The 54,703-nt window shown below is 62.7% G+C and carries 59 protein-coding genes, 1 tRNA gene and 2 pseudogenes (1 of these 62 cut by a window edge); 37 read left to right on the forward strand and 25 right to left on the reverse strand.

What is annotated here, in order from left to right; translation table 11 throughout:
- The coding region (locus NKH70_RS19320; RefSeq protein WP_353025836.1) for a hypothetical protein at positions 1 to 189 on the forward strand (189 nt) is incomplete at its 5' end.
- A gap of 26 nt (positions 190 to 215) precedes the next feature.
- Here NKH70_RS19320 and NKH70_RS19325 read toward each other — a convergent pair.
- Positions 216 to 584 carry a DUF423 domain-containing protein gene (locus NKH70_RS19325; RefSeq protein ID WP_352977385.1) on the reverse strand — a complete coding sequence of 123 codons (369 nt, stop codon included), beginning with the start codon at positions 582 to 584 and terminating at the stop codon, positions 216 to 218.
- 53 nt (positions 585 to 637) lie between these two features.
- Entirely contained in the window at positions 638 to 1,897 is a 1,260-nt protein-coding gene (locus tag NKH70_RS19330; protein WP_352910892.1) for a multidrug efflux MFS transporter, read from the reverse strand.
- 198 nt (positions 1,898 to 2,095) lie between these two features.
- Here NKH70_RS19330 and NKH70_RS19335 point away from each other — a divergent pair, with 198 nt between their 5' ends.
- Together NKH70_RS19335 and NKH70_RS19340 are read left to right on the forward strand one after the other, a co-directional pair.
- On the forward strand, positions 2,096 to 2,758 hold the full coding sequence (locus NKH70_RS19335) for a GntR family transcriptional regulator (RefSeq protein WP_352715233.1): 663 nt from the start codon (positions 2,096 to 2,098) through the stop codon (positions 2,756 to 2,758).
- Between the two features lie 96 nt (positions 2,759 to 2,854).
- On the forward strand, positions 2,855 to 3,112 hold the full coding sequence (locus NKH70_RS19340) for a DUF982 domain-containing protein (protein ID WP_023674477.1): 258 nt from the start codon (positions 2,855 to 2,857) through the stop codon (positions 3,110 to 3,112).
- A 52-nt stretch (positions 3,113 to 3,164) separates the two neighbouring features.
- Here the strand turns inward: NKH70_RS19340 and NKH70_RS19345 are convergent, their stop codons facing one another.
- Positions 3,165 to 3,323, reverse strand: coding sequence for a hypothetical protein (locus NKH70_RS19345; protein ID WP_352714860.1), 159 nt, complete (start codon positions 3,321 to 3,323; stop codon positions 3,165 to 3,167).
- A 112-nt stretch (positions 3,324 to 3,435) separates the two neighbouring features.
- On the reverse strand, positions 3,436 to 4,479 hold the full coding sequence (locus tag NKH70_RS19350; protein ID WP_353025838.1) for an aldo/keto reductase: 1,044 nt from the start codon (positions 4,477 to 4,479) through the stop codon (positions 3,436 to 3,438).
- Between the two features lie 279 nt (positions 4,480 to 4,758).
- On the opposite strand from NKH70_RS19350, the gene ppk2 reads away from it, so the two are divergent.
- Positions 4,759 to 5,679 (forward strand): polyphosphate kinase 2, encoded by a 921-nt coding sequence (ppk2, locus tag NKH70_RS19355; protein ID WP_352472021.1) that lies wholly within the window; start codon positions 4,759 to 4,761, stop codon positions 5,677 to 5,679.
- A 284-nt stretch (positions 5,680 to 5,963) separates the two neighbouring features.
- Here ppk2 and NKH70_RS19360 read toward each other — a convergent pair whose 3' ends face one another.
- From NKH70_RS19360 to NKH70_RS19375, 4 genes are all read right to left on the reverse strand, one after another.
- On the reverse strand, positions 5,964 to 6,611 hold the full coding sequence (locus NKH70_RS19360) for a dihydrofolate reductase family protein (RefSeq protein ID WP_292658699.1): 648 nt from the start codon (positions 6,609 to 6,611) through the stop codon (positions 5,964 to 5,966).
- Between the two features lie 149 nt (positions 6,612 to 6,760).
- Complete coding sequence (locus NKH70_RS19365) at positions 6,761 to 7,705, reverse strand: cobaltochelatase CobT-related protein (RefSeq protein ID WP_352910888.1); 945 nt, start codon at positions 7,703 to 7,705, stop codon at positions 6,761 to 6,763.
- A gap of 9 nt (positions 7,706 to 7,714) precedes the next feature.
- Positions 7,715 to 8,746, reverse strand: coding sequence for a porphobilinogen synthase (gene hemB, locus NKH70_RS19370; RefSeq protein WP_352714855.1), 1,032 nt, complete (start codon positions 8,744 to 8,746; stop codon positions 7,715 to 7,717).
- Between the two features lie 86 nt (positions 8,747 to 8,832).
- The gene (locus NKH70_RS19375; protein WP_352714854.1) at positions 8,833 to 9,657 is read right to left on the reverse strand and encodes a DUF8605 domain-containing protein; all 825 of its coding nucleotides are present in this window, start codon (positions 9,655 to 9,657) and stop codon (positions 8,833 to 8,835) included.
- A 149-nt stretch (positions 9,658 to 9,806) separates the two neighbouring features.
- Here NKH70_RS19375 and NKH70_RS19380 point away from each other — a divergent pair, with 149 nt between their 5' ends.
- The 16 genes from NKH70_RS19380 (at position 9,807) to NKH70_RS19455 (ending at position 24,593) form a co-directional block, all read left to right on the forward strand.
- Positions 9,807 to 10,850, forward strand: a complete 1,044-nt coding sequence (locus NKH70_RS19380; RefSeq protein WP_352714853.1) for an enoyl-CoA hydratase/isomerase family protein — start codon at positions 9,807 to 9,809, stop codon at positions 10,848 to 10,850.
- Entirely contained in the window at positions 10,847 to 11,269 is a 423-nt protein-coding gene (locus tag NKH70_RS19385; protein ID WP_352714852.1) for a DUF6163 family protein, read from the forward strand. Before NKH70_RS19380 ends, NKH70_RS19385 begins: the two co-directional genes overlap by 4 nt.
- Before the next feature lie 202 nt (positions 11,270 to 11,471).
- Entirely contained in the window at positions 11,472 to 11,987 is a 516-nt protein-coding gene (ldtR, locus tag NKH70_RS19390; protein WP_023674486.1) for a transcriptional regulator LdtR, read from the forward strand.
- Positions 11,988 to 12,325: 338 nt separating this feature from the next.
- Positions 12,326 to 13,579 carry a L,D-transpeptidase family protein gene (locus tag NKH70_RS19395; RefSeq protein ID WP_023717271.1) on the forward strand — a complete coding sequence of 418 codons (1,254 nt, stop codon included), beginning with the start codon at positions 12,326 to 12,328 and terminating at the stop codon, positions 13,577 to 13,579.
- Between the two features lie 298 nt (positions 13,580 to 13,877).
- On the forward strand, positions 13,878 to 15,191 hold the full coding sequence (gene glyA, locus NKH70_RS19400) for a serine hydroxymethyltransferase (protein ID WP_292658681.1): 1,314 nt from the start codon (positions 13,878 to 13,880) through the stop codon (positions 15,189 to 15,191).
- Positions 15,192 to 15,260: 69 nt separating this feature from the next.
- Positions 15,261 to 15,842 carry a hypothetical protein gene (locus NKH70_RS19405; protein ID WP_352714850.1) on the forward strand — a complete coding sequence of 194 codons (582 nt, stop codon included), beginning with the start codon at positions 15,261 to 15,263 and terminating at the stop codon, positions 15,840 to 15,842.
- Positions 15,843 to 15,995: 153 nt separating this feature from the next.
- Positions 15,996 to 16,505: a transcriptional regulator NrdR gene (nrdR, locus tag NKH70_RS19410; protein WP_352977387.1), complete on the forward strand. Its 510-nt coding sequence runs from the start codon at positions 15,996 to 15,998 to the stop codon at positions 16,503 to 16,505.
- 2 nt (positions 16,506 to 16,507) lie between these two features.
- Complete coding sequence (gene ribD, locus NKH70_RS19415; RefSeq protein ID WP_352977388.1) at positions 16,508 to 17,638, forward strand: bifunctional diaminohydroxyphosphoribosylaminopyrimidine deaminase/5-amino-6-(5-phosphoribosylamino)uracil reductase RibD; 1,131 nt, start codon at positions 16,508 to 16,510, stop codon at positions 17,636 to 17,638.
- A 30-nt stretch (positions 17,639 to 17,668) separates the two neighbouring features.
- Positions 17,669 to 18,286, forward strand: coding sequence for a riboflavin synthase (locus NKH70_RS19420; protein ID WP_352977389.1), 618 nt, complete (start codon positions 17,669 to 17,671; stop codon positions 18,284 to 18,286).
- Between the two features lie 130 nt (positions 18,287 to 18,416).
- Positions 18,417 to 18,911 (forward strand): 6,7-dimethyl-8-ribityllumazine synthase, encoded by a 495-nt coding sequence (ribH, locus tag NKH70_RS19425; protein ID WP_352977390.1) that lies wholly within the window; start codon positions 18,417 to 18,419, stop codon positions 18,909 to 18,911.
- Positions 18,908 to 19,408, forward strand: coding sequence for a transcription antitermination factor NusB (gene nusB, locus NKH70_RS19430; protein WP_352714844.1), 501 nt, complete (start codon positions 18,908 to 18,910; stop codon positions 19,406 to 19,408). Before ribH ends, nusB begins: the two co-directional genes overlap by 4 nt.
- Complete coding sequence (locus tag NKH70_RS19435) at positions 19,405 to 20,622, forward strand: MFS transporter (RefSeq protein ID WP_352977391.1); 1,218 nt, start codon at positions 19,405 to 19,407, stop codon at positions 20,620 to 20,622. The genes nusB and NKH70_RS19435 overlap by 4 nt, the downstream gene beginning before the upstream one ends.
- A 159-nt stretch (positions 20,623 to 20,781) precedes the next feature.
- Positions 20,782 to 21,693 carry a glycine betaine ABC transporter substrate-binding protein OsmF gene (osmF, locus tag NKH70_RS19440; RefSeq protein ID WP_352977392.1) on the forward strand — a complete coding sequence of 304 codons (912 nt, stop codon included), beginning with the start codon at positions 20,782 to 20,784 and terminating at the stop codon, positions 21,691 to 21,693.
- Between the two features lie 43 nt (positions 21,694 to 21,736).
- Positions 21,737 to 22,912, forward strand: coding sequence for an ABC transporter permease (locus tag NKH70_RS19445; protein WP_353025841.1), 1,176 nt, complete (start codon positions 21,737 to 21,739; stop codon positions 22,910 to 22,912).
- A complete protein-coding gene (locus NKH70_RS19450) occupies positions 22,909 to 23,847 on the forward strand; it encodes an ABC transporter ATP-binding protein (protein WP_353025842.1) in 939 nt (312 codons plus the stop codon). The genes NKH70_RS19445 and NKH70_RS19450 overlap by 4 nt, the downstream gene beginning before the upstream one ends.
- Positions 23,844 to 24,593: an ABC transporter permease gene (locus tag NKH70_RS19455; RefSeq protein ID WP_352977395.1), complete on the forward strand. Its 750-nt coding sequence runs from the start codon at positions 23,844 to 23,846 to the stop codon at positions 24,591 to 24,593. Before NKH70_RS19450 ends, NKH70_RS19455 begins: the two co-directional genes overlap by 4 nt.
- Positions 24,594 to 24,618: 25 nt before the next feature.
- Here NKH70_RS19455 and NKH70_RS19460 read toward each other — a convergent pair whose 3' ends face one another.
- A complete protein-coding gene (locus NKH70_RS19460; protein ID WP_352977396.1) occupies positions 24,619 to 24,852 on the reverse strand; it encodes a hypothetical protein in 234 nt (77 codons plus the stop codon).
- Between the two features lie 79 nt (positions 24,853 to 24,931).
- Here NKH70_RS19460 and NKH70_RS19465 point away from each other — a divergent pair, with 79 nt between their 5' ends.
- Positions 24,932 to 25,432 carry a DUF2165 family protein gene (locus tag NKH70_RS19465; RefSeq protein ID WP_352977397.1) on the forward strand — a complete coding sequence of 167 codons (501 nt, stop codon included), beginning with the start codon at positions 24,932 to 24,934 and terminating at the stop codon, positions 25,430 to 25,432.
- A 253-nt stretch (positions 25,433 to 25,685) separates the two neighbouring features.
- Positions 25,686 to 27,827 carry a sodium-translocating pyrophosphatase gene (locus NKH70_RS19470; protein ID WP_352977398.1) on the forward strand — a complete coding sequence of 714 codons (2,142 nt, stop codon included), beginning with the start codon at positions 25,686 to 25,688 and terminating at the stop codon, positions 27,825 to 27,827.
- Between the two features lie 119 nt (positions 27,828 to 27,946).
- Here the strand turns inward: NKH70_RS19470 and NKH70_RS19475 are convergent, their stop codons facing one another.
- Complete coding sequence (locus NKH70_RS19475) at positions 27,947 to 28,480, reverse strand: outer membrane protein assembly factor BamE (RefSeq protein ID WP_254817563.1); 534 nt, start codon at positions 28,478 to 28,480, stop codon at positions 27,947 to 27,949.
- Between the two features lie 114 nt (positions 28,481 to 28,594).
- Here NKH70_RS19475 and NKH70_RS19480 point away from each other — a divergent pair, with 114 nt between their 5' ends.
- From NKH70_RS19480 to NKH70_RS19520, 9 genes are all read left to right on the forward strand, one after another.
- Entirely contained in the window at positions 28,595 to 29,134 is a 540-nt protein-coding gene (locus NKH70_RS19480; protein WP_352649989.1) for a ubiquinol-cytochrome C chaperone family protein, read from the forward strand.
- 41 nt (positions 29,135 to 29,175) lie between these two features.
- The gene (locus NKH70_RS19485; protein ID WP_352977399.1) at positions 29,176 to 29,724 is read left to right on the forward strand and encodes a YceD family protein; all 549 of its coding nucleotides are present in this window, start codon (positions 29,176 to 29,178) and stop codon (positions 29,722 to 29,724) included.
- A gap of 123 nt (positions 29,725 to 29,847) precedes the next feature.
- Positions 29,848 to 30,918, forward strand: coding sequence for a phosphate acyltransferase PlsX (plsX, locus tag NKH70_RS19490; protein ID WP_352449317.1), 1,071 nt, complete (start codon positions 29,848 to 29,850; stop codon positions 30,916 to 30,918).
- A gap of 9 nt (positions 30,919 to 30,927) precedes the next feature.
- Positions 30,928 to 31,899: a beta-ketoacyl-ACP synthase III gene (locus NKH70_RS19495; RefSeq protein ID WP_352714820.1), complete on the forward strand. Its 972-nt coding sequence runs from the start codon at positions 30,928 to 30,930 to the stop codon at positions 31,897 to 31,899.
- Between the two features lie 104 nt (positions 31,900 to 32,003).
- On the forward strand, positions 32,004 to 32,327 hold the full coding sequence (locus tag NKH70_RS19500; protein WP_023717292.1) for an integration host factor subunit alpha: 324 nt from the start codon (positions 32,004 to 32,006) through the stop codon (positions 32,325 to 32,327).
- Between the two features lie 242 nt (positions 32,328 to 32,569).
- Positions 32,570 to 33,112 carry a MerR family transcriptional regulator gene (locus NKH70_RS19505; protein ID WP_353025843.1) on the forward strand — a complete coding sequence of 181 codons (543 nt, stop codon included), beginning with the start codon at positions 32,570 to 32,572 and terminating at the stop codon, positions 33,110 to 33,112.
- 74 nt (positions 33,113 to 33,186) lie between these two features.
- Positions 33,187 to 33,528, forward strand: coding sequence for a hypothetical protein (locus NKH70_RS19510; RefSeq protein ID WP_352714818.1), 342 nt, complete (start codon positions 33,187 to 33,189; stop codon positions 33,526 to 33,528).
- 419 nt (positions 33,529 to 33,947) lie between these two features.
- Positions 33,948 to 34,226 (forward strand): helix-turn-helix domain-containing protein, encoded by a 279-nt coding sequence (locus tag NKH70_RS19515; protein WP_023674515.1) that lies wholly within the window; start codon positions 33,948 to 33,950, stop codon positions 34,224 to 34,226.
- A 119-nt stretch (positions 34,227 to 34,345) separates the two neighbouring features.
- Positions 34,346 to 34,804, forward strand: coding sequence for a YbaK/EbsC family protein (locus tag NKH70_RS19520; protein WP_352449319.1), 459 nt, complete (start codon positions 34,346 to 34,348; stop codon positions 34,802 to 34,804).
- Between the two features lie 38 nt (positions 34,805 to 34,842).
- Here the strand turns inward: NKH70_RS19520 and NKH70_RS19525 are convergent, their stop codons facing one another.
- The gene (locus NKH70_RS19525) at positions 34,843 to 35,037 is read right to left on the reverse strand and encodes a hypothetical protein (RefSeq protein ID WP_352977400.1); all 195 of its coding nucleotides are present in this window, start codon (positions 35,035 to 35,037) and stop codon (positions 34,843 to 34,845) included.
- Between the two features lie 153 nt (positions 35,038 to 35,190).
- The gene (locus NKH70_RS19530; protein ID WP_352977401.1) at positions 35,191 to 35,424 is read right to left on the reverse strand and encodes a hypothetical protein; all 234 of its coding nucleotides are present in this window, start codon (positions 35,422 to 35,424) and stop codon (positions 35,191 to 35,193) included.
- A 499-nt stretch (positions 35,425 to 35,923) separates the two neighbouring features.
- On the opposite strand from NKH70_RS19530, the pseudogene NKH70_RS19535 reads away from it, so the two are divergent.
- Positions 35,924 to 36,222, forward strand: a pseudogene (locus NKH70_RS19535) (DUF1236 domain-containing protein).
- Here NKH70_RS19535 and NKH70_RS19540 read toward each other — a convergent pair.
- The 7 genes from NKH70_RS19540 to NKH70_RS19570 form a co-directional block, all read right to left on the reverse strand.
- The gene (locus NKH70_RS19540; RefSeq protein ID WP_352714811.1) at positions 36,206 to 36,415 is read right to left on the reverse strand and encodes a hypothetical protein; all 210 of its coding nucleotides are present in this window, start codon (positions 36,413 to 36,415) and stop codon (positions 36,206 to 36,208) included. The pseudogene NKH70_RS19535 and the gene NKH70_RS19540 sit on opposite strands and share 17 nt — an antisense overlap.
- Before the next feature lie 551 nt (positions 36,416 to 36,966).
- Complete coding sequence (locus tag NKH70_RS19545; RefSeq protein ID WP_352714807.1) at positions 36,967 to 37,236, reverse strand: hypothetical protein; 270 nt, start codon at positions 37,234 to 37,236, stop codon at positions 36,967 to 36,969.
- A gap of 381 nt (positions 37,237 to 37,617) precedes the next feature.
- Positions 37,618 to 37,694, reverse strand: a tRNA-Pro gene (locus NKH70_RS19550).
- A gap of 36 nt (positions 37,695 to 37,730) precedes the next feature.
- The gene (locus NKH70_RS19555) at positions 37,731 to 39,020 is read right to left on the reverse strand and encodes an O-antigen ligase family protein (RefSeq protein ID WP_352714805.1); all 1,290 of its coding nucleotides are present in this window, start codon (positions 39,018 to 39,020) and stop codon (positions 37,731 to 37,733) included.
- Positions 39,017 to 40,552, reverse strand: coding sequence for an undecaprenyl-phosphate glucose phosphotransferase (locus tag NKH70_RS19560; RefSeq protein ID WP_352910867.1), 1,536 nt, complete (start codon positions 40,550 to 40,552; stop codon positions 39,017 to 39,019). The genes NKH70_RS19555 and NKH70_RS19560 overlap by 4 nt, the downstream gene beginning before the upstream one ends.
- A 122-nt stretch (positions 40,553 to 40,674) precedes the next feature.
- Positions 40,675 to 41,799 carry a glycosyltransferase family 4 protein gene (locus tag NKH70_RS19565; RefSeq protein WP_352714801.1) on the reverse strand — a complete coding sequence of 375 codons (1,125 nt, stop codon included), beginning with the start codon at positions 41,797 to 41,799 and terminating at the stop codon, positions 40,675 to 40,677.
- A 12-nt stretch (positions 41,800 to 41,811) separates the two neighbouring features.
- Positions 41,812 to 42,375 (reverse strand): polysaccharide biosynthesis/export family protein, encoded by a 564-nt coding sequence (locus NKH70_RS19570; RefSeq protein WP_254817578.1) that lies wholly within the window; start codon positions 42,373 to 42,375, stop codon positions 41,812 to 41,814.
- Positions 42,376 to 42,630: 255 nt separating this feature from the next.
- On the opposite strand from NKH70_RS19570, the gene NKH70_RS19575 reads away from it, so the two are divergent.
- Entirely contained in the window at positions 42,631 to 44,880 is a 2,250-nt protein-coding gene (locus NKH70_RS19575; protein WP_353025846.1) for a GumC family protein, read from the forward strand.
- Positions 44,881 to 44,901: 21 nt separating this feature from the next.
- On the opposite strand, the gene NKH70_RS19580 is transcribed toward NKH70_RS19575, so the two are convergent.
- Entirely contained in the window at positions 44,902 to 46,131 is a 1,230-nt protein-coding gene (locus NKH70_RS19580; RefSeq protein WP_352714797.1) for a GNAT family N-acetyltransferase, read from the reverse strand.
- Between the two features lie 89 nt (positions 46,132 to 46,220).
- On the opposite strand from NKH70_RS19580, the gene NKH70_RS19585 reads away from it, so the two are divergent.
- Positions 46,221 to 47,279, forward strand: coding sequence for a polysaccharide deacetylase family protein (locus tag NKH70_RS19585; RefSeq protein WP_352714795.1), 1,059 nt, complete (start codon positions 46,221 to 46,223; stop codon positions 47,277 to 47,279).
- Here the strand turns inward: NKH70_RS19585 and NKH70_RS19590 are convergent.
- Positions 47,276 to 47,503 carry a DUF2842 domain-containing protein gene (locus NKH70_RS19590; protein WP_352715228.1) on the reverse strand — a complete coding sequence of 76 codons (228 nt, stop codon included), beginning with the start codon at positions 47,501 to 47,503 and terminating at the stop codon, positions 47,276 to 47,278. The genes NKH70_RS19585 and NKH70_RS19590 overlap by 4 nt on opposite strands.
- 151 nt (positions 47,504 to 47,654) lie before the next feature.
- Here NKH70_RS19590 and NKH70_RS19595 point away from each other — a divergent pair, with 151 nt between their 5' ends.
- Positions 47,655 to 48,749 carry a COX15/CtaA family protein gene (locus NKH70_RS19595; protein ID WP_353025848.1) on the forward strand — a complete coding sequence of 365 codons (1,095 nt, stop codon included), beginning with the start codon at positions 47,655 to 47,657 and terminating at the stop codon, positions 48,747 to 48,749.
- On the opposite strand, the pseudogene NKH70_RS19600 reads toward NKH70_RS19595, so the two are convergent.
- The 3 genes and pseudogenes from NKH70_RS19600 to speB form a co-directional block, all read right to left on the reverse strand.
- A pseudogene (locus NKH70_RS19600) lies at positions 48,739 to 49,556 on the reverse strand (aminoglycoside phosphotransferase family protein). The gene NKH70_RS19595 and the pseudogene NKH70_RS19600 sit on opposite strands and share 11 nt — an antisense overlap.
- A complete protein-coding gene (gene argC / locus NKH70_RS19605) occupies positions 49,557 to 50,483 on the reverse strand; it encodes an N-acetyl-gamma-glutamyl-phosphate reductase (RefSeq protein WP_353025850.1) in 927 nt (308 codons plus the stop codon).
- 29 nt (positions 50,484 to 50,512) lie between these two features.
- Positions 50,513 to 51,520 carry an agmatinase gene (gene speB / locus NKH70_RS19610; protein WP_353025852.1) on the reverse strand — a complete coding sequence of 336 codons (1,008 nt, stop codon included), beginning with the start codon at positions 51,518 to 51,520 and terminating at the stop codon, positions 50,513 to 50,515.
- Between the two features lie 287 nt (positions 51,521 to 51,807).
- Here speB and NKH70_RS19615 point away from each other — a divergent pair, with 287 nt between their 5' ends.
- Complete coding sequence (locus tag NKH70_RS19615; RefSeq protein WP_353025853.1) at positions 51,808 to 52,866, forward strand: glycerophosphodiester phosphodiesterase family protein; 1,059 nt, start codon at positions 51,808 to 51,810, stop codon at positions 52,864 to 52,866.
- Positions 52,867 to 52,896: 30 nt separating this feature from the next.
- On the opposite strand, the gene NKH70_RS19620 is transcribed toward NKH70_RS19615, so the two are convergent.
- Entirely contained in the window at positions 52,897 to 53,781 is an 885-nt protein-coding gene (locus NKH70_RS19620) for an aldo/keto reductase family oxidoreductase (RefSeq protein WP_353025854.1), read from the reverse strand.
- Between the two features lie 94 nt (positions 53,782 to 53,875).
- On the opposite strand from NKH70_RS19620, the gene NKH70_RS19625 reads away from it, so the two are divergent.
- A protein-coding gene (locus NKH70_RS19625; protein WP_353025855.1) for a LysR family transcriptional regulator crosses the window boundary here: on the forward strand, positions 53,876 to 54,703 show its 5' portion. The gene runs 66 nt beyond the window's last position; the window shows 828 of its 894 coding nt (coding positions 1–828); the start codon lies at positions 53,876 to 53,878; the stop codon falls past the right edge of the window.

Consider the following 54,703-nt stretch of genomic DNA (forward strand, 5'->3'; position numbering starts at 1 on the left):
GGCCACCGAACGGCCGGAGCGACGGCGTGTGGTCAAGACGACCAAGCGCGACGGCCAAGTCCGGCCCGAGCGTCCGCGCGACTGAATTATTGGGGCATCTCGCCGGCCACCGAACGGCCGGAGCGACGGCGTGTGGTCAAGACGACCAAGCGCGACGGCCAAGTCCGGCCCGAGCGTCCGCGCGACTGACAGAACTGGCGAACCTGGCTGCCGCGTCAAGGGCGCGGGCGCACCAGCGCCGAGGCGGCCATCACCAGCCAGCCGCCGATGAGCAACGTGCCGCCGATCGGCGCCGACATCGGGAACAGCCGCGAGCCAAGGAAGTCGCGGGCCAGAAGATCTCCCGAGAACAGCAGAAGCCCGAAGAGAAGGATGAGGCTTCCGGTTCGCAGGATGCTATTTCCACCGAGCAGCCCGACGACAAGGAAGACCGGCGCATGCATGAGCAGGAAGGACGCGGCCGTACCGACGAAAGCGCCGCCGAGATGCGCCGCCGCCGCCGAAAGCGCCACGCCGGTTGCGCCGCATAGGCCGCCGGCAAGAACCAGAATGCGGCCGCCTGCCGCGTGTTCATCCGTGCTCATTTCCACGCCTCCATGATTCCTGGCGACCGCCTGAGATAGTGCCGCGAACCGTGTCAGGATTTGCCGGCTTCCGCCAGCATGTCGCGTTCGCGGCGCGACTGGACCAGCCAGTTATAGGCCGCTCCGCCCGCCATCAGAACGGATGTGCCGAGAAACACCGAGCGCATACCGAAATGGCCACCGGCGAAGCCGCCGAGCAACGGCCCGGCGACCTGCCCGACATATTGCGCCGAGATCGACAAGCCCAGCACATTGCCGCCGACGCCGTCGGGCACATTGTGGCGGATGACGCTGGTGATGCAGGGCAAAAGACCGCCAAGCGCCAGGCCCATCAGGAAACGCAGGCCGACGAGCTGCCAGCCTTGCGTGGCGAAGGCCTGCGGAATCAAGAGCAGCGCCGAGACTGCGAGTGAGGCAACGATGACGTTCCAGTGGCCGATACGGTCGGCGAGCTTGCCGAGCCGCGACGCCGACAGGATGGCGCCGAGCGCTGCCGCCGACATGACGATGCCGGAGACAAGCGTGACCTGGCTCTGATCTTCGATGAGCTGTTGGACATAGACGGTGATGATCGGCTCGATCGACATGGTGGCGAAACTCAACAGCATGCCTGTCGCCAGCATGGCGACGACGGGGCGCTTGTCGGGAATCTGCGACCAGCCGCCTTTCGCCTTTTCTTCTGACGCGGCCTTGGCGGCAACCGGGCGAGGGGCCTCCTTGATCAGCAAGGTGGTTGCCAGAAAGGCCAGGAAAATGACGCCGCCGGCGAGCAGGAATGTGGCCCGGATGCCAATCAGCGGCGGCAGCGCGCCGCCGAGCAGCGGACCGACCAGGGCACCGGCCGTGATTCCGGCCGACAGCACGCCCAGCGCCCAGCCCGAGCGATCCTTCGGCGTCTGCATGGCAACCAGGATGGTCGAGCCCGAAGAATAGCCGCCGGCAAAGCCGATCAGCAGGCGCAAGAACACCAATTGCCAGACAGTCTGCACCATGCCGGTCAGCGACATGCACAGCGCCATGCCGAAACTGGCGCGCACCAGCATCAGTTTGCGGCCGTAGCGGTCGCCTAGCCGGCCCCATAGGGGTGCCACCAGCGCGGCAGCAAGGAAGGTGGCGCCGTAGGCGATGCCCGACCACTGCACGATCGCCGCATGGCCCTCGGCGCCCAACTGCTCGACGTAGAGCGGCAGGAAGGGCAACAGCAGCGTCATCGCTGCGAGCGTGCTGAACGAGCCGGCCAAACACACGGCGAGATTGCGACGCCAGTGGACGTTATGCGTGCCTTGCGTGGCGAGGGTGGCGTCTTGCGGCATGTCCTGTCCTGTCCGGCCAGCTTGCATGAAAACTTGCTGCGGATACCATTTTGGGATACCAAGCTGGTATCTGTCATGAACGCAAGCCTCGTCGCTGTCAATGCGGGCCTCTCCAACATGATCGACAAAGGCCGGCGTGATCGGCCAACGCTGGCCAGTGACCCGATTGCCGGAACAAATGACCTGAACGGAACGCCAATGTCGCAGATGCAGAACGTCGAAAAGCAGCTTCGCGAAATGATCCTCGGGCTCGAGATCGGTCCCGGCGAGCGGCTGACAGAGCGCTGGATCGAAAGCCGCTTCGGTGCCTCGCGCACGCCGGTCAGGGCGGCCTTGCTGCGGCTCGAGACCGAAGGCCTGATTTGCCGCGACGGCCGCGGCTGGACGGTCTCGCCTATCAATCTCGCCGAACTCGAGCAGATCGCCGTCTATCGCGAGGCGGTCGAGGTCGCGGCGCTCAGGCTGACTTGTGCCTTGCAGGACAGGAGCGCCGTCGAAATCATCGAGGCGATGCTCGATTCCTGCGACGACCAAACCCCGCGCGAGGAATGGCATCGCGTCGGCATGGATTTTCATATCGAGTTGGCACGCCTGTCAGGCAACGAGTTCCTGTTCAGAGCGGTTCGCGACGCGATGACGCGCCTGTCGCGCGCCCGCTGGCTCGAGGTTCGCGACGAGGCAGCGCTCAGCCGCGCCTGGGCCGAACACCATGCCATTCTGTCGGCGGTGCGGGCCGGCGACGCCGATGGGGCCGCCCGCCTGGTTTCAGCCCATATCGTCGGCAGCCGCGACCGGCTGGTGACGTCGCTGCGCAACGACCGGCGCGGCCTGCGCGCCAGGGGATTTGCCGTCGTCGCTTGAGTGCGGATCGGCGGCCATTGATCACGAAAAAGGCAGATGAGCGAAGAAAGCTACTTTCGGTCTCGCTTCGCAAATGCCGATGGCGTAAGAGCGGCGATGGAAAACAACCGATTTGACACACCCGTGACCGTCAAGGGCGCGGCGGGAAGCAACCAGCTCTTGCGTACAGCCCGCGAGGCTTCCGACTACCTCCTCAACAATTGGCCCGGCAAGCGCAGCCCCAAGCACCGCGAAGCGCTGCAGGCCTGTCATGATGCGCTGGCCGGCGACAAGCCGGCCATGAACGCAAGACGGGCCTTCATTGCCGCCGCCCGTGAAGTGAACGTCTTCGTCAGCGACAAGGCGCCGGCCTGAGGCATAGCGGGGACTTGACCGAGACCCGGGCCACCTGACAGGCCTGATATCATCACTCGGCCGTTTCGGTGTTGGTCTGGGGCTCGCTTTCGCCCTCGGGCTTCGAGCGCTCCTTGGCCGCGACCTTGGCAGCCTGCTTTTCCGCCTTCTTGGCAGCCTTCTGCCGGTCGCGTTCCTTGCGTTCCTGACCGTAGTTCGGTGCTCGTGCCATATCGTTTCCTTTCATTGTGCTTGGCCTTTGCCTAGGAGCATTGGACCGCAAACACAACACCGCAAGGCACGATCGGCTCCATATCTCGGCGCTGTCCGGAGAGCCCGACTTTTCAGGCGCCGTCCCGGTCGAGGACGAGATCGGCCGGCCCGAACCGGTCCTTTGCCGTGAATTGCTGGTGCCAGTAGGGATAGAGCACGGGCGGCCTGCTGACCACGTCGAGCCGTGTGCGCTCCTCATCGGCAAGCACAAGGCTTGCAGCGGCGATATTGTCTTTGAAATGCGCTTCGGTTCGTCCGCCGATCACCAGCGAACTGACAGCGGGCCGGCCGAGCAGCCAGGCAAGCGCCACCTGCGCCGCCGACACGCCGTGGTTATTGCCGATATCGATCAGCGCGTCGACGATCCGCCACAGCCGGTCCTCGTCGCGGATCGGCGGTTCCGACCAGCCGCTGAGCTGGCGGGCGGTCGGCTGGTCACGGTGGTATTTGCCGGACAGCAACCCGCCGGCAAGCGGGCTCCAGACCAGCACGCCGAGCCCCTGGTCGACCGAGATCGGCAACAATTCATACTCGGCCTCGCGCGCTTCCAGCGTGTAATGGATCTGCTGGGTGACGAAGCGCGGCTGGTGATGACGGTCGCTGATCCCCAGCCCCTTCATAACTTGCCAGCCGGAATAATTGGAGCAGCCGACATAACGGACCTTGCCCTGCGCGACCAGCGTGTCGAGCGCGGCGATGGTTTCCTCAAGCGGTGTCAGGCCATCCCACTCGTGCAGGAAATAGATGTCGATGACATCGGTCCTGAGGCGCTTCAGGCTCCCCTCGCATTCGCGGATCAGATGGTAGCGCGACAAGCCTTCATCGTTGGGGCCCTTGCCGATCCGCATGCGCGCCTTGGACGCGATCAGCACGTCGCCCTTGCGCTTGCCTCCGAGCGCCTCGCCGATGATCTCTTCCGACACCCCGTTCGAATAGACGTTGGCGGTGTCGATGACATTGACGCCGGCATCGATGCAAAGGTCGATCATCCGGCGCGCCTCGTCGAGGTCGGTCTTGCCGACCGCCGAAAACGCGCCGCCGCCGCCGAACGTCATGGTGCCCATGGTCAGCGTCGAAACCTTCAGCCCGGAACGGCCGAGAGTGCGGTATTCCATGTCGTATCCTCACGATTTATCGGGAAAGGGCGTTGCAAACGACAGCCCTCAATGAACCGGGTATTTGTAGGATAATTCGTTCCGCTTGTCGCCCGTTCCGCATGGCAAGCTCGATCACATCTTCCGGATTGAACGCACAGCCAGCGCAGTAGTGGCTGCAATAAAACCGTCATTGCCGGCCTATACTAACATCGGTCCAGCGCTTCGATTTCCGGCCGCCGGGCCGGGCGGCAGAGCGCCTGACAGCGGCCGGCAAGGCCTGTAAGCGGAGCAGCGCAAATGACCGAGATAAAACAGAATTCCCCGGCCAGGGACTGGCTGGAAGCGGAACTCGCCGACACGCTCGATGAAGACTATGAGCTGGAAATCTCGGAGCCGGCGCTGTCGATGGAGATCGCCAAGATCTACAAGAATGCGCATCCGCCATCGATCGACCGCCTGCAGTATTTTCGCGATCTCATCACGCTGCAATCCGAATTGATCAAGCTACAATCCTGGGTCGCCTATCACAAGAAGAAGCTCGTCGTGGTCTTCGAGGGCCGCGACTCGGCGGGCAAGGGTGGTGTTATCAAGCGCATCACCCAGAGGCTTAATCCGCGCATCTGCCGCGTCGCAGCACTTCCGGCGCCGACCGAGCGCGAGAAGTCGCAATGGTATTTCCAGCGCTACGTTCCGCATCTGCCGGCCGGCGGCGAGATCGTGCTGTTCGACCGCTCCTGGTACAACCGCTCGGGCGTCGAGCGGGTAATGGGCTTTGCCCAGCCGGATCAGGTCGAGGAGTTCTTCCGCGACGTTCCGGATTTCGAACGCATGCTGGTCCGCTCAGGCATTACGCTTGTCAAATACTGGTTTTCGATCACCGACGAGGAGCAGCAGATGCGCTTTTTGATGCGCATCCATGACCCGATGAAGCAATGGAAACTATCACCGATGGACCTCCAGTCGCGCGTGCGCTGGGAGCAGTACACCAAGGCCAAGGAAGAGACCTTCGCCCGCACCAATATCCCGGAAGCCCCGTGGTTCATCGTCGAGGGCAACGACAAGAAGCGGGCACGGCTGAACTGCATTGACCATCTCCTCAAGCAAATGCCCTATGAGGAGGTGCCGCACGAGGAGATCACACTGCCGGAGCGCGTCTTCAATCCCGAATACGAGCGCCAGGTACTGCCGCGCGAACTGTATGTGCCGGAGAAGTACTGAGGCAGGGCTCCCTTCTCCCCGTCACCATACGGGGAGAAGGTGCCGGCAGGCGGATGAGGGGCGGCGCCAACCTCGACAATTGAACCCGCTCAAATCACTTCGTGGACTAAACTTATTCTGACGTCATATTGCCCTCGGGGGTATTGTCCGGCAGCGTAATCTTTGATCGCTTGCGCCGCCCCTCATTGCCCTGCCGGGCATTTCTCCCCGTATAGTGACGGGGAGAAAGGGGCCTGCACCAAAGGTTTCGCCAATAGCGCAGACAAAAACGCCCACGCTACTTCCTAATCGCGCTCGATGATGACGTGCGTGGCCTTCGGCGTCGCGACCTGCTCGCTGCAGCGATAGCCGAGCTTGGGCATGTCGATGCCGGCAAAAAGGCTCTCGCCGGCGCCTAGCAGGACCGGTGAGATCGCCAGATGCATTTCGTCGATGAGCTTTTCCTGGAGATATTGCCGGATCGTGGCGACGCCGCCGCCGAGCCGTACATCCTTGCCGTCAGCCACTGCTTTCGCCTTCTCCAGCGCCGAATGGATGCCGTCGGTGACGAAATGGAAAGTCGTGCCACCTTCCATGACGATGGGCTCACGCGCATGGTGCGTCAGCACGAAGACCGGCACGTGGTAGGGTGGGTTGTCACCCCACCAGCCTTTCCAGCTGTCATCCGGCCATTCGCCGCGGATCGGCCCGAACATGTTGCGGCCCAGGATCCATGCGCCGACATTTTCGAAGCTGCGCGCCGCGAACGCCTCGTCCGTGTCCGTGGTCCCGCCATCCTTGCCGAGGACCATCTTGCGGAAGGTGCGGGTGCCGAACATCCATTCGTGCAGGGCCTCCCCGCCAATACCCAGCGGATTCTTCAGGTCTTGGTCGGGACCGGCGCCGAAGCCGTCGATCGACAGGGTGAAAGCCTTGACGCGAAGTTTGGACATGAGAGCCTCCATAACTAGTTGCATTTTGCAATCGGTTATTGGGTAGCTTATCTGATTGCAAATTGCAAGCGGTATTTACGGCCGCCTCTGTGAGTTGACGATGGATAGCATCGTGGGACGACAGCCGCCGGGACGAAACCAGCCTCTCGTCAGCCACGGTCGCCGCTACTCGCTCTCGGCCCGGCGACAAGCTCACGTTTCAACAACGTCAGCATGGTTCTGGCAAGTTGATCGGGAGCCTCGCAATTGGCTGAGACACGATAGTAGCGGCTTGCATCAAAGCCTAACCCAACCGCCAGCAAATCAACTCTGCCGGTTGTCTCGAGCTGCCGAACCACATGAATGAGATGATCGTCGAGATAGCGCGGGCCGTTTGCTAAAAGTGTGGCATCGTCGACCGGCGCGCCGTCAGACACGACAAGCAGTATTTTACGGGATTCAGGACGTTCCAGCAGCCGCCCGGCCGCCCACTCGATGGCTTCGCCATCGACATTCTCTTTGGGCAGGTCGGGTCGCAGCATCGGCTTGAGGGCATGGCCTATACTGCTCTGGCGCTTGTCGCCAGCCTCCCTGTAGATGATATGAAGCAGGTCGTTCAGTCTTCCCGGATTGGCGGGCCGGCCATCTTCATTCCAGATGCGTCTTGATTCTCCGCCGCGCCAATTGCGCGTTGTGAAGCCCAGGAGTTCGACCTTGGGGCCGAGCGTGCGCAGGAATTCCTGAACAATGTCGGCGGATGCAGCCGCGTACAGAATTTTCTGGCCGCGCATCGAGCCGGATTGATCGAAGAGGATAGAAACGACCATGTCATCGAGGTCTGATTCCGAGAGGCTGTTTCGGACCTCTGCCGCTATATCCGCCGCCAGGATATGGTTGTTCGTCTTCCACCCGGCGAGACCGCTTTCCAGCTCGATCCATGCGGCGTCGAGCGCGGATTTTTGCTTGTCCGAAATTCGACCAATAGCGCTGGACAGCTTGGAACTCGGCACAGTCCAGTCATAAAGCGTGACGTACGCGTGATACCCAAGCGTATCCGTGTCGCCGCGTGGTTTAGGGCCAAACACCGTTTTGAAATGCTTGCCCAGCCCCCACAACAACGTCTGCTACCCCTTCAGCATTTCAGCCACTTCCGGCGCGAAATAGGTCAGGATGCCGTCGCAGCCGGCGCGCTTGAAGGCGAGCAGCGATTCCAGCATCGCCTTTTCGCCGTCGATCCAGCCATTGGCGGCGGCGGCCTTGATCATCGAATATTCGCCCGAGACCTGATAGGCGAAGGTCGGCATCTGCAACTCGTCCTTCAGCCGCCGGATGATGTCGAGATAGGGCAGGCCGGGCTTGACCATCAGCATGTCGGCGCCCTCGGCGAGATCCTGCTCGGCCTCGCGCACCGCTTCGTCGGAATTGGCGTGGTCGATGTAATAGGTCTTCTTGTCGCCCTTGAGCAGGCCGGCGGTGCCGACCGCCTCACGATAGGGGCCGTAAAAAGCGGATGCGAACTTGGTCGCATAGGACATGATCGCTACATCCTGAAACCCATTGGCGTCGAGCGCATCGCGGATGGCACCGATCCGACCGTCCATCATGTCCGACGGGGCAATGATGTCGGCCCCCGCCGCCGCCTGAATGACGGCCGCCGCCGTCACCTGCTCTACCGTTTCATCATTGACGATAATGCCCTCGCGCAAGATGCCGTCATGGCCATGCGAGGTGAACGGGTCAAGCGCGGCGTCGGTGATGATGCCGATCTCCGGGACTGCGTGCTTGATGGCGCGGGTGGCACGGTTGATGATGTTTTCCGGATCGAGGATGTGCGAACCGGTCTGATCGCGCAGGCCGAGCTCCACATTGGGGAAAGTGGCGATCGCCGGAATGCCAAGCTTAGCCGCGCGCTCAGCCTCCTTGACAACGAGGTCGAGCGACAGGCGGAACACGCCGGGCATGGCGGCGATCGGTTCGCGCACTTGTCTGCCGTCGACGACGAAGATCGGCCAGATCAGATCGTCGACCGAGAGCCGGTTCTCCTGGACAAGGCGGCGCGACCAATCGGCCTTGCGCATGCGCCGCAGCCGCCGGCTGCCGGTGATCTCGTCGACGCTGCGCGCGCCGGCAGGCTTTGCAGGGGTGAATTTGTTCATCGCAAAAACTCCGGATCGGCGGCTTTTACCACGAGCCTTCCCCGCTGACCAATGCGACACGATTGTGCCAGTGCTGGTTCAAAACCTTACTCTGGCGCGCCGTTGCCGGACAACACCTGCGCCGCGCCCCGCATGGCGACGCGGAATGCCTCGTCGAAGCTGACGCCGCGCACTTGCCATTTGTAGCTCTTGCCCTTCATGGCAAGCCGCCAATCGGCGATCCAGCCCAGTTCCTTGTCGCTCCAGACGATGCTGCCGGCGAGCGCCTGATCGGCACCGGCTTTTCGGGCAAGCTGGTCCAATGTCGCCATGTCGGCATGGCTGAGGCTTCGGTCGTCCAGCTTTGAGGCGGAGAGCAGCGACGCTGCCGGAAATACAATCCGCATGACCAGTGGACCGGTGGCATTGGCAAAGGATTCGCGCATCGCCGCTCCGCGCTGATCGTCCGCGGTCAGCGCGAAATGTCTCGCGCCTTGCTCCGCGCTGAGGAAAATTGCCAAGCGTGGCCGCTCGCCAAGCCATGGTTTGCTGCCAAGCCCGGCAAGCACGGGATCTATGACTTCGGGCTTATAAAGGCAGGTGAGATCGTGCGGTCGGTCGTGGGTGCCCTGTTCGTCATGGACCGGAATGCCTTCGAGACGATCATGATAGCGGAATTCGGCAACGAAGCTCCCGGCCTTGTCGCGCAACGCCGCCATATCAGGTCTTTTCGGCAGCCGCTGATCGCCGGAGACGCGAACCAGCACCGCATCGAGGCAGGCCTTGAAGCCGATCTGGCGGTTCTCTTCGCCCTGGCCGGTGACGATGGTCTGCGATCGGTAGAGCTCGTCGACGGTTGCGGCCGACACGGGAGAAGTGATCGCGCCGATCAGGCCGACCACCGCAACAGCAAGGCGCGGCAACCAAGACAAGGGTTCAACCTCCGGTTCAAAGAACCAGCTTTAGCACCGGCTGCTGCCAACGGCCAAGCAGCGGGATTGGCCGCCCGCCATTGACGCGGCCATGCGCCACGCTTTAGCACTTCACTCCCGGCGGGGCGCGGGGGAGGGAGTCTCTGGCGATGGATTTTGGCGGAGGCGACGAGATTCGCTTCGAAAGATTGGGCAGGGCCGGCATCGTCACGCTGACGCGGCCGCAGGCGCTCAATGCCGTAACCCACCGCATGGTCAAGGCGCTGGATAAGGCGCTGCGCAGTTGGGAACGCGACGACGGCGTCGATGTTGTCGTCGTCAAGGCCGAAGGCAGGGCGTTTTCCGCAGGCGGCGACATCCTCCACATCTACGAGGCCGGCCGGGCAGGAAAGCCGCCGGTCGAGTTCTTCGCCGACGAATACCGGCTGAACGCCCGCATCGCCCGTTTCAAGAAACCCTATGTCGCGCTGATCGACGGCATCGTCATGGGCGGCGGCGTCGGCATCTCCTTCCATGGCTCGCAGCGGGTGCTGACCGAGAACGCCCAGTTTGCCATGCCCGAAGTCGGCATCGGCTTTTTCCCGGATGTCGGCGCCAGCCATCTGTTGCCGGATCTCGGCGGCAGCTTCGGCATGTATCTGGCGCTGACCGGCAACCGCATCCGCTATGGCAATGCTTTGTGGTCGGGCCTCGCCACCCATACGATCAAGGCGGAGGACCAGGCCGGCTTTCTCGACCGTCTGGCGGAAAGCGGCGACCCGGAATCAGTGCTGCGCGGTTGCTTCATCCCGGCCAGGCGCGAGACCGACAGGCCGACACTGGAGGCCATCGCCCGGCATTTCGCGCAGCCGTCGCTGGCCGATATCGTCGCCAGTCTGGAGCGGGCAGCCACTGCCGACGAGTTCGCGGCAAAGACGCTGGCCACCATCCGCACCCGTTCACCGACCAGCCTGCATGTCGCCTGGCGCCAGATCAGCGCCGGGCAGACGTTGTCGATGGACGAGTGCATGAAAATGGAGTTCCGTATCCTCAACCGCATGCTTGCCGGGCACGACTTCTATGAAGGTATCCGCGCCGCCATCATCGACAAGGGCTCGACGCCGCAATGGCGGCCGGCAGGCATCGATGACGTCAGCGCCGCCGACGTCGACGCCTATTTCGCACCGCTCGGCGAACGGGAACTGAAGCTGTGAGCGAGGTCGCCTCGAGACGCGTGGTGCTGCAGCCCTCGACGGTCGAGGTCATCTTCGCCTGGTTCCAGCGCGTCATCGCCGGCTACTGCCTGCTGTTCGGCATCTTGTACTGGATCCGGCTGATCGGCTTTTACCCCGGCCCGTTGTGGCGCTTCGACCTGATGCCGGTGCACTGGCAGGTGGCGGCGGTGGTGCTGGCGGTGTTTTTTCCATTCGCTGCCGCCGGCCTCTGGATGCTGGCGTCCTGGGGGCCGGTGATCTGGTTCATCTGCGCGGTGACCGAGAGCGTCATGTATGCCGGCTTCCCCGAGCTGTTCGGCCACCGGCTGCTGATCGTCGCCTCGCACCTTGCGGTGGCGCTGCTCTACATCGTGTTCCGCGTGGTGATCTGGATCCAGAAACGGCAAGCCCGGCGATAGCAATTCCGGCCAGGATCGTTGGCTAAATCTTTAGGTTAATTATCCTTGCTCGGGTGACCGTCCGTTAAGCCTCTTTCGAAACCCTTTACCGGTAAGCTCTTGTTAGCCTTGGCGTTTAAGTCGAATTTTATGAGTATTCGATAGTGTCGCGATCAAGGTGAAGAACAAAAAATCACCGGGCGACAAACGAGAGGCAAAGACAATGATCAATTCGCGTCCGGCGGCGAAGACCGCCAACGTATCCGATGACCGCCGCGAGGCGATCCGTTCGCTGTACATGGAATCGCTGCAGCTGGTCGAGCGGCTGCATCGCCGTCTGCTTGATGTGATCAAGGACGAATTCGACCGCAACGGCCGCTCCGACATCAACGCCATCCAGGCGCTGCTCCTGTTCAACATTGGCAATTCGGAGCTGACCGCCGGCGAACTGCGCTCGCGCGGCTATTATCTCGGCTCGAATGTCTCCTACAATCTGAAGAAGCTGGTCGATCTCGGCTTCATCAACCACCAGCGCTCGCGCATCGACCGCCGTTCCGTGCGGGTTTCGCTGACACCGAAGGGCAATGAGGTGGCGGAAGTCGTCGCCGGCCTTTACGAGCGCCATGTCGGCTCGATCGAGCAGGTCGGCGGTATCAACACCGAAGAGTTCAAGCAGATGAACCGCGCCCTGCAGCGGTTGGATCGGTTCTGGAACGATACGATTGCCTATCGGATGTAGTCGCATCCGCCGCAGCAAGATCTGAAGCTGGACCACGGAAGCGCTGCCGCGGAGCAGACCAAAGGCCGGTGCCGAAAAGCACCGGTCTTTCCGTTTCGTCAGGCCTGCCGATCCAAATTCGAGCAACAGCCACGTTGCCGCCATATTCCAATGGAACCGAAGATGCGGGTGATGCTGGGGCCAAAGCCGTGCATTTGTCCTGTGCCCAAGTCACTTCCCATGTGTTTTTACACCGAAGTGATGCGGACCATGGTTGGCTAATTGTTAAGAAGCCAACCCTAGAGTGCGGGCGAGACCGCCCGGTGAGTGGAATTGTAGCAAGAATGTCTGGAACGTCCATGAGAACCAGCCGCCGTTTCTTCCTTTCAGGGGCCTCCGCGCTCGCAGCCGCTATGGTCGCCGGCCGAGCCAGTGCGCAGGATGTGATCGGGGATATCCTGAAATCCTCGGCCCGCGGCAATTGGGACGACCAGTTCGACGCGCGCCCCAGCCAGGGCGGCAAGGTGGCCTCGACGCTGCCGATCTTCAGCCTGCAGACCGTTTCGTTTACCGAACAGGCGGTCGCGCAATACCAGAACATCGTCGCCCAGGGCGGCTGGGAGCCGGTTCCCGACACCAAGAAATTGCAGCTCGGCGTCGATGATCCCGACGTGGTCCCGCTGCGCAAACGCCTGATGATTGCGGGCGATCTGGCGCAGAGCGCCGGCATTTCGACAGCCTTCGATTCCTATGTCGACTCCGCGGTCAAGCGCTTTCAGGCGCGCCATGGCCTGCCCGCCGACGGGACGCTGGGCCAATATTCTTATGCGGCGATGAATGTTTCGGCGCCAATTCGTCTCGGCCAGTTGCAGACCAATCTGCAGCGGCTGCGCGAGCGCGCCGGCACGCTTGGCAACCGTTACGTGCTGGTTGACATTCCAGGCGCCCAGATCGAGGCGGTCGAGAACGATCGCGTCGTGCTGCGCCATACCGCGATCGTCGGCAAGATCGACCGCCAGACGCCGATCGTCAATTCCAAGATCAACGAGATCATCGTCAATCCCTACTGGAACGCGCCGGTCTCAATCGTGCGCAAGGACATCATTCCGCTGATGCGGAAGGACCCCAACTATCTCAAGGACAGCCACATCCGTCTGTTCGCGCCGGATGGCAGCGAGGTTGATCCGCTGACCGTCGACTGGTCGACCGACGACGCCGAGAAGTACCGCTTCCGCCAGGATCCGGGTGCTGGCAACGCGATGGCCTCGGTCAAGATCAATTTCCCCAGCCCGGACGGCGTCTACATGCACGACACGCCGCAGCAGAGCCTGTTTGGCAAGATGATGCGCTTCGATTCCTCGGGCTGCGTGCGCGTCCAGAATGTGCGCGATCTCGTCACCTGGATCCTGCGCGACACGCCGGGCTGGAATCGCCAGCATTTCGAGGCGGCCATCAAGAGCGGCGAAAACGTCCCGGTGCAGGTCACCAATCCGGTGGCGGTCTATTTCCTCTACATCTCGGCCTGGTCGACGGGGCCGGGCGTGGTGCAGTTCCGCGACGACATTTACGGCCTCGACGGGGCCAACGAGCTGCAGATCACATCCGCGCTCTAAGCAGCTGAGTTCATTTGCAAAAAGGCCGCCGGAAGGGCGGCCTTTTTATTGTCGCCGTCGTTCCCTGAGCTTTGCGCATGATTCCGAAAATCGGTTTTCGCCACGGATCATATGCAAACCATGCGGGGCTGTTCAGGAGATCACGCGAAGCCCTGCTGCCGGCCGGCAGGCGAAGAAATAATGTGCTTTCAGGGGGGCTGCCGCAATCCGGCCAGCAAATTTCGCGCTGCAAACGTGGCGGGCCGAAAGCAACTGTGTTAATGGCGCGACAGACCCCGAACCTTGAGGATTTCAGCCCATGGCAACAGCAGCGGCAGTGTCGAACAAATTCGAATCCTTCTTCGAAACCACGCTTGCCGATGCCGACCCCGAGATTTTCGGCGCGATCCGCAACGAACTCGGCCGCCAGCGCCACGAGATCGAGCTGATTGCCTCGGAAAACATCGTCTCGCGCGCCGTGCTCGAGGCGCAAGGGTCGATCATGACCAACAAATATGCCGAGGGCTATCCGGGCAAGCGCTACTATGGCGGCTGCCAATTCGTCGATGTCGCCGAGGAACTGGCCATCGAACGCGCGAAAAAGCTGTTCGGCTGCAACTTCGCCAACGTCCAGCCGAATTCCGGCAGCCAGATGAACCAGGCGGTGTTCCTGGCGCTGCTGCAGCCCGGCGACACCTTCATGGGCCTCGACCTCAATTCCGGCGGGCACCTGACGCATGGCTCGCCGGTCAATATGAGCGGCAAATGGTTCAAGGTTGTCTCCTATGGCGTGCGCAGGGAAGATCATCTGCTCGACATGGACGCGATCGAGAAGACCGCCCATGAGACCAGGCCAAAGCTGATCCTGGCTGGCGGCACCGCCTATTCACGCGTCTGGGACTGGAAGCGTTTTCGCGAGATCGCCGATTCGATCGGTGCCTATCTGATGGTCGATATGGCCCACATCGCCGGCCTGGTCGCCGGCGGCATGCATCCTTCGCCGCTGCCGCATGCCCACGTGGTCACCACCACGACGCACAAATCGCTGCGCGGCCCGCGCGGCGGCATGATCCTTTGCAACGACGAGGATATTGCCAAAAAGATGAATTCGGCCGTCTTCCCCGGCCTGCAGGGTGGACCGCTGATGCATGTCATCGCCGCCAAGGCGGTGGCTCTGGGCGAGGCGCTGAAGCCGAGCTTCAAGATCTATGCCGAGAGCGTCGTCGCCAATGCCAAGGCGCTGGCCTCCAGTCTGCAGGAGACCGGTCTCGACATCGTCTCCGGCGGCACCGACAACCATCTGATGCTGGTCGACCTGCGCCCCAAGAACGCCACCGGCAAGCGCGCCGAGGCTGCCCTTGGCCGCGCCAACATCACCTGCAACAAGAACGGCATCCCCTTCGACCCGGAAAAGCCTTTCGTCACCTCCGGCGTTCGGCTCGGCACGCCGGCCGGCACCACGCGCGGCTTCGGCCAGGCCGAGTTCCGCGAGATCGGCAAGCTGATCGCCGAAGTGCTGGATGGACTGAAAGTCGCCAATTCCGACGAGGGCAATGCGGCCGTCGAGGCAGCCGTGAAGACCAAGGTGGCGGCATTGACGGATCGTTTTCCGCTTTACCCCTATCTTGGCTGACGCAGGGCGTCGTTCCCCAACTGTGACGGCGCCGATCAACTGGGCACGGCGGCATCTCGGAGAGGCTTGATGATGATGCGAATTTTCCGTTTCGCCAGCGTTGGCGCCTTGCTCACCTTAGCCATCTCGCAGCAGTCCGACGCCGCCTTGGCGCAGACCGAGCCGACGCCAGCAGCACCCAAGACAGAGACCTTCGGCAGGTGGTCCACCACGGTGGACGAGGTCAACACCGGTGAGGATGTGCGCAAGACCTGTGCCGCCTCGACGGTCTTTTTCGACGCTAACGGGACCAGCGGCACCCTTACGCTGGCCATCTCGAATGGCGACGTGCTGCCGCCCGAGGGCTATCCGAGCCTCATCATCGCCGTGAAAAACAGTGACTTGCCCAAGGGTGACAACATCCCGGCCGTGTTCCGCGACGTCAACGACAAGATCAAGGCTGGTTTTCATCTTATCGCCGACGGACAGTGGATGATGAACAACAAGCCCGAGACCACGCTTGCCATACTGCGTGCCATGCGCCGTACCAGCGCCCTCGATGTCAGCTTGGCCGACAAGCCGGTCGCGACCATATCGATGGACGGCTTCACCAAGGCCTATCGCTATCTCGGCACGTCCTGCGGCTTCCCGACCGGCGACGTCGCTCCCTGATTGGCGTATTGCCGTCCAACTGATTGCCGCTCTCGCAATTTTCCTCGTGCCTCGCTATCTCTGAGGCGCGATCGGTCATCGGCCATACTTTGCCATCGTGGCAAAAACCTCTAAGCCTTTCGCTCCACGAGAATCGCGAACCGAAGGCTCTCCATGCGCTGTCCCTACTGCCAGTCCGAAGATACGCAGGTGAAGGATTCGCGCCCCGCCGAAGACGGCGCGGCGATCCGCAGGCGGCGCGTCTGCCCGGATTGCGGCGGCCGCTTCACCACTTTCGAGCGCGTACAATTGCGCGACCTCGTCGTGGTGAAGAAGTCTGGACGCAAGGTGCCGTTCGACCGCGACAAGCTGCTGCGCTCGGTCGAAATCGCGGTACGCAAGCGCAATGTCGATCCCGAGCGCATCGACCGCGCGGTGACCGGCATTGTGCGCCAGCTCGAAAGCTCGGGCGAGACCGAAGTGGCTTCTGGGGAAGTCGGCCGACTGGTCATGGAGGCGCTTAAGTCGCTCGACGATGTCGCCTATGTGCGCTTTGCCTCCGTCTACCGCAATTTCCGCGAGGCCAAGGATTTCCACGACGTACTGGGTGAGCTCAAGGGCGACGAGCTCAAAGCTGACGAGCCCAGGGGCGAAGAGCTGAAGAGCGAAGAGGACGCCGGCTGAGCATGGCAGGGTCCGAGCGCGGCACGGCGCAGCAAGAGGTCCTCGATCGCCGCTATATGGCGGCAGCCCTCAGGCTGTCGCGCAAAAATGCCGGCCGGACCTCGACCAATCCTTCCGTCGGCACGCTGATCGTGCGCGACGACGGCGACGGGCCGATGATCGTCGGCAGCGGCGTCACGGCCGTCGGCGGCCGGCCGCATGCCGAGACCGAAGCGCTGGCCGAGGCCGGCGAACTGGCGCGCGGCGCCACCGCCTATGTAACGCTGGAGCCTTGCGCCCATCACGGCCGCACGCCGCCTTGCGCCAATGCGCTGGTCAGTGCCGGCGTGTCGCGTGTGGTTGGCGCTGCCAGCGATCCGGACCCGCGTGTTTCCGGCAAGGGCTATGCAATCTTGCATGCGGCTGGCGTCGAGGTGGTGGAAAAAGTGCTGGCGGCTGAGGCCGCGGAGCAGATGGCCGGCTATTTGATTCGATCTCTGAAAAAACGTCCGGAAGTGATCCTGAAGCTTGCGCTTTCGAGCGACAACAAGATCGGCGTGAGAGGCGAGGGGCAGGTCTCCATCACCGGCGACATCGCCCGGCGCGAAGTCTATCTGATGCGCGCCGAAGCCGATGGCATATTGATCGGCATCGGCACGGCACTGGAGGACGATCCGGCGCTGACGGTTAGGCTTCCGGGACTGGAGAGCCGTTCGCCGGCGCGCATCGTGCTCGACCGTCAGATCAGGCTACCCGAGACTTCGAAACTGGTCGCCGGCGTCGACCGTGTGCCGCTCTATATCGCTGCCTGCGCCGAGGCCGATCCGCACCGGCGCGCCGCGCTCGAACGCGCCGGCGTTCGCTTCATCGGCACTGAGACGTATGAAGGCGATATTGCGCTGCCAGAACTGCTCGAGGATCTGGCGGCGCTCGGCATGGCCAGCCTCCTGGTCGAGGGCGGCGCCAGGGTGGCCAAGGCGTTCCTCGACGAACAACTGGTCGATCGTATCGTGCTGTTTCAGGGGCCGGACGCGATCGGCGAGGGCGGCATAGTATCGCCGATCGATGCCAACAATATCCCGCCGGGATTTCGCAAATTGCGCAACATGCGTTTCGGCGAAGACACATATGCGGAATGGATAAGAGACATCTAGGACCGAACTGATGTTCACAGGGCCAAACTAATGTTCACTGGAATCGTCACCGATGTCGGCACCGTCGCTGCCGTGAAGCCGCTAAGGGAAGGCGTAGGTTTGCGTATCGACACCGCCTACGATCCGCAGACCATTGCCATTGGCGCCTCGATTTCCTGCGGCGGCGTCTGTCTGACGGTAACGGGATTGCCGGAAGATGGCGCCAATGCACGCTGGTTCGAGGTCGAGGCCTGGGAAGAGGCGCTCAGGCTAACGACCGCGATGGGCTGGAAATCTGGCACGCGCATCAACCTGGAGCGGGCTCTGAAGATCGGCGACGAGCTTGGCGGCCATATCGTGTCAGGCCATGTCGACGGCATGGCCGAGATCGTGGCCCGCAAGGAAGAGGGTGACGCCGTGCGCCTTACCCTGGAAGCACCGCGCGAGCTTGCCAAATTCATCGCCCCCAAGGGTTCCGTCGCACTCGACGGCACGTCGCTCACCGTCAACAAGGTCGAAGGCACCCGCTTCGACGTGCTGTTGATCCACCATTCGCTGACCGTCACCACCTGGGGCGAACGCCAGGTCGGCGACCGCGTCAATCTCGAGATCGACACCATGGCCCGCTACGCGGCGCGACTGGTGGAGGCGGCTAAAGAGGGGCTTTGAGGCGCTCGTCCATAAAGCCCATTCCCTGATGCGACCGCCGCCGGGTTGGCCTTGAAAGTTCGTTCGGCAATCTTCCGCTTGCGATCAAACCGGCTTCGGCCTAAGTCACCGGCGATCCCCGGAGACATCTATGGCAGGCACATCCCAACACGGCAAAGCGTTCATCCGTCCGAAGAAGAAGGCCCACCTTCTTGTCATCGAGGCGCGCTTTCACGACGACCTTGCGGACGCGTTGCTCGAAGGCGCGACCAGCGCGCTCGACGAAGCGGGCGCGACATACGATGTCGTCACCGTTCCTGGCTCGCTCGAAATCCCGGCGGTGATTTCCTTCGCGCTCGACGGTGCCTCCGAAGGCGGGACGAACTATGACGGTTTCGTCGCCCTCGGCACGGTGATCCGCGGCGACACTTATCATTTCGATATCGTCGCCAATGAATCCAGCCGTGCCCTGATGGACCTGTCCGTGCAGGATTCGGTCTGCATCGGCAACGGCATCCTTACCACCGAAAACGACGAACAGGCCTGGACACGGGCCAGGCGTTCGGAAGGCGACAAGGGCGGCTTTGCGGCGCGTGCGGCGCTGACAATGATTGCGCTCAAGCAGCAGTTGGGAGAGCGATCGTGAGCGAACCCGCTGCGCCCGGACAGCCTGCGGTTCGTCACGCCAACAAGCGTGGTGCTGCCCGTCTGGCCGCCGTGCAGGCGCTCTACCAGATGGACGTCGCCGGCAGCGGCGTATTTGAGATCACCGCTGAATACGAGGCGTTCAGGCTCGGCAAGGAAGTCGACGGCGCGCTCTATCGCGAAGCCGATGCGCAATGGTTTCGCGCCATTCTTGCCGGCGTCGTCGAGCACCAGAAGACCATCGATCCGATCATCCGACAGGCGCTGACCGAGGACTGGCCACTGTCGAGGCTCGATTCGACACTGCGCGCCATATTGCGCGCCGGCGTCTACGAGCTGATGCAGCGCGAGGACGTGCCGGTGGCGGTCATCGTCTCCGAATATGTCGACATCGCCAAGGCATTTTACGAAGAAGACGAGCCGAAACTGGTCAATGCGGTGCTTGATCGCGTGTCGCGCCGGGTGCGTGGCGAGGGCCGCGGCAAGGACGCCTCATGACTGCTGTCGTCGCCGTTGAGGCCGGCAAGGAAGCGCGTCGTACCGCCTTCATCCTCGCAGCCTCGCAGGCGATCATCGGCTCGGCCGCACCCATCGCCATTTCCATGGGCGGATTGGCCGGGCAGTACCTGCTCGACGCCGACAAGTCGCTGGCAACCGCGCCGATCACCGGTTTCAATGTCGGCGTGGCGCTCGGTTCCCTGCCGGCAGCGGCGATCATCCGCCGGCTCGGCCAGCGCGACGGCTTCATGATCGGCACGGCGGTCACAGCGCTTGGCGGCCTGGTCGCCACGCTGGCGCTGTTTCATGCCAGCTTCTGGCTCTTCGCTTTCGGCCTTGCCGTGATCGGGATCGGCGGCGCCTTTGTCCAGCAGTTCCGCTTTGCCGCCGCCGACAATGCTCCGCCTGAATTCAAGGCGCGCGCCATCTCCTTCGTGCTGGCCGGCGGCATCGTCACCGCCATCCTTGGGCCGCAGATCGTCATCTTCACCGGCGAACTGTTCTCGCCGGTGAAGTTTGCCGGCTCGTTTGCGTCCATCCTGGTGCTGGCGGCGGTCGGCGCCGCCATTCTCTCTTTGTTGCGCATCCCGGCCAAGGCAACCGACAAGGTGGAAATCGCCGACAGCGACGCCCGGCCGCTCTCAGAAATCGTCACCAGGCCGCGCTTCGTCGCGGCGCTGTTTTGCGCCGTCGGCAGCTACGCGCTGATGAGCTTCGTCATGACCGGAGCGCCGCTGGCCATGGTCGGCTGCGGCCTGTCGACCGACGACGCCACGCTCGGCATTTCCTGGCACGTCATGGCGATGTTCGCGCCGAGCTTCTTTACGGGGTCGCTGATCCATCGTTTTGGCGCGGAGCGGATCGTGGCCATCGGCCTGGTGCTGCTCATTGGCTGCGGTATAGTCGCGCTGTCGGGGTTGGCACCGTGGCAGTTCTGGACGACGCTGATCCTGCTCGGCCTCGGCTGGAACTTCAGCTTCATCGGCGCCACCGCCATGGTGGCCGACAGCTACCAGCCGTCCGAAAAAGGCAAGGTCCAGGGGTTCCACGATTTCGTCCTGTTCGGCTCCGTCGCCTTCGCCTCACTGATGTCGGGGGCGGTCTACAATGCCTGGGGCTGGGAGATGCTGAACTGGATGATTTTCCCGGTCGTCGTGCTGTGCTTCGTGGCACTGGGCGTGTTGAAGATGACGGGCTTGCGCGCGGCCAACTGACGTCACGCTGTCGGGACGGCGCGGCAGCGGAGTCACTCGCATTCGAACAAAATTATTGCGCCCATCCCTCTTCTTATGAAACCGTGTACCCCGACGGGGCATCGAAGCCATGCTCATATGCGGCAGCCGTATTCCGGTTCACAGCAAGGGATTTGTGAGATGTTTTCAATCAAGGTTCTGGCCGGTGCTGTACTGGCGCTCGGCATCACGGCAGCCTCGGCAAGCGCCCAGGTGGTGGTGTCGTCGAAGATCGACACCGAGGGCGGTGTGCTCGGCAACATCATCCAGCTGGTGCTGAACGCCAATAATATCCAGACCACCGACCGCATCCAGCTCGGCGGCACGCCCGTGGTACGCAAGGCGATTACAGCCGGCGAGATCGACATCTATCCGGAATACACCGGCAACGCCGCCTTCTTCTTCGAGAAGGCCGACGATCCGGTCTGGAAAGATGCCGCCAAGGCGTACGAGACTGCCAAGAAGCTCGACTACGACGCCAACAAGATCGTCTGGCTGTCCCCGTCACCGGCCAACAACACCTGGGCGATCGCCCTGCGCAAGGAGGTCGCCGAGACCAACAAGCTTGTGACGCTGTCCGACTTCGGCAAATACGTTTCGGGCAGCGGCAAGGTGGTGCTGGCGGCCTCCGCCGAGTTCGTCAATTCGGCGGCCGCGCTGCCCGCTTTCCAGACGACCTATGGCTTCACACTGAAGCCGGACCAGTTGATCACGCTGTCGGGCGGCGACACGGCGGCGACCATTGCCGCTGCGGCCAACCAGACTAACGGCGCCAACGCCGCCATGGTCTATGGCACCGACGGCGGCATCGCGCCTTCCGGCCTCGTCGTGCTTGAAGACGACAAGGGTGTGCAGCCGGTCTATCAGCCGGCGCCGATCATCCGCGAGGCGGTGCTGAAGGAGCACTCGGAAATCGAGACGCTGCTGAAGCCGGTCTTCGCCAAGCTCGATCTCGTCACGCTGCAGGAGTTGAATGGCCGCGTGCAGGTTGGCGGCGAGCCGGTCAAGGGCGTCGCTGAGGACTTTTTGAAAAAGAACGGCTTCCTGAAGTAAGGCGATTCCGGCGCGCCGCTTTCGAGGTGCGCCGGATCGGCCGATGGGGGAGGGCGTGCGCATCCGGTTCGACAAGCTCGGCGTGGTCATCGCGGCGATATCGGCCTATGCGGCTTTTGCGGCACCATTCGCCACGTTCCGCGCCAATCGCATCGTACCCGGCGAGGCGCGCTCGATCCTCGAATCTTTGCCTGCGGCGGTCGGTCCGCTATTGATGGCGATTGTTGTCGCAGCGGCGCTCATTGCATTGCTGAAAACGCCGCTTGCTCTGCGCCTCGCCGCCAGTGTGGTTGCACTTGCGGCGCTGACGCTGCTGATCGGCGTTGCCGGCAGCTTCCTGACGCCCGCCGGCAACACCTTCGCCCGTATCTCGCCGGCTTCGGGCTTCTGGCTGCTTATCTTCGCCTTTACGCTTCTGCTCGCCGACGTGCTTACAAGGCTGAACCTGTCGCCGCAGGCACGGGTCGGCGTGCTTGTTGTCGCCGCAGCGGCGATCGGCCTGCTGCTGGTCTCGGGGAGCTGGAACAGCCTGTCGATCCTCAAGGAATATCTCAATCGCGCCGATAGTTTTTGGGCGGAAGGCTCCAAGCACGTGACGCTGGCGCTGGGTTCGCTGGCGGCAGCAGTGATTATCGGCCTGCCGCTCGGCATCCTCTGCCACCGCGTCGAGAAATTGCGGGCCGGCGTGCTCAACGTGCTGAACATCATTCAGACCATTCCTTCGATCGCTCTGTTCGGCCTCTTGATAGCACCGCTCGGCTGGGTTGCTTCGCATGTGCCGGGAGCTGCCGCGCTCGGCATTCGCGGCATCGGCACGGCGCCGGCTTTCGTCGCCCTGTTCCTCTATTCGCTGCTGCCGGTTGTGGCCAACACCGTGGTCGGCCTTGCCGGTGTGCCGCGTGCCGCCAACGACGCAGCGCGCGGCATGGGCATGACCGACCGCCAGCGGCTGTTCGGCGTCGAGTTTCCTCTGGCCTTCCCGGTGATCCTCACCGGCATCCGCATCGTGCTGGTACAGAATATCGGCCTCGCCACGATTGCCGCGTTGATCGGCGGCGGCGGCTTTGGCGTGTTCGTGTTCCAGGGCGTCGGCCAGACGGCGATGGACCTGGTACTGCTCGGTGCCGTGCCCACGGTGGCGCTGGCCTTCGCCGCCGCCATCATCCTCGATGCGTTGATCGAACTGACCGCCAGCAAGCGCAGGGTTGAAACGGCATGATCGAGATCGAAGGCATCACCAAGCGCTACGGCGAGACGACAGTTGTCGACGACGTGTCGATAGTAATCGAGCCGCGCAGCATCGCCGTCATCGTCGGCACCTCCGGCTCCGGCAAGACGACGCTGCTTCGCATGATCAACCGGCTGGTCGAGCCGACATCGGGCGTGATCAAGCTCGACGGCGTCGACAACCGCTCGGTACCGGATTATGAGCTGCGTCGCAGCATCGGCTATGCCATCCAGGGCCACGGTCTGTTTCCGCATCGCACGGTGGCGCAGAATATCGCCACTGTGCCGGTATTGCTTGGCTGGGATGCCAACCGCATCAAGGCCCGCGTCGACGAGCTGATGACGCTCTACCAACTCGACCCCGAAGCCTACGGGCCACGCTATCCGCATGAGCTTTCCGGCGGTCAGCAGCAGCGCGTCGGCGTCGCCCGCGCGCTTGCCGCGGAACCCAACGTGCTGTTGATGGATGAGCCGTTCGGCGCGCTCGATCCGATCATCCGCAACAAGGCGCAGGAGGATCTGCTGGCGATCCAGAAGCGCTTCGGCACCACCATCATCCTTGTCACCCATGACATGGAAGAGGCTGTTCACATGGGCGACAAGATCGCGGTGATGGATGGCGGCAAAGTGGTGCAATATGCCGGGCCGGCCGAGATACTGGCAAAACCGGCCAGCGCGTTTGTCGAAACCCTGGTAGGCGCCAGCGAAAAACCGTTCCGGCTGTTGTCGCTTGGCCGGGTCCGCGACGCGGTGGAAAAAGGCACCGCCGAAGGCGAGGCGATCCCCGGTGATGCCAGCCAGCGCGACGCGCTCGCCGAACTCCTGTGGTCGGCCCGCCCGGCGCTGCCGGTGAAAGATACCGACGGCAAGCCGCTTGGCCGCGTCACGGTGGACGGGCTGGTTAAGCGAGCGGCGAGGCCGGCATGAAGGCTTGGCTTCCCTCGCTGCTCAGGCTTGCCCTGGTGGTGGTGCTTATTGCCTTCGTCACCAATCCCGGCTGGTTCGAACCGCTGCTGAAGCCGCTGACCGAGAACAATGCGCCGGTAATCTACAATCAGGGCAGCCTGTTGACGCTAACGCTGCTGCATCTGCGGACCGTGCTGATAGCAACGGTTGCCGCGACAATCGTTGCGGTCGCGCTCGCCATCCTGGTCACCAGGCCAGCCGGCGCCGAATTCCTGCCGCTGTCGCGCAGCCTGGTCAATATAGGCCAGACCTTTCCGCCGGTGGCGGTACTGGCGCTTGCCGTGCCAGCGGTTGGCTTCGGCGAAAAGCCGACGCTGATTGCGCTGTTTCTCTATGGCTTGCTGCCGATCTTTGAGAACACGCTGACCGGCCTGACGACGCTGCCGGCCAACGTCGTCGAGGCGGCGCGTGGCGCTGGCATGACTGGCTGGCAAAGGCTGGTCAAGGTCGAACTGCCGCTCAGCGCGCCGATCATTCTCGGCGGTATCCGGCTGTCGGTGGTGATCAGCCTCGCCACTGCGACCATCGGCTCGACGGTGGCGGCGAGGACATTGGGCGAGGTGATCATCGCCGGCCTGCTGTCGAACAACCTCGCCTTCATCCTGCAGGGCGGCCTGATCGTCGCAGTCCTTGCCGTGCTGATCTATGATGGGCTGTCAGCGGTCGAGCGCTACACGGCTCGGCGCATGGGACGCGAGGCCGAGTAACCTCTCGGGGCGAAGTTCGTTTCTTTCAGCGGCCCGTTGAACGCGCTGGATGGTCGAGCGTCAGTTCGAGCGTGGCGCCCGTCTCGCTGGCGACCCAGCGGCGGCGGATGATGGCGAAATCATGCTGTGTGCCGGCTCTAACCACAGAGACCAAGTCGCCCACAGCGCAATCACTGTCGAGATCGAGGGCTTCGACAGTCTCGGCAATGTCTTGCTTGCCGGCATAATGTCTCGCAATGGCTGTGAGCACGATGATCACTGGCCCACCCGTTGCGCGATCTTCGGGACTCGGCGATTGATGAGTGCGATGCCCCGATCTTTCAGCAGGAGTTCTTGCCATGACCGCGCGTTTCTCCAAGATCGTCATGTGTTTGTGTCTGGCGGCTTTCGCCTTCCTCGTCGCCTTCGGCAACATCACCGACTACGGCTCAAACTTCGCCTCTGTCCAGCATGTGCTGAGCATGGACACGACCTTTCCCGGCAATGCGCTGATGTACCGCTCGATCACCAGCCCGGCCTTGTGGACGGCAGGCTACTGGCTGATCATTATTGGCGAGGCGCTGACCTGTCTGCTCTACCTGATCGCCGCCTGGCAACTCTGGCAGGCGCGCAACGCCAGCGGACAGGCTTTCAACGATGCCAAGAAGTTCGCCATCATTGCCGCCACCATGGGCTTCCTCGTTTGGTATTTCGGCTTCATGGTCGTTGGCGGCGAGTGGTTCGCCATGTGGCAGTCTTCAACATGGAATGGTCAGGAGGCGGCGTTCAAATTCTACATGACCATGCTGGTGGTGCTGGTCTTCGTCATCCAGCCGGACGGCGACCCGCGCAAAGCCTGACGGCCGTTCGCCGATTTCAATCGATCTAACCGGATGGCAGTGTCGACAGGCGTACTGCCGTCCAGCCTTTTGGACGAAACCCGAGATCTTTTGGGCGAAAGCCGGACAAGAACCGAACAATATCTTGACGTTCCGAGCCCTGTTTCGCATAAGCCGCTGCGAAGGGACGGATTCCGGTTGCGGAAAATTCGTCCCCTGTCTCAACGGCCCGGGGAGGGGTTCTTTTGGGCCACCAATCGAGGAAAATTCGGCAATGACCATAATTTCAGCTGTCATCGCCTGCGGTCTGCTTTCAGTCCTTTACGCCATCTGGGCGACACGTTCGGTCCTCGCGGCCGATCAGGGCAATGCACGCATGCAGGAAATTTCCGCAGCCATCCGCGAAGGCGCTCAGGCTTATCTGGCGCGCCAGTACACCACCATCGCCATGGTCGGCGTTGTGGTCCTGCTGCTCGCCTGGTGGCTGCTTTCGATCACCGCCGCCATCGGCTTCCTGATCGGCGCCGTTCTATCGGGTGCCGCTGGCTTCATCGGCATGCACGTCTCGGTGCGCGCCAATGTGCGCACCGCGCAGGCAGCTTCCAACAGCCTCGCTGCCGGCCTCGAGATCGCCTTCAAGTCGGGCGCCATCACTGGCATGCTGGTTGCTGGCCTGGCCCTGCTCGGCGTCTCGATCTACTACCTGATCCTGACCCAGTTCATGGGACTGCAGCCAAACGATCGCGTCGTCATCGACTCGCTTGTTTCGCTCGGCTTCGGCGCCTCGCTGATCTCGATCTTCGCCCGTCTTGGCGGCGGCATCTTCACAAAAGGCGCCGACGTCGGCGGGGATCTCGTCGGCAAGGTTGAAGCCGGCATTCCCGAAGACGATCCACGCAATCCGGCGACCATTGCCGACAATGTCGGCGACAATGTCGGCGATTGCGCCGGCATGGCCGCCGACCTGTTCGAGACCTATGCGGTGACCGTGGTCGCCACCATGGTCCTCGCCTCCATCTTCTTCGGTGGCACCGCCGTTCTCAGCTCGGCCATGCTCTATCCGCTGGCCATCTGCGGCGCCTGCATCCTCACCTCGATCGTCGGCACCTTCTTCGTCAAGCTCGGTTCCAGCGGCTCGATCATGGGCGCGCTCTACAAGGGCCTGATCGTCACCGGCCTGCTGTCGATTGTCGGCCTTGCCGTAGCCACTTCGGCATGTATCGGCTGGGGGGAGATCGGCACCGTCGCCGGCATGGCCATCACCGGCACGAACCTGTTCATCTGCGGCCTGGTCGGCCTTTTGGTAACCGGCCTGATCGTGGTGATCACCGAATATTATACCGGCACCAACAAGCGCCCGGTGAACTCGATCGCCCAGGCCTCGGTCACCGGTCACGGCACCAACGTCATCCAGGGCCTAGCGGTCTCGCTGGAATCGACGGCGTTGCCGGCGATCGTCATCGTCGGCGGCATCATCTCGACATACCAGCTTGCCGGCCTCTACGGCACGGCGATCGCGGTGACGACGATGCTTGGCCTCGCCGGCATGATCGTCGCGCTCGACGCCTTCGGCCCGGTCACCGACAATGCCGGCGGCATTGCCGAAATGGCCGGCCTGCCAAAGGAAGTGCGCCAGTCCACCGACGCGCTCGACGCGGTCGGCAACACCACCAAAGCGGTAACCAAGGGCTACGCCATCGGTTCGGCCGGTCTCGGCGCGCTGGTGCTGTTCGCGGCCTACTCCAACGACCTCAAGTTCTTTGCCGCCAATGGCGACAAATACCCCTACTTCCAGGGCATGGGCGACGTCTCCTTCGACCTCTCCAATCCTTACGTCGTCGCCGGCCTGATCTTCGGTGGCCTGATCCCGTATCTGTTCGGCGGCATCGCCATGACCGCCGTCGGCCGCGCCGCGGGTGCTATCGTCCAGGAGGTGCGCAAGCAGTTCCGCGAGGATCCGGGCATCATGGCCGGCACCTCGAAGCCGAACTATGCGCGCGCCGTCGACCTTCTGACCAAGGCAGCGATCCGGGAGATGATCGTTCCGTCATTGCTGCCGGTGCTGGCGCCGCTGGTGGTCTATTTCGGCGTCCTCCTGATCTCCGGTTCGAAGGCATCCGCCTTTGCCGCGCTCGGCGCCTCGTTGCTCGGCGTCATCGTCAACGGCCTGTTCGTTGCCATCTCGATGACCTCCGGCGGCGGTGCCTGGGACAACGCCAAGAAGTCGTTCGAAGACGGTTTCGTCGACAAGGACGGCCTCAAGCACCTCAAGGGCTCCGAAGCGCACAAGGCCTCGGTGACCGGCGACACGGTGGGTGATCCCTACAAGGATACTGCTGGGCCGGCGGTCAACCCGGCGATCAAGATCACCAATATCGTCGCGCTGCTGTTGCTGGCCGTTCTCGCGCACGGCTAAGCTCAGCCGCTACGACTCAAGACAAAACCCGCGGGATCGCTCCCGCGGGTTTTTCATTGCCTAAGATGTGCCGCTTACAGGGAAGCGAGAGGAACAAAAGCCGATACCGCCGGGGTGGATCAGGTGCCGCCGAGCGTGCTGCCGCCGCTGGCGCCCGGAACACCAGGCGCCAGCTTGCTGGCGCCACTGATGATCTGGCTGAGGAAGTTCTGGTCCTTGCCGCCGGTCGGCGTGGTGCGCGAGATGAAGTCGAACACCTTGCCGTCCTTCAGGCCGTAATTGGCGATCTGGGTGACGCGCCCGTCATCGCCAAAATAGACCGCCAGCACATGCTGATCGACCAGCCGCGGTTTGTCGAAGGCGACATAGCGCTTGCGCGTCTGCGAAATGTAATAAAAGGCCTCGTTGTCGAAGGTCGCCTTCGTCGAGGGAGTGCCGAGCGCCAGCAGCACCTGTTCGCGACTTGAGCCGACCGGCACCAGGTCGATCGCCTGCTGGTCAATGACGTAGCCCTGCGTCAGCGTCTCGCTCGGATTGAGATCGCCGATCATCTTGGACGAATTGCAGGCGGAAAGCGCCGCGGCGATCACCAGCAGCGAAACCGCACCGGCGGGCCTGGGCAGGAAAGTCGACTTGAATTTCAGCGCGCGCAACTACAACTCCATAAGCTGGCCGCAACTTGCGCTGGGCCGCAAAACCGGTAAACCAGCTTGCTTGCCGATGCAACAAGGCCACTTCAACAAACGGTCCCGGGAGACCACCCTCAAATGTTCCAGCGCCTCTTTGGCCGCGAACGTCATGCCAACCGCGCCATCACCGAGGCGCTTTACGCACAAATCGTGGCGGCGGCGCGGCAAACGGTGTTTTATTCCGCCTGGAACGTGCCGGACACGCCGCTCGGCCGCTTTGAGATGCTGTCGTTGCACATGTTCCTGTTCCAGCACCGGTTGCGCGGCGAGGGCGGTGCTGCGGCAGAGGTTGCGCAGGTGCTGATCGACGAGTTCTTCATGGATGTCGAACATTCGTTGCGGGAATTGGGCATTGGCGACGTCGGCGTGCCGAAGCGCATGCGGAAACTGGCGAAGATGTTCTATGGCCGCACCGCCGCCTATGACGATGCGCTGCAACGAAATGACCATGATGCACTTGCCGCCGCCCTTGCCCGCAATGTCAGGCCCGACGCCGGCGCCTGGCCGCAAGCGTCGCAACTGGCACTCTATGCCGCCGATGCATCAAGGCAACTCACGGAACAGCCGACCGAATCTATTGTTTCCGGCACGGTGGCATTTCCCGTGGCCAACGCTTGAGCGACGGCAGGCCGAATGAAGGTGGCGAAGTGGAGGCGAAGATGAGACATCCTGATACCCACAGCCCAGTGTCATTCCGGGCAAATGTCGCCCGGCTGCCGCAAAAGGGGCTGCCGGTGGTGATCGATGCCGACGCCGGGCAGCGCGCCCTGCTCGCCGTCGAGCACGAGCTGCTTTCGGTCGAGAACTATCGCGCCGAACTCCTGGTCGAGCCCTGGAAGCGCAACGGGGTGAAAGTCAGCGGCCATGTCGAGGCCGATATAACGCAGGCCTGCATCGTCACCCTCGACCCGGTCGAGGCGCATATCGACGAGCCGGTCGAGGCGCTGTTCCTGCCGGAGCAATCCAAGCTCGGGCGGCAAGGTTTCGACGGCGGCGGTGAGATCCTGCTCGACGCCGAAGGGCCGGACAGCCCGGAAACCTTTTCCGGCGACGCGATCGACGTCGGGGCGCTTGCCGAGCAGTTCTTTGGCTTGGCGATCGATCCCTATCCGCGCAAGCCCGGTGTGTCTCTGGAGGCAGCCGGCGATGCCGAGCCTGTGGAGAATGAATTCCAGCAGAAGCTCAGATCACTGCTGGGAAAATCCTGATAGCTGACCCAATTTGAGAAAAGTTGGTTGTGCGGCAGCCCAAAACCGTTATTTTCGCCGAACCTTCGCGAGCCCCGTACCTTGGCAAGCCCGCTGGCCAAGCAACCGTGAGATGAACACCGCGTGATCAGGATTTCCATCGATGCCATGGGCGGCGATCACGGGCCAAGCGTGGTCATCCCGGCGCTCATGACTGTCGCCACCCGCCGTCCCGATATACGCTTCGTCATTTATGGGCGTGAAGAAGTGGTACGGCCCGAACTCGCCAAATTCCCCAAGCTGGCGGAGGTGAGCGAGTTCATCCACTGCGAGATCGCGGTCCGGATGGACGACAAGCCGAGCCAGGCACTGCGCCATGGCCGCTGGAAGTCATCGATGTGGAAGGCCGTCGAGGCGGTCAAGGCAGGCACTGCCGACGCCTGCATCTCAGCCGGCAATACCGGCGCGCTGATGGCAATGTCCAGATTCTGCCTTCGCACCATGGCGACCATAGACCGCCCGGCAATCGCGGCGCTCTGGCCGACATTGCGGGGCGAAAGCGTGGTGCTGGACGTCGGCGCCACCATCGGCGCGGATGCGCATCAACTGGTTGATTTTGCAATTCTTGGCACCGGCATGGCGCGCTCGGTTTTCGGCATCGAACGGCCGAGCGTCGGGCTGCTCAATGTCGGCGTCGAGGAGATCAAGGGCCAGGAAGAGGTCAAGGAGGCGGGCCGTATGCTGCGCGAGGCCAACATGGCCTCGATGAACTACCATGGCTTTGTCGAGGGTGACGACATCGGCAAGGGCAGTGTCGACGTCGTCGTTACCGAAGGATTTGCCGGCAATATCGCGCTCAAGACGGCGGAAGGCACGGTCAGGCAGATCGCCGGCTATCTGCGCGCGGCGATGAACCGGACGCTGATGGCCAGGATCGGCTATATCTTTGCCAAGACCGCCTTCGATCGTCTGCGCGAGAAGATGGATGTCGGCCGCTCCAATGGCGGCGTCTTCCTCGGGTTGAACGGCATCGTGGTGAAAAGCCATGGCGGGGCTGATTCGGATGGCTTCGCGGCGGCGATCGAGCTTGGCTACGACATGGTGCGTAACAATCTGCTTGACCGCATCGAAGCCGATCTCGACCTGTTCCATGCCCGCAATCCGAATGCCCAGACAATCCGGAAATCCGACGTCGTCATCGACGCAAAGGAATAGGAAAGAGCATTGATCAGATCAGTCGTGCGCGGCACGGGCGCCGCGCTGCCCCGCCGCATTATGAAGAATGCCGATTTCGAAGGCATGGTCGAGACGTCGGACGAGTGGATCGTCCAGCGCACCGGTATTCGCCAGCGCCACATCGCGGCCGACGACGAGACGACGGCCTCGCTGGGCGAGGCGGCAGCGCGCGCAGCCCTCGACAACGCCGGCCTGACGGCTGACGACATCGACCTGATCGTGCTGGCGACCTCGACGCCCAACAACACCTTTCCCGCGACCGCGGTCGAGATCCAGAACCGGCTCGGCATGCACCACGGTTTTGCCTTCGACCTGCAGGCGGTCTGCTCCGGCTTCGTCTATGCAGTGACGACCGCCGACCTCTATATCCGCAGCGGCTTGGCCAGACGCGTGCTGGTGATCGGCTCGGAAACGTTTTCGCGCATTCTCGACTGGAACGACCGCTCGACCTGCGTTTTGTTCGGCGACGGCGCCGGCGCGATGGTGCTGGAAGCAGGCACGGGGGCAGGCGGCATCGCCGACCGAGGCGTTCTGGCGGCCAGCCTGCGCTCCGACGGCATCCACAAGGACAAGCTTTTCGTCGACGGTGGGCCGTCGACCACAGGAACGGTCGGGCACCTCAGGATGGAAGGCCGCGAAGTGTTCAAGCATGCGGTTGGCATGATCACCGACGTCATCGAGGCGACGTTCGCACAGGCCGGCGTCAGCGCCGCCGATCTCGACTGGTTCGTGCCGCATCAAGCCAATAAACGAATTATTGACGCTTCGGCCAAAAAGCTCGGGATAGAGGAGCGGAAGGTGGTGGTGACCGTCGATTTGCACGGTAATACCTCGGCTGCTTCCGTGCCGCTGGCACTGTCCGCGGCCGTCGCCGACGGTCGCATCAAAAAGGGTGACCTAGTACTGCTTGAGGCGATGGGCGGCGGCTTCACCTGGGGCGCCGTCCTGCTCCGCTGGTAAGTGCCGAACTATCGGGTTCGGGTCCTTGACCTTGACGGATCAATTACTTAGGTTCTGCCGTTGCTTGTATCGATTTATGTTTTTGAGCTGATGGGACGGTTCGTATGGGGGGAAAGACACTTACGCGCGCCGACCTCGCCGAAGCCGTTTACCGCAAGGTTGGGCTGTCGCGTACTGAATCGGCCGAGCTTGTCGAGGCGGTGCTGAATGAGATCTGCGAGGCGATCGTTCGCGGCGAGACGGTGAAGCTGTCGTCCTTCGCGACCTTCCACGTCCGCTCCAAAAACGAGCGCATCGGGCGCAATCCCAAGACCGGTGAGGAAGTGCCGATCCTGCCGCGCCGGGTGATGACCTTCAAGTCGTCGAACGTGCTGAAGAACCGTATCCTGCGCTCCCATCAAAACAGCAAAGCCAAGGGCAGCAAGTAGACGCCCGATCCACTTTGCCGAGAATCATGCTCCAGGCTTCGGTTGAAAAACGAACCCTGCTTTTGCGCTGGGCTTGAATATTGTTTCATAAACCGCTGAAATAAGATGCGATTCGGTAGGCCGGATCGGTATTTGGGTGTGATCCGCTCCGGCGGGACTAAAGCTGCTCTCTTTGTTAAGCGTGATGTCGCCCGAACCCGGTTCCCGCCTTCGCGATCATGCTCTAGCGTGAGGATTCGCCCATGGACAAGAGCCCTGATGCTTTCCGCACCATCAGCGAGGTCGCGGAGGATCTGGATTTGCCGCAGCACGTGCTGCGCTTCTGGGAGACGCGTTTCAACCAGATCAAGCCGATGAAGCGCGGCGGCGGCCGCCGCTACTACCGTCCGCAGGACGTCGAACTGATCAAGGGTATTCGCCATATGCTCTACGATCAGGGCTATACGATCAAGGGGGTGCAGAAGCTGTTGCGCGAGAACGGCAACCAGTTTCTGATCGCCGTCGGCAGTGGCGACATGGCGGCGGTCGAGGCGATCTCGCAGCGCCGACAGGCTGACACGGTACCGCTGACGCAAGCGGCGCAGCCGCGCGGCCCGGACGACGAAATGCTGGTCGGCCAGCCGAGGGTGAAACCCAGCCGTGGTTTTTTCGGCATCGGCAAGACCGACGAGGAAGGTCCGGTTCCGCCGGACACGTCAAAACTTTCCCGTGACAATCGCGCTTTGCTGCAGGAGGCGCTGTTCGACCTCCTTGAATGCAAGCGCCTACTCGATCAGGTTCGCTAGAGCCCGCCGGGCTGACCGGAACGGTCTTCAGGGTCATGCGTTAGGCTTCCTTCTACAGCTGAAGGAAGCACGTCATGGCATCGCTTTCGAGCATCTCCGACACCGATCTGAACAAGCAGGTCGCGGCCTTGACCAGGGAACTGGCCACCTTGAAGAAAGCCGTGTTGAAGCAGGGCGGCGCCTTTTACGAAGACGGGCGCGATACCGCGTCGGATTATTATTCGGATATCACTGAGCGCCTCGGCGACGCCTTGCCGACAATCAGAAGGCAAGGCCGGGCGATCGAGAAGACCGCCCGAGATCACCCGGCGACGGCGGCCGCTGTCGGGCTGGTTCTGGTCGGGCTGGTCGCCAGTCTGTTCCTCGGCGGCCGGCAGCAACAAGCACCGCGAGGGCGTTCAAGATCGGCACGTTGAGATAAGCAAATGGCGGTGGTCAGCGGACCGCCGCCCTTTTTCGCCGACACGGAAAGCCCGGCAAGAGCGCCGCCCAAGGGCGGAGAGAAGAGGCTTGTTCATGACATCGTTTCCTTTTTGCGCAGGCGGAATTTGAGCGTCACTGATTCAGGTCGGTGACTCGAGCGCTGCGGTTGGGACTATCGCCTTGGAGTTTTTCGGCAGTTTTTCCGGCCTGTAGAATTTTGTTTCCGAACTGTGTCTGCTGACGATCCGGCCAGATGTCAGCTCGCCGGCATCCGCCATTCATTCCGGCGTCGGTTCACGATGCCGTGACGCTATCTTTGATGCTTGGCAAATCACCGGCGAGCGGGCATTCTCCCGATCGTCTCAGGCAACAACATGATTTGATCTAACTCTTTCATCCCACGGAGTTGCCAATGCCCCAAATAGCAAAACGCGAACCTTACTCCGAACTGGCGGCGAGCGCGGTTACGCCTGAACGCAGTGCCGTCCGAACCGCCCGGGAAGCCCGTGGATACAGCATCGAAGAGCTGTCCCTGGCGTGCGGGCTGGCAGCCTATGAGATCGCCGACATTGAAAGCGGCAAGGATGCCGATCCTTCGAAACGTCGGCGTATTGCCTCCGCGCTTCAACTTCCGGAAAGCGCTCTGTTTGACGAAGCCGTGTTGCCTGCCAAAAGGCGATCCGTGTCGTAGCGGCGTACCATGCTTTTATTCCACGAGCTCGCCATGGGTCGCCCTGGCGGGCTTCGTTTTTTCGGCCACGTAGTGGACTTGCCGGCCGCCACGGCGACGCCAGACGGAAATTGCTGGAGATGAGCCTCGAATCCGTTCGCGCCTTCTTCGCCGCCCACGCGCCCGACATTGACGTCATCGTCACGGAGGCAAGCTCGGCGACGGTGCCTCTGGCCGCCGAAGCGCATGGCGTAGCGCCGGCGCAGATTGCCAAGACGATCTGCTTGCGCGCCGGCGACCAGACGATGCTGATCGTGGCCAGCGGGATCTCCAGGCTGGACAATCGCAAATTCAAGGACCGGTTTGGTGGCAAGGCGCGAATGCTGGATGCCGAGCAGGTGCTCGCAGCGACCGATCATCCCGTCGGTGGGGTGTGCCCGTTCGGCCTACCGGCGCCGCTCCCGGTCTACTGCGACATCTCGCTGCGCGCCTTTGACGAGGTCGTCCCGGCGGCAGGCGCGACGAATGCCGCCGTGCGGCTCAGCCCGCAACGCCTGGCCGAACTCGTCGACGCCGAGTGGGTGGATGTGTGCCAGTAGCCATTTATCCGGGTCGCGGGATCCGCTGAGCGTTACCGCTATTCGGTCTTCTGTGGCTCTTCTTTCTTGATCGTCTGAGCGTCCGTGGCAGTCGACATATCGGCCTTCTCGACACTCGCTGTCCTCGTCTGCGTGTCGACCGATGCCTGGACCTTTGAATGCGCGGGGCAATCCGCAGAGGCAGCTGATATGGACATGGTCAGTGCGGCGGCTATTGCGAGGAATGTCTTCATGATCATTCTCCTCTTTCATTGGATATTCGTTGGGAAGATTAGCCCGTCTGGCACCGACCGCAAAATCACATTTGTTCACGCGCGCCCTTGCGTGCACGGAAGCCTACGCTGGACCAATAATTCAAATGGTTGCGCGGATAGTCGCTTGCCGTATCAAAGCCCACCGGCTCCGGCCGGAGGATTTTTGGCGTTAAAAATCTCGCCGCTCAGAGCCAGTCTCAAATCTTCGGCGCTGAGCTGACCACTTTCGAACAAATCCATCACCCTGCGGCCGAGCACTTCTCTGCCTGGATCGCCGTCAGCGAGGCCTAATTCACGGAATCGGGCATCAAGTGCTTTGGTCAACATGGTCAGCTCGGCAGGACAGGTAGCTCCTTGAAGCGACATTGCATCTCTCCCGAAAAAGGCGAAAGGGCGTGTCATCTTCGAAGCGTCCGCTCGCCCTTACAACTGCGGACGACGGCAATTCAACTAGAGCCAACCTTTTTCGAACTCAACATTCGAACGTATTAAAAACGCCGCCCGCGCTCCAATGGGAGGATCCTGCTACAATACGGTATGGCCGTCCGAATAGCGGTTGTCCTCGCGCTTCTTTTCGCCTTCGCCTACGGTTTCGCAAAACTCGTGGAACGTTATGGCAGCGTTGGCGACAGGCCCTCTCCGTGTGAAGAATTGCCCTATCCTGATTGTCCTGACCCAAAAGCTCCTCCCCGGGAAGAAACTAAGCCTTGAGCGTGCGCTTGTTCGTTGGCGGCCTCATGGCCGTGGCAGAGGGGTTCGCCCACCGCCAGCGGAACAACAAGTCCTTTGGCCCGTTTAGGTAAGTAGCCCCGCACGGGAGCATCAAGCGCTGTAGCGGAAGGTTGCCTTGCTGGAGGACTGCTATATGGGAAAGCAACTCTTATCTGCTGCGACAGGAATTTTTCTTTTCGTAGGTATTGGAACTGCCGCCGCCCAGGACGTCATCATTCAGCCCGAGCAAGACATGGTGATCCGGGAGTATGTAAAGAAGAAGCCGATAGCATCCTGAGCCTTCCCGGTGTTGAGCTCAACATTGGCACCGCTCTGCCCGACACAGTCGAGCTTTACGAAGTGCCGGACGTTCAGTACCGCTATGTAGTCGTCGAGGGACGAACCGTCCTGGTGGATCCAGGTACCCGCAAAATTGTTAAGATCTACGACTGATTTTCTGCCTGAAGCCCGCCGTGCCGAAAGACGCGGCGTGCTTGTTTGCGTTCAGCCGCCAATCGCGGTAGCGGACGATGCGCTCGTCGCCATCTTGGCGGCAGGCGTCTTCACGGAAACCGGCGGAGTGAGCTGCCACGTTTCGTTCGCATGCCGCCAGCATCCAGGTTGGGTTCTTCATGCTTGCTGCCATTGATGCTTCCGGCATTCCCGCAAGCAACGAGGGCCGGGCACGTTGCGCTTGCTCGACTTTCCTGACCCCTCCGTCATGATGGGCATCGCTGCCGCCCTGAAAAGTTTCAGGCCAGGCCAACCGCCGGCGTTGAACTAGTCCTTTCCAACCGACGGTTGGTGGACGCATTGCAGCTGATGCGCTTAGGGTTCATTACGATCCGCGCGCACCGGGCATGCCCAACCCCCGAGTCACCCCTGCCTGATGCAAGGCGCCTGATCGAGTCCCGCCGTTCTGGCATGTGCGGCGGGACCTTTTTTATTGAAGGTGGAACACAGGCTGACGGGTGACGGTTGGCAAAGCTTACCTAGCCACTACCGCGCGGTTTCTCGGCGGGCTTCTGGCTAGACTTCAGCATCCGTGCCTCGCGCACGAGTGATGCGTGGTCAATTCCAATCATTTCGATGAGATCGCGGGCCTGCGCCTCCGTTATACCGGTCTCATCTGCGAGCAGCCGCGCATGAAGATACTTTACGCTCGCGGTCGGTCTCGTCCTCGCCCATTGGTGACAATCACCTTTTTTGGCAATCAGTTTCGCTTCGCCGAGGTGCATTCGTGCTCTTTCCTGGCGGATCTCCCTTGCCGTCCGATCGGCTCCGGCCGGCCGCCCGCCGGAGGGCCTTGGTGGCTTCCGCAACGCCCGCGCGGTCGTTGTCATTGGCCCGGATCAGTTCGGGGACCTGGTCCACGGCGATGCCATTCTGCCGCGCGAAATGCTCCAAGTCATAGTCCTGGCTGGACCCCAGGCGGTCTCGGTCGCGCGTGCTCTTGTCGTCGGCCATATGGTCCTCCTGGTGGAGCTTCGGATCAATGGCAACGTGGGCAAGCAGCTTTCGTTGCGGCATCAACGCGGAAATCGTTGTGTTCGCTCTGGCTAATATGATCTTTGTACCTGGGCGTAAAATTGTAAGTGCCGGCGCCGGCCGCCTCTTGTCGGCCGCGATCAGCCGACTGAGGGACCGCATGATCTCCCCACGTCGAGCCGGCCTCGGTCATGCAATCGGTGATCGTCTGAAAGCCGGGCGCCATCGCCTCCTGGCCCAGTCCGCGCAACATCAAGGCCGCCGAAAACCGCGTCCGCGGCCCATCGGCTGGGCGGTGCCATGCGGCTACTGACTGCATAGCCAGTTTGGGGGGAAACTGGCTAAGCCTTTGGATTTTAATGGTCGGAGTGGCCGGATTCGAACCGACGACCCCTTGACCCCCAGTCAAGTGCGCTACCGGGCTGCGCTACACTCCGGACCGGTCGCGATGTATCGTGATAGACAGGCTCCGGTCAACCGAATTCGGTTGCTGTCCTGCCTGAAGCAACAGCAACGGGGATTGCCGGTCGCTGCGCCGCCCGCAACTGCCACTGGTGGCGGTATTCGAGCGCGATGGCACCCCAGATCAGGCCGAGCAGCAGGTAGACATGGCGCCAGTGGTCGATGTCGATGAAGGTGCCGAGCCCGATATTGCCGATGAAGGCGACGTAGGCGCATAGAAGATAAGGCTGCCAGGGCCGGTCGCGCAGCAGAATTCGGAAGCCGGCGGCGATCGTCCAGCACGTCAGCGTCAGGAACGACACGAAGCCGAGCCAGCCGTAATCCATCAGCATCTTCAGCCAGATGTCGTGCGTGTCCTCGCCGAACATCTTGCCGAAGACGAGCGGGCCGATGCCGAACGGATGCTCCAGTGCCATCTGAAAGCCGATCGTGTAGCGGGCGAAGCGGCCGAGACGGGCGGTGTCGTAGCTTTGTTCGAGCTGTGCGCGGTTCGAGAACATCTCCGCGACGCCCGGCAGTTGCAGGATGACGATCGTTGCGATGACCAGCAGTCCGACGGCGGCGATGGTCATGACGACGACGCGCAGCCGGAACTTGCCGCTGGCGCTCTGCAGGAACAAGGCACCGGTCAGCAGGATCGCTGAAACGGCGAACATGCCCCAGGCGCCGCGCGAAAAGGAAAAGAAGATGCCGGCGGTGATGATCAGCAGCGGCACCGCCAATAGCGGCATGCGCGCGACCGAGCCGGTAAGCAGCAGATAGAGCAGGTAGATGCCCGGCAGCACCAGGAAAGGCCCGAACACGTTCGGGTCCTGGAAGGCGCCGGCGGCGCGGTCGTATTTGGTGAAGATCTCCGCTCCTGGAAAGGCATGGAAATAGCCGGCTATGCCGACCAGCGAGGTCAGCACCGCCGACATCACATAAGCGACGAAGATCACCCGGTAGAGACTGGGCTGGACGGCCGTTACCGAAGCAAAGAACACGGCCGTGAAGGCCAGGAACAGCGAGACGGCTAGATAGAGCGGCGTGCCGGCGAGGTCCGACATCTGCGTCATCGAGATCATACCGCCGATGTTCATGATAACCAGCAGCACCAGCAGCGGCACCGCCGCGCGCTGTATGCGCATGCCGAACAAGGGCCACACCACGATCAGCCCGATCATATAGAGGTCGTACGGCGCGGGCTCGGCAATGACGAAGCCGGACAGGAAGACGCCGAGGAAAACCGCCCCCGACGCAATCAGTGCGATCAGCTTGGCGTTGACCGCCGCCGCCGGCAATTCGTAGGCCGTCGCGCTCAATACGCGTTTTCCGTATTGAGTAGACGGATCGGCGTCAGGAACAGGATTCTGAGGTCGAACAAGAGCGACCAGTTCTCGATGTAATAGAGGTCGTATTCCGTCCGCATGCGAATCTTCTCGTTGGTGTCCATCTCGCCGCGCCAGCCATTGATCTGCGCCCAGCCGGTCACACCGGGCTTGACCTTGTGGCGGGCGAAATAGCCGTCGACCACTTCATTGTAGAGGAGGTTGTGCGACTGCGCGGCAATGGCGTGCGGGCGCGGCCCGACCAGCGACAGCGAACCGAACAGCGAATTGAAGAACTGCGGCAATTCGTCGATCGAGGTCTTGCGGATGAAGCGGCCGACGCGGGTGACGCGTGGATCGTTCTTGGTCACGGTCTGCTTCGCCGTCGGGTCGGCCTTGTCGGTGTACATCGACCGGAACTTGTAGACCTCGATGATCTCGTTGTTGAAGCCGTGTCGTTTCTGGTGGAACAGCACCGGCCCCTTGCTGTCGAGTTTGATCGCGATTGCGGTCGCCAGCATCACCGGCGAGAACACGATGATGCCGATGATCGAAAAGACAATGTCGAAGGCGCGCTTGGCGACCGAATCCCAGTCGTTGATCGGCTTGTCGAAGATATCGAGCATCGGCACCGAGCCGATGTAGGAATAGGCACGCGGCCTGAACTGCAGTGCGTTCGAATGCGCCGACAGCCGGATGTCGACCGGCAGCACCCACAGCTTCTTCAATAGTTGCAGCACGCGCGATTCCGCGGTCAGCGGCAGCGACACGATCAGCATGTCGATGCGCGCGATGCGGGCAAATTCGATGAGTTCGGAAATTGTGCCGAGCTTGGGATAACCGGCGACAACCGGCGGCGACCGCTTGTCGCCGCGGTCGTCGAAGATGCCGCAAATGCGAATGTCGTTGTAGGGCTGCTTTTCGACCGAGCGGATCAGCACCTCTGCCGCCTTGCCGCCGCCGACGATGACGGCGCGGCGCTCCATCCGCCCGTCGCGCGCCCATCGCCGAATCAGCTTCGACATCACCAGGCGGAGACCCAGTATCAGCACGAAACCGACGATGAACCACGTGCCGAAGAGCAGGCGCGAATAGTCTTCCGACATTTTCATGGTGAAGGCGGTGAGCGCCATCAAGGCGAAGGTTCCGGCCCAGACGAGCAGGAGCCGGCCGAAATTGGCGATCGGCCGCATCAGCGCGACGATCTGGTAGCAGTCGGTGACGTCGAGCAGAACGACCGCGAGGAACGAGGTGGCGGCGATCGTCAGTGAGTACTGCCAGGCAAGATAGTTGAAAAAGCCGACGTAATAGAAATAGACGGCCAGACCTGACACCAACAGCAGCGCGAATTCAACCATGCGCAGGACGCCGCTCACCATGATCGGCGACATCGTATCGCGCCGGTATTGCGAGGCGACCTGGCGGGCGACGTCGTTCATGCCGCCGGCCGTGTTGTTCTCGGCAGGGGCGTCGAATTTGCGCACCGCGTCTAGCGAAAAACGGCGCGCGGGATCGATTTCGTTCATGGGGCGTCCGTAGGTTTCCCTCACGTGAATAGCAAAAGAGAGCTAAGAAACCCTTGAAACAACAGATGGCTTTGGAGACGCTTTCACCAAGGGCGTTTTGCAGCCGAGTGGAACCAGTTGCTCTATTGTTTGAGCGCGGCGAAATAAGCTTTTTCGATTTCAGCGGCCATTACATCGGCGCCGAAGCGTGCCTTGAGGTTGGCGGCGCCGGGCATCAGGCCCTTGTAGGCGTCGAGATCGGCCAGTGCAGTGCTTATCTTGTCGCCAAGTTCGCGTGGGTCGGGCCGGATCAGGGAAGGCGAGCCGGTGTCGAAGATTTCCGGTATGCCCCCGACCGACGTCGCAATGATCGGCTTGCCGGCGGCGAGTGCTTCCAGAACGATGTAGGGCATGGCTTCCGCACGCGAGGGAACGACGACCAGCTTGGCCAGCGCGAAGGCGAGCCGGGCTGGCATCGGCGGCAGGAAACCGACGTCCAGGCCGCTCTGATTCACCTGGGCGCGATAGCGCGGCAGGTCGTCGCCATCGCCGACCATCAGCGCTTTCAATGGGCGGCCGAGCCCCGTTGCGGCTATCCCCAGCGCATCGATGAAGATGTCCGGGCCTTTGAGGTCTCGCATCATGCCGATATAGAGGAGGTCAACCGCATTGTGCTCGGTCCGCACCGGCTCGAACTCGGCGGCGCGCAGGCCGTTGTGGACGAGAGCGTTCGGAATGGGCGGCTCGCCGACCTTCCTGCGATAAGTCCGCCGCTCATAATCGGAAACAAACAACAGGCAATCGGTGAAGCGAGCCATGAAGCGCTCGAGCGCGAAGAACAGCTTCCCCATGGCGGTGGTCTCGTCATAGTGGAGCGAGCCGCCATGCGGCGAATAAAGGCGGGCTACGCGAGACCTGGATACCCGCAACAATGAGCCGAACAGACGGGCATAGGCGCCACCTTTGGCGCCATGCCCGTGCAGCACGTCCGGCCGCAATTCTTTTATGATCCTATAGGTGCGCCGGGCCGAGGCGAGATCGCCCGGCCCGACATGCCGCTGCATCGGCGTGCGGTGAATACCGAGCGCCAGGCTGCCTTTCATCTGTTCGAACAGCCGTTCCTCGAAATCGCCCCCAGTCGTCGAATCGCAGACGATGCCGACGGCATGGCCGGCGGCGACCTGAGCCTCGGTCAGGTCGCGCACGTGCCGGAAGATGCCTCCGACCGGTGAGCGAAAGCAGTGGACGATCCTGAGTGTGTCCGCCACTTGGTCAGCACATCAAAACAGGCGTTCGCGAACGTAGACTGTATCCCCGGGCAACAGCGGGTCGGAGGTCACCACGCGTCCAGTTATCACTTTGCCGTTGATGTCGCGGGTAATGTCGACGCTTTCCTGGTTGGCGCGCGGCGTGAACCCGCCGGCGATTGCGACGGCTTTCTGCACGGTCAGGCCCGGAACGTAGGAATACTGGCCCGCCGCGCCCACTTCACCCATGACGAAGATCGGTCGGTAGCGATCGATTTCGACCGAAACGTCGGGATCCCGCAAATAGCCCTGGCGCAGTTTCTCGGCGATCTCGCCCTCGAGCTGCTGGGCGGTATGGCCGCGCGCCGGCACGTTGCCGACGAGCGGCAGCGAGAGATAGCCGGACTGGTCGACGCTGTAGGTGTTCGTCAATCCTTCCTGCTCGAACACGGTGACGCGGACGCGGTCGCCGGCACCGAGGCGATAGGGCTGGTCGAGCACTTCATGGAATGCGGCCGGCGTCGGCCGGTAGCTGGAGCAGCCCGAAAGCATCGATACGGCAAGCAGCGCGCGGAAAAGGGGAGCAGTGCTTTTCATGAGCGGACACGTACCTTTGAATAGCCGGCGACTCTGCGGCAAACCTTAACGATCGAGCTCGCTTATCATCCTGTTAGGGTTAATGGCCGGTAAAGGCGCACGGCCGATGCGGGGCCGATCGACCAATGCAGATGGTTTTCAGCCTCTTGTTTGCGGCTTGTTAGTAGAGCCTAACAGGTTCTTACCGCGATATTAACGGCTGAGTTACCATAGTTGTTTACGGTGCATGCTGACTCAGTACCGGAGCAGGGATGCATGTCCGTTCAATCCGCGGCCGCAGATGTCGACGTCGATCTCAGGCAGCTTTTCGCCAGCCTGACGCGAAACTGGCTGCGCATCGTTGTCGTCGCGCTGGTGGTAACCGGCCTGGCCTTTGCGCTCGCCTGGCTTGCAACGCCCGAATACAAGGCGGCAGCCAAGCTGGAGATCGGGCCTCGAGAATCGGAGTTCACGCGGCCGGCCGGTACCAACGGCAACGAGCGGTCGATTCCCGACGAAGAGGCTGTGGCCACCGAGGTCCAGATAATTTCGTCCCCCGACATCCTCAAACAGGTGGCGGCGAAGCTCAACCTCGCGAAATTGCCCGAATTCGACGAGGCGCTGAAGATGTCGGCGCTGAGCCGCACCCTTGTCCTCGTTGGCTTGAAAAGCGATCCCTTCGAGATCCCGCTGGAAGAGCGCGTGCTGGACGCAATGCATGAGAAGCTCAACGTCTATGGCGTCGAAAAAACCCGCGCGATAGCAATCGAGTTCTCGTCGGAGGATCCAAAGCTTGCCGCCGCGATCCCGAACGCCATTGCAAACGCCTATATCGCCTCCAAGGGCAATGCCAAGCTCGAATCGAATTCTGCCGCCACCGACTTTCTGGCGCCGGAAATCGCGGATCTGCAGAATCGGGTGAAGGAGGCGGAAACCAAGGTTGCCGCATTCCGTGCGCAGTCCGATCTTTTGATGGGCAACAACAATTCGGTGCTTGCCACCCAGCAGCTGTCCGAATTGTCGAGCGAACTGTCACGGGTGCGCGCCAACCGCGCTTCGGCGGACGCGACCGCCGACAGCGTGCGCAGGGCGTTGCGTAATGGCGGCTCGCTGGATGCCGTTCCGGAGGTGTTGTCTTCCGAACTGATCCAGCGCCTGCGCGAGCGGCAAGTCGAACTCAAGAACAACATCGCCGACCTTTCCACCACCTTGCTCGACAACCATCCGCGCATCCGCGCGCTGAAGTCGCAGCTCGCCGATCTCGACCGCCAGATCCGCAACGAAGCGGAAAAGATCATGAAGGGTCTGATGGCGCAGGCCGAGACGGCGAAGGCGCGAGAGGCTCAACTCATGGCCGACGTCAACACGCTGAAGGCGGCGTCCGCCCGCGCCGGCGAAGAGCAGGTGGAACTCGATGCGCTGCAGCGTGATGCCGCGACCAAGCGTCAGCAGCTCGATCTCTATTCGTCCAGCTATCTCCAGGCGGCCGCACGCAAGGATCGCAACTACCTGCCTGTCGACGCTCGCGTTTTTTCGGAGGCCCAGGTGCCGACCGAACCCTATTTCCCCAAGATTGGTCCGATTGTCAGTGCGGCCTTTGTCGGCTCGTTGCTCATCATGGCGATCGTCACGCTGCTGCAGGAACTGTTTTCCGGCCGCGCCATGCGTCCGGCCGCCGGTGCCCATTTCGAGCGCATCGAGCAGGTTGCGATGCCGGCTGTCCAGGCCGACCGCGTAATGGCCGAGCCCGGCCCGCCGGTTGCCCGGCCCGAACCGGCAGTCGTCGAGATCGATGAGACCGACGACGACAAGATTATCGAAACCAAAGTGGAGCCGGAACCCGTCGCGGTGGCGGAAGCGGCTGCCGAGAAAATCGAACCGGAGTACTCTGAGATGGCTGCTGGAGACATTGAACCGGCACGTTCTACCCTCGGCGAGGTCGACATCGACAAGGCCGCGGAAAAACTGATCGCCACCGGTGCCGCCCGCGCCATATTCGTGTCGCCAGAAGGCGACGAGGCGACCGCCTCGGCGGTGCTGGTGGCGCGCGCAGTCTCCGACGCCGGGCTACGCGTGCTGCTGCTTGATCTCACCGCTTCGGGTGCCGCCTCGCGGCCGATGCTGGACAGCGGGCTGTTTCCGGGCATCACCGATCTGCTCGCCTCGCAAGCGCAGTTCAGCGATGTGATCCACCCCGATCTCTATTCGGACTGCCACGTTATTCCCGTCGGCACAGCCGATCCGGTCCGCGCCATGCGCGCCGCCGACCGGCTGCCGATCATCATGCAGTCGCTGACCACCGCCTATGATCTGGTCGTGGTCGAATGCGGACCGGCCGACGCGCAAGGCATCAGCCGCCTGGTGGGCGAGGGGACCGAGGTCTTGCTCTCCATGCTGGAGCCGGACGACGAGGTGACGCAGGCCGCGGTCGCGCTCATCGAGAGCGGCTATCCCGACCTGACGCTGGTCACGCCGATCGGTCATGTCGCGCCGGGGCCAATGCCGGGACGGCGCTCGGCCGCCTGAGGCAGTTTTCTCAAATCGAAATCAGCTGTCGTCTTCGCCCGCGGCCGGCACTGTCTGCCCCGCGGCCTTGCGGCGCAGCAGCTTGGTCAGCTTCCAGACTGTCGGCCTGTGCTTGATGAAGGCCTTCGCGCGCGCGCCATGCCTGAGCACAAGCGCCAGCCCCCGACCCTTCAGCGTCAGCGGAACCAGCACCTCGAAATGCTGCGTTTCGAGGTCGCACCACAATCGCTTGTAGGGTTCGTCGCCGACTGAGAAATCATAGATTTCAAAACCCGCCTCGCAGGCTTCCTGGATGTTCTCGAAGAACAGGAAGTCGCCGGGGCTGGTATGTGCGAGGTCATCCTCGGCGATCGCCCCGAATTCGCAGATCAGCCGCTTGCCCGAGCGGCTCGATCCGGTGACTGCACGAAGCTTGCCGGCGACTTCCAGCCCATGCAGCACGAAGGACGGATCTTCCTCTTGGAGCGCGTCGGTAAACAGCGAGCGGAAAAAAGCGCGCACCTCCGCCTCACCGAAAACATTGGCGATGCCCATCTTGCGGAAGCGGAATTCCTTCATCTCGAAAAAGGCGTCGAGCAGCCTGTTCACCTCGTCCGCAGTCTTCGCCTCGATGCGGCGACAGCTGCCGACGGCCTCGAACTTGCGCGCCTGCGAGCGATGCTTCTTGCGCCTGCGCTTGCCACTCACCCGGGTGAGCAGTGCATCAAACCCTCCTGCAAGACCAGCGGCCAGCGACAGGTTGGGGCTCGAAAAATGCGGCAAGGCGGAGAGCGGGTTGTGTACGCCGTCGAAATCGGGCAGCAGCCGCTCTAGCGCGACAAGATCGATGTCGCGCCGCGCCTTGGCAATCGCAGCCAGCATAGTACGGATCGCCGCGCTATCGGCACTCGCCAGCCATTGCGGGTCGGCGGCGGCAAAATTGCCGTTGGCATGGCGGCCGCCCATGAAGCGGGCGACGCGGAACGCTCCACTGCGAGTGACCTCCAGCGCCAGCGAGAAAACCGGCCTGTCGTCGGCGCGCAGCGTCGCAACGACAACGTCGGCGCCGGTATGTGCGGCCCAGTTCAGGATCCAGCCTGCGCTCTGCGCCGGGGCAAAAAGCGCCGAACGGCAGAATTCGGCGTACGCCGCCAGCGCCGCACTGTCGGCGACCGAGGTTGACAGACCGGCTTTGCCGGCCGGCAAGGCACACGGCGACGCCTCGCTGCTTGCCAGCCGATTGCCGTCAAATGACGCGGTGGCGTCAACCATACCTCAATCCTTAGGGCGTATTCGTCGCGATTGGGGGTCCGCGCAGGCGCATTCCATGCTTGATGAGCTTAGGCGCAAAAGGTGAATGAATGATCGACGGGGGCGAGGCAATCCGCAAACTGGCGCTCAATCTCGCCCGCTATTCCGGTCTCGCGCCGCTGGCCAAGCCGTTTATCGGCGGCCTCGGCGCCATCCTGATGCTGCATCGGGTCACCGCGACACCGGAAAAGCCGAACGGCGTCAACCGCCACTTGAACATCGCGCCTGGGTTTCTCGACACCGTGATCGCCGACATGAAGGCGAACGGCTACAGTTTCGTCACGCTGGACGAAGCGATCGAGCGCATCGAGGCTGGCGACAAGGACAGCCAGTTCGCGACGATCACCGCCGACGACGCCTATCGAGACAACATGACCGAGGCGCTGCCGGTGCTGGAGAAGCACGGCGCGCCGATCACCATCTACGTCGCGCCGGGACTGATCGACGGCGCTGCCGATTTGTGGTGGGACATGGTCGAGGACATCGTCAATGCGCGCGATCGCCTGACGCTGACGACGCCGGATGGCCCGGTGACGATCGACTGCTCGAGTCCGGGAAAAAAGGTCCAGGCCAATGCGCGCCTGCACGCTCATCTGACGCTGAAGGTGCGCGAGCAGGACCAGCGTGCGGTGTTGCGCGATCTGGCGCGCTCGAACGGCATCGAGTTGGGCGGTCCGCGCCCGAGCACGCTGATGAACTGGGACGAGATCCGCACCATGGCCGAGCACCCGCTGGTGACGATCGGCGCGCATAGCGTCAACCACTGCAATCTGAAGCGGCTTTCCGAGAGCGATGCGCGACATGAGATCGGCGACGTCAAGCGCATATTGCAGGCCAAACTCGGCGAGGAGCCGCGCCATTTCGCCTATCCCTACGGTTATGCCGGCGCCGTCGGCCGTCGCGAAGTGAGCCTTGTCCGCGATGCCGGCTATGCCTCGGCGGTGACGACCCGCCACGGCATACTCCGCGCCGAGCATGCCGGGTTCCTGCATGCCCTGCCGCGCATTTCGGTCAATGGCCGCTATCAGAGCGTCGCCCACATCCGAACAATGTTGTCGGGCGTGACGACGCCGCTGGCCAATGCCGGCAAGACGGTGGTGACGATCTAACTGTTGCCTCTGCTCTTCGGGCGCGGCTCCAGGATCAGCCATTTGATGATGCCCATCGCCGGCAGCACCCACAAAAGCCCGCTGAGCAGGAAGAAGATGAAGTGCGCCAGCGGCCCGGACTGCGCCAGTTGGGCAACCGCCACGATCGATGCGACCAGCGCATAGACGATGACCAGCACTACCAGCAGGAAGCTTCCGATCAGCTTTTTCAGGCGAATGGGCATGGCGCGATCTCGTTGATCGCTATCGCTTAGGCCGAACAGCCGATGCGCGCAACCCGCCAGAAACGGCGCGACGGCGTGCCGCGCCGCCCGGCCTTGCAAGCCGGGTTGCGATGGTTCACCAATCCGCGACCTCAACTGCCGGGACAAACCCATGGCTGCTGCCCTATCCGACGCCGCGCCTGTCGTCGCCCGCGATCGCGACCTTCGCAACCGTGCGCTGATGCGCGGTTGGCTCTATGTCGTGCTCCTGGTGCTGTTTGCGCTGGTGCTGGTCGGCGGCGCCACAAGGCTCACCGATTCCGGCCTGTCGATCACCGAATGGCAGCCGATGCACGGCGTCATCCCGCCGCTCAATGATGCCGAGTGGCAGGAGGAGTTCGTGCGTTACCAGCAGATCCCGCAATATGCCGAACTCAACAAGGGCATGAGCATCGAGGCTTTCAAATCGATCTTCTGGTGGGAATGGGTGCACCGCATCCTGGCGCGTAGTGTCGGCGTGGTCTTCGCCCTGCCGTTGCTGTTCTTCTGGGCGACGCGCCGCATCGAGCGCGGCCTCGGCACGAAATTGTCGGGCATCCTCCTGCTCGGCGGGCTGCAGGGCGCGATAGGCTGGTGGATGGTGGCGTCCGGGTTGGTTGACCGGGTTTCGGTCAGCCAATATCGGCTGGCGACGCATCTGACGCTGGCGGCGCTGATCTTCACGGCGACCATGGTGGTCGCGCGTGGGCTGGCGCCGCACTCGGAACCTGCCGCCGACCGCTCGACGCAACGTCTGGCCGGCTTTCTGGTGCTGCTGGCGCTGGTCCAGATCTATCTCGGCGGGCTGGTCGCAGGGCTCGATGCCGGCTTGAGCTACAACACCTGGCCGCTGATGGACGGCAAGCTGCTCCCCGGCGACCTGCTGCTGCTCGAGCCGGCATGGCGCAATTTCTTCGAAAACCCGAAGACGGTGCAGTTCGTCCACCGGGTCGGCGCCTACACGATCTTCGCGGTCGCGCTCTGGCACATGATCGCGGCACGCCGGCGCCTGCCGGGCACGACGCATGCCCGGCGCGCGACGCTGCTGTTCCTGATTGTCGTGGTGCAGGCGTCGATCGGCATCGGCACCCTATTGATGCAGGTGCCGCTGCACATGGCCCTGACGCATCAGGCATTCGCGCTGGTTCTGCTGGGCTTCGCCGCCGCGCATTGGCGCGGTACCAAGGGCGCTTACCCGCTGCCCCACGAGATTGCTCTCAGAGGCTGAGCCGCACCCGCCGGATTGCCGCGGCAATCGCCAACTCGCGGTTTTCGTCGACCGCATTGCCGACAGGCAACCATTGGCAACGGCGTGGTCCAGTATGGCGGGCGCCGTCTGGCCGAGCGTTGCGGCAAAGACTTGCGCCATATGGGCGATCCGCCGCGGATCGAGGCAAAGATCGTCTCGGTCGAGTGGGTTGTAGAACATGTTGGCGGCATCGAAGCCCGGGTCGCCGAGAACGCCCTTCGGATCGATCGCCAGCCAGCCACGTGGACCGTGCATGATGTTGTCGTGATGCAGATCGCCATGCAGCGGCCGCACGTCATGCGGATTGGACAACAGCCGTTCCGCGATTTCGGCTGCTTCGACATACAGGCCCCTTTCGCCGGCGGCGTGATCGGCCTTCGCCTTTTTGAACAGGCTGGAAAACCGTGTCCGCAGCGGCTGAAGGTCCGGCGGGGCAGGGTGCGTCGAAGGCGAGAGCAGCTTCGCCATCACCTCCGCCGCGATGGCGGTGGCGGCATTGTCGTCCTGATCCGCAATGATCTGTGACAGCAAGATTTCGCCGGCGTATTCGAGCAGCATGCGGTGGCCATCACGGCCGAGCAGCCGCACCGCGCCTTCCCCGCGTCGCCAGGCGAGGAAATGCTCGCCACGCAATTCGTCCTCCACATCGTCGAAAGGTTTTAGATCCTTGACGATTGCCGGTGAGCCGTCCTCGCGAGCAACCTTCCAGATGCGGCTGCTGAACGTTTCGGCGACGAGTTCGGGCGCGCCGACCTTCCAGCGCTTTGGAAATGCCGGCACATCCATTCAGAGGCCGAGCATCAGATCCATGTTCTGCACGGCGGCGCCCGAGGCGCCCTTGCCGAGATTGTCGTAGACCGCAAGCAGCAGCGCCTGCGCTCGATCGTCATTGGCGAAGACGTAGAGCTTCATCCGGTTGGTGCCATTATAGATCTCCGGATCGATCTCAGGCATGCGTTCCTGATGCAGATAGGGCGCCACCTCGACCGCGCCGCCATCGATGGAAGCGAAATGATCGGCGATCGCTGCGTGAAGCTCGGCGCCGGTCGGCACATGGTCGAGGCCGCCGAGTTGCAGCGGCACCACCGTGATCATGCCTTGCGCGAAATTGCCGACCGCCGGCTGCATGATCGGATCGTGCGAAAGCTTGGCATAGGTCCTGAGCTCAGGCACGTGCTTGTGCTGCAGCGTCAGCCCGTAGGGCAGGAATTCCGGCGCATCATCCCCCTTGGCGACATAATCCTCGATCATCGGCCGGCCGCCGCCGGAATAGCCGGAAATTCCGTTGACGGTGACCGGAAAATCGGCCGGCAGCAGCCCCGCCGCAACCAGCGGCCGCAGCGTCGCGATCGGTCCTTGCGGCCAGCAGCCCGGATTGGCGACGCGCTTCGCCGAAGCGATCTTCTTCGCCTGGTCCTTGTCCATTTCGGCGAAACCATATTCCCACCCATCGGCGACACGATGCGCCGTCGAGGCGTCGATCACTTTGGTGGTGTCATTGGCGATCAGCGAGACGCTTTCCTTGGCGGCCGCGTCCGGTAGGCAGAGGATCGCGACATCGGCGGCATTGAGGAACTCGGCGCGCGCTGCCGTTTCCTTGCGGCGCTCGGTCGGGATGGAGATGATTTCCAGGTCGCCGCGCTCGGCAAGCAGCGCCCTGATCTGCAGGCCGGTGGTGCCGTGCTCGCCGTCGATGAAGATTTTCGGTTTCATTGCCTGTCAAAATTCCTGTTGTCTCAAAGCTATATGCCGCTTGCCAGATTCAATCCGGCAACGCTGTGATTGCCCTGGTTCATTTCCTCGAGCCGGGCCTTTCGTTCCGCCAGCAGCCCGAGATAGTGCATGGCCACCATCGAGCCGGCAATTGCCGTTATATCGGCGTGATCATAGGCTGGCGCAACCTCGACGACGTCGGCGCCGACGATATCGACCTGGTTGATCTGGCGCAGCACCGACAGGATCTTTGCCGAAGACGGGCCTCCCGCGACCGGCGTTCCGGTGCCGGGCGCAAAAGCCGGGTCCAGGCAATCGATGTCGAAAGTGACATAGGTCTTCTTGCCGCCGGTACGGTCGACGATGGCATAGGCGATGTCGGACGCCCGCATTTCCTCCACTTCATGGCCATACAGGATCTTGATGCCGAACGTGTCGGGCGCATGGGTGCGGATGCCGATCTGGATCGACCGGTCGGGGTCGATGATGCCCTCCTTGACCGCACGGCCGACGAACGAGCCATGATCGATGCGCTTGCCGTCGTCGGGCCAGGTGTCCTGGTGTGCGTCGAACTGCACCAGGGCCAGCGGGCCGTGGATGGCGGCATGCGCCTTGAGCAGCGGCCAGGTGACGAAATGGTCGCCGCCGAGCGATAGCAGGAAGGCGCCGGATTTCAGGATCCTTGCCGCTTCGCGCTCGATTGTAGCAGGCGTCTTCTGGTGATTGCCGCTGTCGAGCAGGCAATCGCCAAAGTCGATCACGGCAAGCTGTTCGAACAGGTCGCGCGAAAACGGATATTGCGGATCGTTGTCGAGGATGGCCGAGGCGCGGCGAATCGCCTGCGGTCCGAAACGCGCGCCCGGCCGATTGGTGACCGCCGCATCGAAGGGAATGCCCCACACCACTGCATCGGCGCCCTTCACGTCCTTCGAATATTTGCGCCGCATGAACGACAGCGCGCCGGCATAGGTCGGCTCAAACGACGCGCCCGTCCTGGAGCGGGTAGTGAAGGCGTGATCTATGGTCCTTGGCGGCATGAAGCGATCTCCTGTGCGTCGACGCGCAACCTTATTGGACATAATTCTCAGAATTGCGACTCCTTCGGAGAACCGAGGCCATTCGAGCCCGGTCACAAGTTCTTGCTTGCCAGACGCGCTCCGCATGGCTGGCCAGGAGATTGCCTGGCAAGCGACCGAAAGTAGCCGCCAACGGCTGCTTCGGCCGGCGCTGACCTGATTTTCCGGCATTTTGCAAGCCGGCTTCGTTCACCTGCCTGTCACGGGCATCGCTTAACGGGGTGCGATCCCGGTACGGAGCGATTCTCATGCGAACGACTTGGCTGAGCCTTCTGCTTTCCGCGGCGCTGGCGGCCTCCCTTGGCCATGCATCGGCAGGCGAAACGCGCGCCAGGCAGATTCTTAACCGCTTCGAGCACGCCAACCAGTGGCGCGACCATGTGATGGTGGCCGCGCACCGCGCCGGCGGCATGCAGGCCGGCAAGACGCTCTATCCCGAAAATTCGATCGCCGCCGTCGAGGCGTCGATTGCAATGGGCGCCGAAATCGTCGAGGTCGACATCAGGCGCTCGAAGGACGGCGAGTTCGTCGTCATGCATGACAGCTGGCTTGACCGCACGACGAACTGCAAGGGCGAGGTGGTCACCCGCACGCTGGCCGAACTCAAGACCTGCCGGTTGGTGATCGAAGGCACCGGCGCCGTTACGGGCGAGACGGTCTCGACGTTGCGCGAGATGTTGATGACGACCAGGGACAGGATCCTCATCAATCTCGACAATAAGCTCGATACCGAAAGCCTCGCTGGCATGGTCGCGGTCGCGCGCGACCTCGGCATGGCCGAACAGGTGATCGTCAAGGAGAATCTGTGGAATGCGGAGCGCATCGCCACCGTCAAAACCGCCATGGACGCGATCGGCAGCGGCTTCCAGTTCATGCCGATCATCGCCGATGATGCGGTTCGCGACGCCATGTTTGCCGAGAAAGTCAGCCGGGCCTTCTCGGTGTGCGCCGTCGAGATGATCAACTGGCGCTCAGGATCAGAGACGCTGACCGAGACCGGCGGTCCGCTGTTCAGCCCACACATGCGCGCGCTGGCGGTGAGGGGCGACTGGCACATCTGGGCCGACACCTACGCCATCGTTAACAAGCCGGGCGGCTTCCTCGCCGGCGGCCGCGGTGACGAGCTGGCGGTCGCGGCCAGCCTGCCGCGCGAGACCTACGGCTTCTGGGTCGAGCGCGGCGCCACCATCATCCAGACCGACGAACCGAGGGCCGCCATCGGTTGGCTGGCGGCGAACGGTTTTCGCGTACCCTATGCCGGTGAGAAGCGCCCGGCCGAGCCGGCCAACACGGCCAGCATTAACTAAGGCCGGGCACGAACCAGAGTGATTGCCACGCTACGCGTGAGCGCGGACATTGCCGCCGATGCCGTCCAATTCCTCGAGTGCATCTTCCGACAGTTCGAGTTCCGCCGCGGCGAGATTTTCCCTGAGATGCGCAACTGACGACGTGCCGGGGATCAGAAGAATGTTTGGCTCGCGGCGAAGCAGCCAGGCGAGCGCGACCTGCATGGGCGTGGCGCCGAGGCGTGCCGCGACCTTAGACAAGGTCGACGACTGCAGCGGGTTGAAGCCGCCAAGCGGGAAGAACGGCACATAGGCGATGCCGTCGCGGGCGAGATCGTCGATCAAGGCATCGTCGCCCCGATGCGCCAGATTGTACTGGTTCTGCACGCAGATGATCTTGCAGATCCTGCGGCCTTCGGCGATCTGCGCAGCGGTGACGTTGCTCAGCCCGATATGATGCACTAGGCCCTGTCGCTGAAGCTCGGCGAGTGCGGCGAGCGGCGCCTCGATCGACCCTTCGGCGGGGCCATGCGCGTCGAACATGACCCGAAGGTTGACCACCTCCAGCACGTCGAGTCCGAGATTGTGCAGATTGTCGTGCACGGCCTTGGCGAGTTCTTGGGCCGAGAAGGCCGGCAGCCACGATCCGTCCTGGCCGCGTCGGGCGCCGATCTTGGTGACGACAACGAGGTCGTCGGGATAGGGTGCGAGCGCTTCGCGGATCAACAGGTTGGTCACGTGCGGGCCATAGAAGTCGCTGGTGTCGATGTGATTGACGCCTTGTGCAACGGCTTCGCGCAGCACGGCCAATGCCGCGTCGTGGTCCTTTGGTGGGCCGAAGACGCCTGGCCCTGCGAGCTGCATGGCGCCGTAGCCGAGTCGTCTGACTTTGCGGTCGCCGAGGATGAATGTGCCGGACTGGTCGAGGCTGGACATGGTTTTTCTCCTTCAGGAACGGTGCACAGATAGACGCTGTCCGATCTCATGATAATTGGGTACAATTCGCACGGGCTGTGCGGAATGACGAACAATGCAGATTGATCTTGGGGACCTGAACGCCTTCGTGGCCGTAGCGCGCGCCAAAGGTTTTCGGGATGCGGCACGCGCCAGCGGCGGCAGTGCGTCCGGCTTGAGCGAGGCGGTGCGGCGCCTGGAGACGCAACTCGGTGTCAGGCTGCTCAACCGGACGACCCGCAGCGTTGTCCTGACGGAAGCCGGCGAAGGCCTGCTGGCGCGGCTCGGTCCTGCCTTGACCGAGGTGGAGTCGGCCCTCGACGTGGTGAACGGCTTTCGCGACAGGCCGGCAGGTACGCTGCGCCTCAACGTGCCGGTCAGCGCGGCGCGACTGGTGCTGCCCGGCATCGTCCCGCGGTTCCTTGCCGCCTATCCCGGCATCCGGCTGGAGGTGATCGCCGAGGAAAGCTTTGTCGATGTGCTGGCGGCGGGCTGCGACGCCGGCATCCGCTATGACGAGCGGCTGGAGCAGGACATGATCGCCGTGCCGATCGGACCGCGCGTGCAGCGCTTCGCCACCGCCGCCAGCCCTGCCTACCTGGATCGTCATGGCCGGCCGCAACACCCGAGCGACCTGCTCGGCCACGCCTGCCTGCGTGGCCGCTTTGCCAGCCGTGCAATGCCGCCGTGGGAATTCGAGCGCGACGGCGAGGTGGTGCGGGTCGACCCGACGGGACCGCTGATCGTGACCCTGGGCGGGGGAGCCGATCTCGCGGTCGATGCAGCCATCGCCGGCACCGGCGTGGTCAGCATCTTCGAGGATTGGCTACGCCCTCACTTCGAGAGCGGGGCGCTCGAACCGGTGCTTGAACCGTGGTGGCAGAGCTTCTCCGGGCCGTTCCTT

The sequence above is a fragment of the Mesorhizobium sp. M0991 genome (genome assembly GCF_040318915.1).
Classification (GTDB): Bacteria; Pseudomonadota; Alphaproteobacteria; order Rhizobiales; family Rhizobiaceae; genus Mesorhizobium.

Excerpts from the sequence above, each read along its gene's own strand:
- NKH70_RS19325 (WP_352977385.1), bottom strand. The coding sequence starts at position 584 with ATGAGCACGGATGAACACGCGGCAGGCGGCCGCATTCTGGTTCTTGCC.
- NKH70_RS19330 (WP_352910892.1), bottom strand. The coding sequence starts at position 1,897 with ATGCCGCAAGACGCCACCCTCGCCACGCAAGGCACGCATAACGTCCAC.
- NKH70_RS19335 (WP_352715233.1), top strand. The coding sequence starts at position 2,096 with ATGTCGCAGATGCAGAACGTCGAAAAGCAGCTTCGCGAAATGATCCTC.
- NKH70_RS19340 (WP_023674477.1), top strand. The coding sequence starts at position 2,855 with ATGGAAAACAACCGATTTGACACACCCGTGACCGTCAAGGGCGCGGCG.
- NKH70_RS19345 (WP_352714860.1), bottom strand. The coding sequence starts at position 3,323 with ATGGCACGAGCACCGAACTACGGTCAGGAACGCAAGGAACGCGACCGG.
- NKH70_RS19350 (WP_353025838.1), bottom strand. The coding sequence starts at position 4,479 with ATGGAATACCGCACTCTCGGCCGTTCCGGGCTGAAGGTTTCGACGCTG.
- ppk2 (WP_352472021.1), top strand. The coding sequence starts at position 4,759 with ATGACCGAGATAAAACAGAATTCCCCGGCCAGGGACTGGCTGGAAGCG.
- NKH70_RS19360 (WP_292658699.1), bottom strand. The coding sequence starts at position 6,611 with ATGTCCAAACTTCGCGTCAAGGCTTTCACCCTGTCGATCGACGGCTTC.
- hemB (WP_352714855.1), bottom strand. The coding sequence starts at position 8,746 with ATGAACAAATTCACCCCTGCAAAGCCTGCCGGCGCGCGCAGCGTCGAC.
- NKH70_RS19380 (WP_352714853.1), top strand. The coding sequence starts at position 9,807 with ATGGATTTTGGCGGAGGCGACGAGATTCGCTTCGAAAGATTGGGCAGG.
- ldtR (WP_023674486.1), top strand. The coding sequence starts at position 11,472 with ATGATCAATTCGCGTCCGGCGGCGAAGACCGCCAACGTATCCGATGAC.
- NKH70_RS19395 (WP_023717271.1), top strand. The coding sequence starts at position 12,326 with ATGAGAACCAGCCGCCGTTTCTTCCTTTCAGGGGCCTCCGCGCTCGCA.
- glyA (WP_292658681.1), top strand. The coding sequence starts at position 13,878 with ATGGCAACAGCAGCGGCAGTGTCGAACAAATTCGAATCCTTCTTCGAA.
- NKH70_RS19405 (WP_352714850.1), top strand. The coding sequence starts at position 15,261 with ATGATGATGCGAATTTTCCGTTTCGCCAGCGTTGGCGCCTTGCTCACC.
- nrdR (WP_352977387.1), top strand. The coding sequence starts at position 15,996 with ATGCGCTGTCCCTACTGCCAGTCCGAAGATACGCAGGTGAAGGATTCG.
- ribD (WP_352977388.1), top strand. The coding sequence starts at position 16,508 with ATGGCAGGGTCCGAGCGCGGCACGGCGCAGCAAGAGGTCCTCGATCGC.
- NKH70_RS19420 (WP_352977389.1), top strand. The coding sequence starts at position 17,669 with ATGTTCACTGGAATCGTCACCGATGTCGGCACCGTCGCTGCCGTGAAG.
- ribH (WP_352977390.1), top strand. The coding sequence starts at position 18,417 with ATGGCAGGCACATCCCAACACGGCAAAGCGTTCATCCGTCCGAAGAAG.
- NKH70_RS19435 (WP_352977391.1), top strand. The coding sequence starts at position 19,405 with ATGACTGCTGTCGTCGCCGTTGAGGCCGGCAAGGAAGCGCGTCGTACC.
- osmF (WP_352977392.1), top strand. The coding sequence starts at position 20,782 with ATGTTTTCAATCAAGGTTCTGGCCGGTGCTGTACTGGCGCTCGGCATC.
- NKH70_RS19445 (WP_353025841.1), top strand. The coding sequence starts at position 21,737 with ATGGGGGAGGGCGTGCGCATCCGGTTCGACAAGCTCGGCGTGGTCATC.
- NKH70_RS19450 (WP_353025842.1), top strand. The coding sequence starts at position 22,909 with ATGATCGAGATCGAAGGCATCACCAAGCGCTACGGCGAGACGACAGTT.
- NKH70_RS19455 (WP_352977395.1), top strand. The coding sequence starts at position 23,844 with ATGAAGGCTTGGCTTCCCTCGCTGCTCAGGCTTGCCCTGGTGGTGGTG.
- NKH70_RS19465 (WP_352977397.1), top strand. The coding sequence starts at position 24,932 with ATGACCGCGCGTTTCTCCAAGATCGTCATGTGTTTGTGTCTGGCGGCT.
- NKH70_RS19470 (WP_352977398.1), top strand. The coding sequence starts at position 25,686 with ATGACCATAATTTCAGCTGTCATCGCCTGCGGTCTGCTTTCAGTCCTT.
- NKH70_RS19480 (WP_352649989.1), top strand. The coding sequence starts at position 28,595 with ATGTTCCAGCGCCTCTTTGGCCGCGAACGTCATGCCAACCGCGCCATC.
- NKH70_RS19485 (WP_352977399.1), top strand. The coding sequence starts at position 29,176 with ATGAGACATCCTGATACCCACAGCCCAGTGTCATTCCGGGCAAATGTC.
- NKH70_RS19500 (WP_023717292.1), top strand. The coding sequence starts at position 32,004 with ATGGGGGGAAAGACACTTACGCGCGCCGACCTCGCCGAAGCCGTTTAC.
- NKH70_RS19505 (WP_353025843.1), top strand. The coding sequence starts at position 32,570 with ATGGACAAGAGCCCTGATGCTTTCCGCACCATCAGCGAGGTCGCGGAG.
- NKH70_RS19510 (WP_352714818.1), top strand. The coding sequence starts at position 33,187 with ATGGCATCGCTTTCGAGCATCTCCGACACCGATCTGAACAAGCAGGTC.
- NKH70_RS19515 (WP_023674515.1), top strand. The coding sequence starts at position 33,948 with ATGCCCCAAATAGCAAAACGCGAACCTTACTCCGAACTGGCGGCGAGC.
- NKH70_RS19520 (WP_352449319.1), top strand. The coding sequence starts at position 34,346 with ATGAGCCTCGAATCCGTTCGCGCCTTCTTCGCCGCCCACGCGCCCGAC.
- NKH70_RS19525 (WP_352977400.1), bottom strand. The coding sequence starts at position 35,037 with ATGAAGACATTCCTCGCAATAGCCGCCGCACTGACCATGTCCATATCA.
- NKH70_RS19530 (WP_352977401.1), bottom strand. The coding sequence starts at position 35,424 with ATGTCGCTTCAAGGAGCTACCTGTCCTGCCGAGCTGACCATGTTGACC.
- NKH70_RS19540 (WP_352714811.1), bottom strand. The coding sequence starts at position 36,415 with ATGGCAGCAAGCATGAAGAACCCAACCTGGATGCTGGCGGCATGCGAA.
- NKH70_RS19545 (WP_352714807.1), bottom strand. The coding sequence starts at position 37,236 with ATGGCCGACGACAAGAGCACGCGCGACCGAGACCGCCTGGGGTCCAGC.
- NKH70_RS19560 (WP_352910867.1), bottom strand. The coding sequence starts at position 40,552 with ATGAACGAAATCGATCCCGCGCGCCGTTTTTCGCTAGACGCGGTGCGC.
- NKH70_RS19570 (WP_254817578.1), bottom strand. The coding sequence starts at position 42,375 with ATGAAAAGCACTGCTCCCCTTTTCCGCGCGCTGCTTGCCGTATCGATG.
- NKH70_RS19575 (WP_353025846.1), top strand. The coding sequence starts at position 42,631 with ATGTCCGTTCAATCCGCGGCCGCAGATGTCGACGTCGATCTCAGGCAG.
- NKH70_RS19580 (WP_352714797.1), bottom strand. The coding sequence starts at position 46,131 with ATGGTTGACGCCACCGCGTCATTTGACGGCAATCGGCTGGCAAGCAGC.
- NKH70_RS19585 (WP_352714795.1), top strand. The coding sequence starts at position 46,221 with ATGATCGACGGGGGCGAGGCAATCCGCAAACTGGCGCTCAATCTCGCC.
- NKH70_RS19590 (WP_352715228.1), bottom strand. The coding sequence starts at position 47,503 with ATGCCCATTCGCCTGAAAAAGCTGATCGGAAGCTTCCTGCTGGTAGTG.
- NKH70_RS19595 (WP_353025848.1), top strand. The coding sequence starts at position 47,655 with ATGGCTGCTGCCCTATCCGACGCCGCGCCTGTCGTCGCCCGCGATCGC.
- argC (WP_353025850.1), bottom strand. The coding sequence starts at position 50,483 with ATGAAACCGAAAATCTTCATCGACGGCGAGCACGGCACCACCGGCCTG.
- speB (WP_353025852.1), bottom strand. The coding sequence starts at position 51,520 with ATGCCGCCAAGGACCATAGATCACGCCTTCACTACCCGCTCCAGGACG.
- NKH70_RS19615 (WP_353025853.1), top strand. The coding sequence starts at position 51,808 with ATGCGAACGACTTGGCTGAGCCTTCTGCTTTCCGCGGCGCTGGCGGCC.
- NKH70_RS19620 (WP_353025854.1), bottom strand. The coding sequence starts at position 53,781 with ATGTCCAGCCTCGACCAGTCCGGCACATTCATCCTCGGCGACCGCAAA.